This is a genomic window from Mycolicibacterium sp. XJ870, from assembly GCF_053483975.1.
This window is the reverse complement of sequence record NZ_JBEFTI010000010.1, coordinates 171,945-228,310: the sequence shown is the minus strand read 5'-3', so window position 1 is coordinate 228,310 and position 56,366 is coordinate 171,945. Positions and strand designations below refer to the sequence as shown.

General features: G+C 65.8%; 58 protein-coding genes, 1 tRNA gene and 1 pseudogene (2 of these 60 cut by a window edge). 40 read left to right on the top strand and 20 right to left on the bottom strand.

The features are described 5' to 3' along the window. From ABQF30_RS27090 to ABQF30_RS27080, 3 genes are all read left to right on the top strand, one after another. Window positions 1–933: the end of a glycosyltransferase family 1 protein gene (locus ABQF30_RS27090; protein WP_448469651.1), read on the top strand. It extends 1,659 nt beyond the left edge of the window; the window shows 933 of its 2,592 coding nt (coding positions 1,660–2,592); the start codon falls outside the window, past its left edge; its stop codon occupies window positions 931–933. Next, a complete protein-coding gene (locus ABQF30_RS27085) occupies window positions 930–1,778 on the top strand; it encodes a Vgb family protein (protein WP_448469649.1) in 849 nt (282 codons plus the stop codon). Before ABQF30_RS27090 ends, ABQF30_RS27085 begins: the two co-directional genes overlap by 4 nt. 76 nt (window positions 1,779–1,854) lie before the next feature. Continuing rightward, window positions 1,855–2,562: an MspA family porin gene (locus ABQF30_RS27080; RefSeq protein ID WP_448469647.1), complete on the top strand. Its 708-nt coding sequence runs from the start codon at window positions 1,855–1,857 to the stop codon at window positions 2,560–2,562. Between the two features lie 35 nt (window positions 2,563–2,597). Here the strand turns inward: ABQF30_RS27080 and ABQF30_RS27075 are convergent, their stop codons facing one another. The 3 genes from ABQF30_RS27075 to ABQF30_RS27065 form a co-directional block, all read right to left on the bottom strand. After that, window positions 2,598–4,040: a neutral zinc metallopeptidase gene (locus ABQF30_RS27075; RefSeq protein ID WP_448469645.1), complete on the bottom strand. Its 1,443-nt coding sequence runs from the start codon at window positions 4,038–4,040 to the stop codon at window positions 2,598–2,600. A 90-nt stretch (window positions 4,041–4,130) separates the two neighbouring features. Further along, window positions 4,131–6,110, bottom strand: a complete 1,980-nt coding sequence (locus ABQF30_RS27070) for an ATP-dependent DNA helicase (protein ID WP_448469706.1) — start codon at window positions 6,108–6,110, stop codon at window positions 4,131–4,133. A 23-nt stretch (window positions 6,111–6,133) separates the two neighbouring features. Beyond that, a complete protein-coding gene (locus ABQF30_RS27065) occupies window positions 6,134–7,450 on the bottom strand; it encodes a nicotinate phosphoribosyltransferase (RefSeq protein ID WP_448469643.1) in 1,317 nt (438 codons plus the stop codon). A gap of 65 nt (window positions 7,451–7,515) precedes the next feature. Here ABQF30_RS27065 and clpS point away from each other — a divergent pair, with 65 nt between their 5' ends. The 11 genes from clpS to rdgB all read left to right on the top strand — a co-directional run bounded on the left by clpS (window position 7,516) and on the right by rdgB (window position 14,864). Next, a complete protein-coding gene (gene clpS, locus ABQF30_RS27060; protein ID WP_448469641.1) occupies window positions 7,516–7,818 on the top strand; it encodes an ATP-dependent Clp protease adapter ClpS in 303 nt (100 codons plus the stop codon). Between the two features lie 6 nt (window positions 7,819–7,824). Continuing rightward, window positions 7,825–8,403 (top strand): oxidative stress transcriptional regulator AosR, encoded by a 579-nt coding sequence (gene aosR, locus ABQF30_RS27055; RefSeq protein WP_448469639.1) that lies wholly within the window; start codon window positions 7,825–7,827, stop codon window positions 8,401–8,403. A gap of 32 nt (window positions 8,404–8,435) precedes the next feature. After that, window positions 8,436–9,455: a P1 family peptidase gene (locus tag ABQF30_RS27050; RefSeq protein ID WP_448469704.1), complete on the top strand. Its 1,020-nt coding sequence runs from the start codon at window positions 8,436–8,438 to the stop codon at window positions 9,453–9,455. A gap of 25 nt (window positions 9,456–9,480) precedes the next feature. Beyond that, on the top strand, window positions 9,481–9,897 hold the full coding sequence (locus ABQF30_RS27045; RefSeq protein WP_448469637.1) for a M67 family metallopeptidase: 417 nt from the start codon (window positions 9,481–9,483) through the stop codon (window positions 9,895–9,897). A 9-nt stretch (window positions 9,898–9,906) separates the two neighbouring features. Continuing rightward, entirely contained in the window at window positions 9,907–10,179 is a 273-nt protein-coding gene (locus tag ABQF30_RS27040; RefSeq protein ID WP_448469635.1) for a MoaD/ThiS family protein, read from the top strand. 3 nt (window positions 10,180–10,182) lie between these two features. Next, on the top strand, window positions 10,183–11,145 hold the full coding sequence (locus ABQF30_RS27035) for a cysteine synthase (protein WP_448469633.1): 963 nt from the start codon (window positions 10,183–10,185) through the stop codon (window positions 11,143–11,145). Then, the gene (locus ABQF30_RS27030) at window positions 11,142–11,789 is read left to right on the top strand and encodes a rhomboid family intramembrane serine protease (protein WP_448469631.1); all 648 of its coding nucleotides are present in this window, start codon (window positions 11,142–11,144) and stop codon (window positions 11,787–11,789) included. Before ABQF30_RS27035 ends, ABQF30_RS27030 begins: the two co-directional genes overlap by 4 nt. Further along, on the top strand, window positions 11,786–12,610 hold the full coding sequence (murI, locus tag ABQF30_RS27025) for a glutamate racemase (RefSeq protein WP_448469629.1): 825 nt from the start codon (window positions 11,786–11,788) through the stop codon (window positions 12,608–12,610). Before ABQF30_RS27030 ends, murI begins: the two co-directional genes overlap by 4 nt. Window positions 12,611–12,673: 63 nt before the next feature. Beyond that, window positions 12,674–13,441, top strand: coding sequence for a cyclic nucleotide-degrading phosphodiesterase (locus ABQF30_RS27020; RefSeq protein ID WP_448469627.1), 768 nt, complete (start codon window positions 12,674–12,676; stop codon window positions 13,439–13,441). Window positions 13,442–13,482: 41 nt separating this feature from the next. Continuing rightward, on the top strand, window positions 13,483–14,262 hold the full coding sequence (rph, locus tag ABQF30_RS27015; protein ID WP_448469625.1) for a ribonuclease PH: 780 nt from the start codon (window positions 13,483–13,485) through the stop codon (window positions 14,260–14,262). After that, window positions 14,259–14,864, top strand: coding sequence for an RdgB/HAM1 family non-canonical purine NTP pyrophosphatase (gene rdgB / locus ABQF30_RS27010; protein ID WP_448469702.1), 606 nt, complete (start codon window positions 14,259–14,261; stop codon window positions 14,862–14,864). The genes rph and rdgB overlap by 4 nt, the downstream gene beginning before the upstream one ends. Here rdgB and ABQF30_RS27005 read toward each other — a convergent pair. From ABQF30_RS27005 to ABQF30_RS26995, 3 genes are read right to left on the bottom strand one after another with little or no spacing between them, the layout of a single operon-like run. Then, window positions 14,861–15,223, bottom strand: coding sequence for a DUF3817 domain-containing protein (locus ABQF30_RS27005; RefSeq protein WP_448469623.1), 363 nt, complete (start codon window positions 15,221–15,223; stop codon window positions 14,861–14,863). The genes rdgB and ABQF30_RS27005 overlap by 4 nt on opposite strands. After that, window positions 15,220–15,585 (bottom strand): hypothetical protein, encoded by a 366-nt coding sequence (locus ABQF30_RS27000; RefSeq protein WP_448469621.1) that lies wholly within the window; start codon window positions 15,583–15,585, stop codon window positions 15,220–15,222. The genes ABQF30_RS27005 and ABQF30_RS27000 overlap by 4 nt, the downstream gene beginning before the upstream one ends. Continuing rightward, a complete protein-coding gene (locus ABQF30_RS26995) occupies window positions 15,566–16,339 on the bottom strand; it encodes a helix-turn-helix domain-containing protein (protein WP_448469619.1) in 774 nt (257 codons plus the stop codon). Before ABQF30_RS26995 ends, ABQF30_RS27000 begins: the two co-directional genes overlap by 20 nt. A gap of 89 nt (window positions 16,340–16,428) precedes the next feature. On the opposite strand from ABQF30_RS26995, the gene ABQF30_RS26990 reads away from it, so the two are divergent. Then, window positions 16,429–16,512: transfer RNA gene (locus ABQF30_RS26990), tRNA-Leu, on the top strand. Window positions 16,513–16,557: 45 nt separating this feature from the next. Here the strand turns inward: ABQF30_RS26990 and ABQF30_RS26985 are convergent. From ABQF30_RS26985 to ABQF30_RS26970, 4 genes are all read right to left on the bottom strand, one after another. Continuing rightward, entirely contained in the window at window positions 16,558–17,313 is a 756-nt protein-coding gene (locus ABQF30_RS26985) for a potassium channel family protein (protein WP_448469617.1), read from the bottom strand. Window positions 17,314–17,493: 180 nt separating this feature from the next. Further along, window positions 17,494–19,326: a fatty acyl-AMP ligase gene (locus ABQF30_RS26980; protein ID WP_448469615.1), complete on the bottom strand. Its 1,833-nt coding sequence runs from the start codon at window positions 19,324–19,326 to the stop codon at window positions 17,494–17,496. A 112-nt stretch (window positions 19,327–19,438) separates the two neighbouring features. Continuing rightward, on the bottom strand, window positions 19,439–19,972 hold the full coding sequence (locus ABQF30_RS26975; RefSeq protein ID WP_448469614.1) for a DUF4333 domain-containing protein: 534 nt from the start codon (window positions 19,970–19,972) through the stop codon (window positions 19,439–19,441). Beyond that, the gene (locus tag ABQF30_RS26970) at window positions 19,969–21,423 is read right to left on the bottom strand and encodes a neutral zinc metallopeptidase (protein ID WP_448469612.1); all 1,455 of its coding nucleotides are present in this window, start codon (window positions 21,421–21,423) and stop codon (window positions 19,969–19,971) included. Before ABQF30_RS26970 ends, ABQF30_RS26975 begins: the two co-directional genes overlap by 4 nt. An 89-nt stretch (window positions 21,424–21,512) precedes the next feature. On the opposite strand from ABQF30_RS26970, the gene ABQF30_RS26965 reads away from it, so the two are divergent. The 5 genes from ABQF30_RS26965 (at window position 21,513) to ABQF30_RS26945 (ending at window position 26,894) form a co-directional block, all read left to right on the top strand. Continuing rightward, on the top strand, window positions 21,513–22,187 hold the full coding sequence (locus tag ABQF30_RS26965) for a nucleoside/nucleotide kinase family protein (protein WP_448469610.1): 675 nt from the start codon (window positions 21,513–21,515) through the stop codon (window positions 22,185–22,187). 46 nt (window positions 22,188–22,233) lie between these two features. Beyond that, complete coding sequence (locus tag ABQF30_RS26960) at window positions 22,234–23,559, top strand: MFS transporter (protein ID WP_448469608.1); 1,326 nt, start codon at window positions 22,234–22,236, stop codon at window positions 23,557–23,559. After that, a complete protein-coding gene (locus ABQF30_RS26955; protein ID WP_448469606.1) occupies window positions 23,556–24,548 on the top strand; it encodes a LacI family DNA-binding transcriptional regulator in 993 nt (330 codons plus the stop codon). Before ABQF30_RS26960 ends, ABQF30_RS26955 begins: the two co-directional genes overlap by 4 nt. Before the next feature lie 73 nt (window positions 24,549–24,621). After that, on the top strand, window positions 24,622–25,824 hold the full coding sequence (locus tag ABQF30_RS26950; protein ID WP_448469604.1) for a cytochrome P450: 1,203 nt from the start codon (window positions 24,622–24,624) through the stop codon (window positions 25,822–25,824). Then, the gene (locus tag ABQF30_RS26945; RefSeq protein ID WP_448469602.1) at window positions 25,821–26,894 is read left to right on the top strand and encodes a phosphotransferase; all 1,074 of its coding nucleotides are present in this window, start codon (window positions 25,821–25,823) and stop codon (window positions 26,892–26,894) included. The genes ABQF30_RS26950 and ABQF30_RS26945 overlap by 4 nt, the downstream gene beginning before the upstream one ends. Window positions 26,895–26,926: 32 nt before the next feature. Here ABQF30_RS26945 and ABQF30_RS26940 read toward each other — a convergent pair whose 3' ends face one another. After that, a complete protein-coding gene (locus ABQF30_RS26940; RefSeq protein ID WP_448469600.1) occupies window positions 26,927–27,652 on the bottom strand; it encodes a TetR/AcrR family transcriptional regulator in 726 nt (241 codons plus the stop codon). Between the two features lie 111 nt (window positions 27,653–27,763). On the opposite strand from ABQF30_RS26940, the gene ABQF30_RS26935 reads away from it, so the two are divergent. Both ABQF30_RS26935 and ABQF30_RS26930 read left to right on the top strand, forming a co-directional pair. Next, window positions 27,764–29,002: an NAD(P)-binding domain-containing protein gene (locus ABQF30_RS26935; protein WP_448469598.1), complete on the top strand. Its 1,239-nt coding sequence runs from the start codon at window positions 27,764–27,766 to the stop codon at window positions 29,000–29,002. Window positions 29,003–29,030: 28 nt separating this feature from the next. Further along, window positions 29,031–29,768: an SDR family NAD(P)-dependent oxidoreductase gene (locus ABQF30_RS26930; protein ID WP_448469596.1), complete on the top strand. Its 738-nt coding sequence runs from the start codon at window positions 29,031–29,033 to the stop codon at window positions 29,766–29,768. A 30-nt stretch (window positions 29,769–29,798) separates the two neighbouring features. On the opposite strand, the gene ABQF30_RS26925 is transcribed toward ABQF30_RS26930, so the two are convergent. The 4 genes from ABQF30_RS26925 to ABQF30_RS26910 are packed head-to-tail and all read right to left on the bottom strand — an operon-like array spanning window position 29,799 to window position 33,747. Further along, window positions 29,799–31,100, bottom strand: coding sequence for an MFS transporter (locus ABQF30_RS26925; RefSeq protein ID WP_448469594.1), 1,302 nt, complete (start codon window positions 31,098–31,100; stop codon window positions 29,799–29,801). Between the two features lie 9 nt (window positions 31,101–31,109). Beyond that, window positions 31,110–31,412: a hypothetical protein gene (locus ABQF30_RS26920; RefSeq protein WP_448469592.1), complete on the bottom strand. Its 303-nt coding sequence runs from the start codon at window positions 31,410–31,412 to the stop codon at window positions 31,110–31,112. Then, on the bottom strand, window positions 31,409–32,908 hold the full coding sequence (locus ABQF30_RS26915; RefSeq protein WP_448469590.1) for a class I adenylate-forming enzyme family protein: 1,500 nt from the start codon (window positions 32,906–32,908) through the stop codon (window positions 31,409–31,411). Before ABQF30_RS26915 ends, ABQF30_RS26920 begins: the two co-directional genes overlap by 4 nt. Beyond that, on the bottom strand, window positions 32,905–33,747 hold the full coding sequence (locus tag ABQF30_RS26910) for an SDR family oxidoreductase (RefSeq protein WP_448469588.1): 843 nt from the start codon (window positions 33,745–33,747) through the stop codon (window positions 32,905–32,907). The genes ABQF30_RS26915 and ABQF30_RS26910 overlap by 4 nt, the downstream gene beginning before the upstream one ends. 253 nt (window positions 33,748–34,000) lie before the next feature. Between ABQF30_RS26910 and ABQF30_RS26905 the strand changes: the two genes are divergently transcribed. From ABQF30_RS26905 to ABQF30_RS26890, 4 genes are read left to right on the top strand one after another with little or no spacing between them, the layout of a single operon-like run. After that, window positions 34,001–35,578, top strand: a complete 1,578-nt coding sequence (locus tag ABQF30_RS26905; RefSeq protein ID WP_448469586.1) for a methylmalonyl-CoA mutase family protein — start codon at window positions 34,001–34,003, stop codon at window positions 35,576–35,578. 34 nt (window positions 35,579–35,612) lie between these two features. Further along, window positions 35,613–36,011 (top strand): cobalamin B12-binding domain-containing protein, encoded by a 399-nt coding sequence (locus ABQF30_RS26900; protein ID WP_448469584.1) that lies wholly within the window; start codon window positions 35,613–35,615, stop codon window positions 36,009–36,011. Between the two features lie 60 nt (window positions 36,012–36,071). Beyond that, window positions 36,072–37,028 (top strand): LLM class F420-dependent oxidoreductase, encoded by a 957-nt coding sequence (locus tag ABQF30_RS26895; protein ID WP_448469582.1) that lies wholly within the window; start codon window positions 36,072–36,074, stop codon window positions 37,026–37,028. Further along, the gene (locus ABQF30_RS26890; RefSeq protein WP_448469580.1) at window positions 37,025–38,086 is read left to right on the top strand and encodes a CaiB/BaiF CoA transferase family protein; all 1,062 of its coding nucleotides are present in this window, start codon (window positions 37,025–37,027) and stop codon (window positions 38,084–38,086) included. Before ABQF30_RS26895 ends, ABQF30_RS26890 begins: the two co-directional genes overlap by 4 nt. Here the strand turns inward: ABQF30_RS26890 and ABQF30_RS26885 are convergent. Further along, on the bottom strand, window positions 38,083–38,394 hold the full coding sequence (locus ABQF30_RS26885) for a 2Fe-2S iron-sulfur cluster-binding protein (RefSeq protein ID WP_448469579.1): 312 nt from the start codon (window positions 38,392–38,394) through the stop codon (window positions 38,083–38,085). The genes ABQF30_RS26890 and ABQF30_RS26885 overlap by 4 nt on opposite strands. Window positions 38,395–38,509: 115 nt before the next feature. On the opposite strand from ABQF30_RS26885, the gene ABQF30_RS26880 reads away from it, so the two are divergent. The 4 genes from ABQF30_RS26880 to ABQF30_RS26865 are packed head-to-tail and all read left to right on the top strand — an operon-like array spanning window position 38,510 to window position 42,556. After that, complete coding sequence (locus ABQF30_RS26880) at window positions 38,510–39,904, top strand: class I adenylate-forming enzyme family protein (RefSeq protein ID WP_448469577.1); 1,395 nt, start codon at window positions 38,510–38,512, stop codon at window positions 39,902–39,904. Continuing rightward, entirely contained in the window at window positions 39,882–40,703 is an 822-nt protein-coding gene (locus tag ABQF30_RS26875; protein ID WP_448469575.1) for an acyl-CoA dehydrogenase family protein, read from the top strand. Before ABQF30_RS26880 ends, ABQF30_RS26875 begins: the two co-directional genes overlap by 23 nt. Further along, on the top strand, window positions 40,690–41,787 hold the full coding sequence (locus ABQF30_RS26870) for an acyl-CoA dehydrogenase family protein (protein WP_448469573.1): 1,098 nt from the start codon (window positions 40,690–40,692) through the stop codon (window positions 41,785–41,787). Before ABQF30_RS26875 ends, ABQF30_RS26870 begins: the two co-directional genes overlap by 14 nt. 4 nt (window positions 41,788–41,791) lie before the next feature. After that, on the top strand, window positions 41,792–42,556 hold the full coding sequence (locus ABQF30_RS26865) for an enoyl-CoA hydratase/isomerase family protein (protein WP_448469571.1): 765 nt from the start codon (window positions 41,792–41,794) through the stop codon (window positions 42,554–42,556). Between the two features lie 261 nt (window positions 42,557–42,817). Here the strand turns inward: ABQF30_RS26865 and ABQF30_RS26860 are convergent, their stop codons facing one another. Both ABQF30_RS26860 and ABQF30_RS26855 read right to left on the bottom strand, forming a co-directional pair. After that, complete coding sequence (locus tag ABQF30_RS26860) at window positions 42,818–43,576, bottom strand: SDR family NAD(P)-dependent oxidoreductase (RefSeq protein WP_448469569.1); 759 nt, start codon at window positions 43,574–43,576, stop codon at window positions 42,818–42,820. Window positions 43,577–43,655: 79 nt separating this feature from the next. After that, the gene (locus tag ABQF30_RS26855) at window positions 43,656–44,420 is read right to left on the bottom strand and encodes an SDR family NAD(P)-dependent oxidoreductase (RefSeq protein ID WP_448469567.1); all 765 of its coding nucleotides are present in this window, start codon (window positions 44,418–44,420) and stop codon (window positions 43,656–43,658) included. A gap of 245 nt (window positions 44,421–44,665) precedes the next feature. Here ABQF30_RS26855 and meaB point away from each other — a divergent pair, with 245 nt between their 5' ends. Next, window positions 44,666–45,493, top strand: a complete 828-nt coding sequence (gene meaB / locus ABQF30_RS26850) for a methylmalonyl Co-A mutase-associated GTPase MeaB (RefSeq protein WP_448469700.1) — start codon at window positions 44,666–44,668, stop codon at window positions 45,491–45,493. Here the strand turns inward: meaB and ABQF30_RS26845 are convergent. Both ABQF30_RS26845 and ABQF30_RS26840 read right to left on the bottom strand, forming a co-directional pair. Continuing rightward, window positions 45,482–46,048, bottom strand: coding sequence for a TetR/AcrR family transcriptional regulator (locus ABQF30_RS26845; protein ID WP_448469565.1), 567 nt, complete (start codon window positions 46,046–46,048; stop codon window positions 45,482–45,484). The two genes, meaB and ABQF30_RS26845, sit on opposite strands and share 12 nt — an antisense overlap. A 30-nt stretch (window positions 46,049–46,078) precedes the next feature. Continuing rightward, entirely contained in the window at window positions 46,079–46,723 is a 645-nt protein-coding gene (locus ABQF30_RS26840) for a TetR/AcrR family transcriptional regulator (RefSeq protein WP_448469563.1), read from the bottom strand. Window positions 46,724–46,865: 142 nt separating this feature from the next. Between ABQF30_RS26840 and ABQF30_RS26835 the strand changes: the two genes are divergently transcribed. The 9 genes and pseudogenes from ABQF30_RS26835 to ABQF30_RS26795 form a co-directional block, all read left to right on the top strand. Next, on the top strand, window positions 46,866–48,227 hold the full coding sequence (locus ABQF30_RS26835) for an amidohydrolase family protein (protein ID WP_448469560.1): 1,362 nt from the start codon (window positions 46,866–46,868) through the stop codon (window positions 48,225–48,227). Between the two features lie 75 nt (window positions 48,228–48,302). Further along, window positions 48,303–49,118 (top strand): phytanoyl-CoA dioxygenase family protein, encoded by an 816-nt coding sequence (locus ABQF30_RS26830; RefSeq protein WP_448469558.1) that lies wholly within the window; start codon window positions 48,303–48,305, stop codon window positions 49,116–49,118. Window positions 49,119–49,142: 24 nt separating this feature from the next. After that, entirely contained in the window at window positions 49,143–49,667 is a 525-nt protein-coding gene (locus tag ABQF30_RS26825) for a VOC family protein (RefSeq protein ID WP_448469556.1), read from the top strand. Continuing rightward, window positions 49,639–51,225 (top strand): annotated as a pseudogene (locus ABQF30_RS26820) (class I adenylate-forming enzyme family protein); the annotation flags it as partial. The gene ABQF30_RS26825 and the pseudogene ABQF30_RS26820, both read left to right, overlap by 29 nt. A gap of 108 nt (window positions 51,226–51,333) precedes the next feature. Next, window positions 51,334–52,326, top strand: coding sequence for an enoyl-CoA hydratase/isomerase family protein (locus tag ABQF30_RS26815; protein WP_448469698.1), 993 nt, complete (start codon window positions 51,334–51,336; stop codon window positions 52,324–52,326). 30 nt (window positions 52,327–52,356) lie between these two features. Then, window positions 52,357–53,670 (top strand): amidohydrolase family protein, encoded by a 1,314-nt coding sequence (locus tag ABQF30_RS26810; protein WP_448469554.1) that lies wholly within the window; start codon window positions 52,357–52,359, stop codon window positions 53,668–53,670. 33 nt (window positions 53,671–53,703) lie between these two features. After that, window positions 53,704–54,456 (top strand): SDR family oxidoreductase, encoded by a 753-nt coding sequence (locus tag ABQF30_RS26805; RefSeq protein ID WP_448469552.1) that lies wholly within the window; start codon window positions 53,704–53,706, stop codon window positions 54,454–54,456. A 32-nt stretch (window positions 54,457–54,488) separates the two neighbouring features. Then, window positions 54,489–55,055, top strand: a complete 567-nt coding sequence (locus ABQF30_RS26800) for a carboxymuconolactone decarboxylase family protein (RefSeq protein ID WP_448469550.1) — start codon at window positions 54,489–54,491, stop codon at window positions 55,053–55,055. A 125-nt stretch (window positions 55,056–55,180) separates the two neighbouring features. Next, window positions 55,181–56,366, top strand: partial view of a cytochrome P450 gene (locus tag ABQF30_RS26795; RefSeq protein WP_448469548.1) — the 5' portion only. The gene runs 17 nt beyond the window's last position; 1,186 of the gene's 1,203 nt are visible here — the first part of the coding sequence; its start codon is at window positions 55,181–55,183; its stop codon lies off the right edge, out of view.

Genomic DNA, 56,366 nt, shown 5'->3' with positions numbered 1-56,366 from the left:
GACGGCGGCAAAGCCCTCATCCAGCAGATCGTGCGCTTCGCCGACCGCCCGGAGGTGCGTCACCGCATCGCGTTCCTACCGGACTACGACATGTCTATGGCCCGGTTGTTGTATTGGGGCTGCGACGTGTGGCTGAACAACCCCTTGCGTCCGTTGGAGGCATGTGGCACGTCGGGCATGAAGAGTGCGCTCAACGGTGGACTGAACCTGTCGATCCGCGACGGCTGGTGGGACGAGTGGTACGACGGCGAGAACGGCTGGGAGATCCCGACGGCTGACGGGCTCTCCGACGAAACCCGCCGTGACGACCTGGAGGCCGCCGCCCTCTACGACCTGCTGGAGAATGCGGTGACCCCCAAGTTCTACGAGCGGGACGAACAAGGGGTACCCACCCGCTGGGTCGAGATGGTGCGCCACACCCTGCAGGTGCTCGGTCCCAAGGTGCTGGCCTCGCGGATGGTGCGGGATTACACCGAGCAGTACTACATTCCCGCCGCGCAGTCGTTGCGCAAGACCGTCGAGGCGGCGTCCGGGGAGCCCTTCGGCGCCGCCCGTGAACTCGCTGAATACCGGCGCCGCGCCCAGGACGCCTGGCCCAAGATCCAGATCACCGATGTGGACAGCTACGGGCTGCCGGACACTCCGCTGCTGGGGTCGGAGTTGACGCTGACCGCGACTGTCCAGCTGGCCGGGCTGCGTCCCGACGAGGTGGTGGTGCAGGCGGTGCTCGGCCGCGTCGACGCCAGCGATGCGATCCTGGAACCCGTGACGGTGCCGATGACCCACACCGGGTCCGCCGAAGGCGGCGCCGAGGTGTTCTCCACCACCGCACCGCTACCGGTCGCCGGACCGGTCGGGTACACGGTGCGCGTGTTGCCTCATCACCGGCTGCTCGCCGCCGACAACGAGCTCGCTCTGGTCACCCTCGCTTGAGTAACGCGTTCAAGGTCCAGCTCGACGGCGGGCCCTACGCGCTGGCGGCCGGGCCGGACGGCGCCATGTGGGTGACATTGGTGCACGCCGGTGCCATCGCGCGGGTGTCGTCCGACGGCGGTGAGGTCACCACGTATCCGGTGGCCGCCGGCTCGCGTCCGTCGATCATCACCGCGGGGTCCGACGGCGCCATGTGGTTCACCCGCGCCGGTGACGACCGCATCGGCCGAATCACCACCGCGGGGGAGTTGAGTTGCTTCGAGTTGGCGGAACACAGCGGGCCGTTCGGCATCACCGCAGGCGCGGACGGCGCGTTGTGGTTCACCGCGATGACTTCGGGCGAGGTCTGCCGGATCACCACCGACGGTGAGATCACCAGCCAGGCCGTGGTGGGTGGAATGCCGTCGATGATCACCTGCGGTCCCGACGGCGCGTTGTGGTTCACCATCAATCAGAGCAATGCGATCGGCCGGCTGGCCGACGGAGACCTCACGGTACGTGAATTGCCCACTGCCGCAGCCGGTCCGGTGGGCATTGCGGCGACGCACGACGATGCGGTGTGGTTCACCGAGATCCTCGCCGACAAGCTCGGCCGCATCCCGCTCGACGATGCGATCCAGGAACTCGACCTGCCAGGTAAACCGCACGCCGTGGTCGCCGATCCAGCCGACGGTGTGTGGGTCAGCCTGTGGGGTGCCGATCAGCTCGCCAGGGTCAGCGGAGACGGTGAGATCGTGACGATCGATCTGCCCCGCGGCAGCGAACCCCACGGCATGGCGATCGGTCCTGACGGTGCCGCCTGGGTGGCGCTGGAGAGCGGCTTCGTCCTACGAATGCCGACCTGAGTGCCGGCGGGAATCGGCGGTCGGGTAATCACATAGGCGATACGTTCCCGTGGGGAACTGTAACGAGAGGCCGCCTGTGTTGATTCGCTCGTTCGCGCTGCTGGCCGCGTGGTCTGTGATCTGCCTACTGTGCGCGCCCCAGGCCGCTGCCGATCCGGAAGGCGACGTGGCACCCCCGCTGGCCGAACCGGCCGTTGTCGAAGGCTTCGTCGAATCGAGCCCACCGGCCATGACCAAGACGCCCGACGGCTGGGAACTCACGGTGTCCGCCAAAGACGAGACCCAGGCCATCGTGGCGCCGTTGACCACCGCCGTGTCCTCCCGCGAGTACGTGGTCGGCGGCACGTATAACGGGGTCATGTCGGGTCCCGATACCGGGGAGGATCCGAACGGCTCGTTGGAGGCCGGGTACCAGATCGGCTGCGGCATCGACATGAGCACATCCAATGGCGTCTCCCTGACGGGAACCGCGGGCATCAACCCGTCCATCGGCGTCATCGGCACCGATGTGATCTCCCCGATCCCCGAGGGCATCTTGCCGGGCATCGGAGGCAACATCGGCGGCGGTATCACGGTGGGTCTCAAACCCGGCATCATCAACGTCGTCCCGGTGGCGGAGAAGCAATTCAAGGGCACTGAGCCCTGGGTGATGATCAGCAACTTCCGCGTGAAGATCGACGGCTGCGTGGGTCAGTCGTTCATCCGGTCCTATGCGATCCTGACTCGCTCTACCGAGCAGTCTGAAGCCGTGCTGGCCTGGTACGGCATGACGAAGGTCGTCTGAACCGCCGCGCACGCGAGGAGCGAAATTGGTACCGCTCAGGAGAAGCGCTTGAGGCAGCGGTCCTCGTCGCCGAGGATGCCGACCCGGAACGCGTCGATCCTGGCGAACCCGGAAGGCACCGACTCACCGTTGACGTCGCTGGCCACCAGTCCGTTGGTGAGGATGCCCGACACGGCCTCGTCGACGTCACCGGCGGTCAGCAGGAGGGTGTCACCGTTGGGCACCGTGACGGGTTTGGTGATCTTGGTGGTCGCCACGCCGGTCAGGCACGCCGTGCGAAGCGCGGCCTCGGCGTTGTCCAGGACCAGGCCCCGCTCGTGCTGCAGAGCCAGCATGTACCGCGACATCAGCACCGAGAAGGCGGTGTTGTCGCCGGCGGCCAAGGTGCCCGCCTCCTCTTCATCGGGCCGCAGGCCAAGAGTTTCCAACTCGGCCATGTCGACGGCGATGGTGTTGGTGTCCGGACAGTAGGAGGCGGGCGGGCTGGGTCGCGCACTCGGGCATCCCTGCGCAGCGGCGGCATCGAAGCTCAGCTTTGGCGGGTTGGGCGGTTTGAACAGGATGTTGAGTGCGTCGACCATCGACTGCACCCACGGTCTGGTGACAGGCAGCTCACCGGTCTGGTCTTCGGGCAGCAGCACCGGAAGTTCCCCCCGGCGCTGGCTGATCTCCTTGACGTCGATCGCGGCGCACGCCGACGCCCCGTCGGTGAACCCGAACTGGAAGGCCGAGACCCGCTCGAACGCCGAACCGTGTTCGTCGATCCCGCCTTGAGCGTCGGCCTCACTGAAGAGCGGGTCGCGGAATCCGATGACCGCGGCCAGCAGATTGTTCAGGCCGTCAGCGGTGCTGAGGGTGAAGCGGGAGGAATTGCCTTCGGCCACCCACCGCATGTAGGTGCCGGCCAGGCAGTCGGCTTGCTGTTCGGCCACCAGAGTGGGCGTGCCGCGGCGAACCAGCTTGGCCTGCTGTTGGATGGCGTGGCCGTACTCGTGCGCCAGCACCATCACGGCGCCCATATCGCCGTTGAGCTGACGCAGCGAAGGCATCAGGACACCGCGGTCCCATCCGATGGTCTGGTCCGGTTTGCAGTACGCGGCATTGACCAGCCCGTAGGTCTCCAGGCCGCAGAACTGCCCCTCGTAACTCTCGGCGTCCCATGAGATCAGCTCGTTGACCGGTTCGAACTCACCCTCGAACGTCTCGCCGTAGACCGTCGACCAGAACTCCTCGATGTCGCTGACCGCGCTGGCGGCCAGGTTGTCGATCTTGCCGCCGTCGGAATCGCTGACGTCGCGCGATGGCTCGGCAGCGTCGGATCGCAAGCCACTGGGCCCGTCGGTGGCGGGCATCCCGGCGACCGAGAACGGGTCATCGAACACCGAGACGGGGCTACCGGCCACAACCGTCGAGCAAGCCGCCAACGGCAGCGCAAGGCAGATGGCGATCACACGGCCGAACAGGTTCCGTCGGCTCATGTATGCCGCCTTCCGGTGCACTCGGGGCCAAGGTCGCTCACGCGCAGATTGCCGCCAGGATAGTGAATTCCTGACTCCAAGGCCGTGTGGTCAGTGCGCGCCGCGCAGCCGCAACAGCGCCTGACGCACCCGGTCCGGATCGGTGGTGGCCCAGAACGGCGGAAGCGAGGCGCGCAGATAACCGCCGTACCGGGCGGTCGCCAAGCGCGAATCCAGCACCGCGACCACGCCGCGGTCGTCGGTGCGCCGCAGCAGCCGGCCCGCGCCCTGAGCGAGCAACAGGGCAGCGTGGTTGGCGGCGACTGCCATGAAGCCGTTGCCCCCGTGCGCGCTGATCGCCCGCTGGCGGGCGGTGAGGAGCGGATCGTCGGGACGGGGAAAGGGAATCCGGTCGATGATCACCAGCGAGAGCGACGGCCCAGGTACGTCGACACCCTGCCACAGCGAGAGCGTGCCGAACAACGATGTCTCGGGGTCGTCCGAAAAGCGTTGCACCAGAGCCGAAGTGGTGTCCTCGCCTTGGCAGAGCACGGGGGTGGTCAGTCGCTCGCGCATCACCTCGGCTGCGGCCTTGGCCGCGCGCATCGACGAGAACAGGCCGAGGGTACGTCCGCCCGCGGCGGTGACGAGCGCCTGGATCTCGTCGAGAACGTCGGTGCCGGTGCCGTCGCGTCCGGGGGCCGGTAAATGCTTGGCGACGTAGAGGATTCCGGACTTGGCGTGCTCGAAGGGTGAGCCGACGTCGATGCCCCGCCAGCCCGGTGCCGCGTTGTCGTCGAAGCCGGCCAGTCCCCAATTGCGGGCCATCGCGTCGAAGTTGCCGCCGAGGCAGAGCGTGGCCGAGGTCAGCACCGCGGTGGTGTGGGCGAATAAGCGGTTGCGCAGCAGCCCGGACACGGACATGGGCGCCACCCGAAGGATGGCGCGCACCGTACCCCGGCTTTCTTCATGGTCAACCCACACGACGTCCGTGCGATCGGGGATGGCAGGGACGAAAGACGTGAGGACGCGGGTGGCGGTGTCGCTGACGTCGTTGAGCGCGGTGACGGCCTCGGTGCGGGCCGAGGCGGCCTGCGGGTCACTCGGCGAGGTGTCGATCGCGGACCGGGCCGCGTTCGCCGCGTCGCGCAGTGCGGTCAGGTAGGTCGCCAGTTCGTCGTCGAGCACGTCGATGCGCCCGGCGGGGACGTCGTACAGCATCGACGACAACGTCGCCGTCGCGGCCTCGAAGCGTTGGGCGAGTTCGGCATCGACCAGCCGGGCCATGCGGCGATGCGCGACCCCCATCGAGGTCGGGGAGAGTTCGCCGGTGGCGACGCTGGTGACGCGGTCGGCCAGCTCGTGCGCTTCATCGACCACGAGGAGCTCGAATTCGGGCAGGACCGCGAAATCCGACAGCGCGTCGATGGCCAGCAGCGCGTGGTTGGTGACGACAACATCTGCCGCGCCCGCGTTTCCCCTCGCCCGCTCGGCGAAACAGTCGGTGCCGAACGGACAGCGCGACACCCCGATGCATTCCCGCGCCGACACGCTGACCTGCCCCCACGACCGGTCGGGTACTCCGGGGACCAGCTCGTCGCGATCACCGGTCTCGGTGTCCGACGACCAGTCGATGAGCCGCTGGACATCACGTCCGAGCGCGCTGACCGCCATCGGCGAAAACAGTTCGTCCTGCGGACGGTCGTCGGGCTCGTTGGCTGCCCCGTTGTGAACCTTGTTGAGACACAGGTAGTTTCCGCGGCCCTTCAGCAGGGCGAATCGCGGCCGCCGCGGCAGCACGTCGGCAAGCGAGTCCACGAGCCGCGGCAGATCACGGTCGACCAATTGGCGCTGCAGCGCGATGGTGGCCGTGGACACCACCACCGGTTGCTCTGTCTCCAGCGCCCGGGCGATGGCAGGAACGAGATAGGCCAGTGATTTGCCGGTGCCGGTACCGGCCTGTACGGCCAGATGCTCGCCGGATTCGAAGGAGTGCGCGACGGCTTCGGCCATCTCGACCTGCCCGGTGCGGCAGGTGCCGCCCAGGCCGTCGACCGCGACGGCGAGCAGCTTGGTGACGATGTTGGTGATGGCGGGGTCGGCCGTGGTGGCTCCTAACGATTCTGGGCGGGCGGGATCATCCGGGTCCGGATGGCCGGCTCGCCGCGGGAAAGTTTGAGGCCGTCCCACGGCAGGCTGTGCAGCCCTGCCTCAACGCGGGTGCGCGCGGCGGCCAGCCCGTCGGCTGCATTGCCGTCGGCGACCGGATCACCGGCCTTCACCAGCGGCACGGTGAGCTGCCTTGCGACGAACTCCGTTTGGGGCTGCGGCGGCTCACCATACGGGTACACCACTTCCTCGAGGATGGTGCCCGACGCTTTGGCCAGCCGTAGCGCCTGTTTGCGGCCCCCGTGGGATTCCTTGTGGCTGCTGCGTTTGACCACCGGGATGCCGTCGACCTCGACGAGCTTGTAGACCATGCTCGCTGTCGGGGCGCCGGATCCGGTCACCACCGAGGTGCCGACGCCGTAACTGTCGACGGGCTCGGCGCGCAGCGCGGCGATCGCGAACTCGTCGAGATCCCCGGAAACCACGATGCGGGTACCGGTGGCGCCGAGGTCGTCGAGTTGCTGGCGCACCTGACGGGCCAGCACCCCGAGATCACCGGAATCTATCCGTACCGATCCGAGCTGCGGGCCTGCCGCCGCGATGGCGTTGGCCACTCCCGCAGTGATGTCGTAGGTGTCCACCAGCAGGGTCGTGTCGACGCCGAGCGCGGCGACCTGGCCACGGAATGCGGCCTGCTCGTCGGGGCCGTCGACGGTGGTATGCAGCAACGTGTACGCGTGGGCCGCGGTGCCCATTGCCGGCACGCCGTAGCGCCGCTGGGCCTCAAGGTTCGACGAACCGGCGAAGCCGGCCAGGTAGGCGGCGCGGGCCGCGGCCACGGCGGCCTGCTCATGCGTGCGCCGCGAGCCCATCTCGATCATCGGCCGGCCCTGCGCGGCACTGGCCATCCGGGCCGCCGCGGAGGCGATCGCCGTGTCGTGATTGAAGATTGACAGGATCAGCGTCTCCAGCACCACACACTCCGCGAACGTGCCGTGCACCGACAACACCGGGGAACCCGGGAAGTAGAGCTCGCCCTCGGCGTAGCCGTCGACGTCTCCGCCGAAGCGGTAGTCAGCCAGAAATTCCAGGGTGTCGGCGTCCAAGAAGTCCGACAGCGCGTCCAGTTCTTCCGCGGCGAACCTGAACTGTGCCAAGGCTTCAACCAGGCGACCGGTTCCGGCGACCACGCCGTAGCGACGGCCATCGGGCAGCCGTCGGGCAAATACCTCGAACGTCGTCCGGCGATGTGCGGTGCCGTCGCGCAGGGCAGCGGCAAGCATGGTCAGCTCGTATTTGTCGGTGAGCAACGCGACCGTCACAGCTGCAACCGTAGAGCAACCGGCGCTGTTTTTTGATCACCGCGTGCCGCCGGTATTGTGGGCCCATGGTTACACCGGCGAAGGCCCGACCGGGAACCCGCGAAGAATCCGAAGTCGCCTCGGTCGAGTCCATCCAAAGCCCCTGGGTCACCATCGTCTGGGACGATCCGGTCAATCTGATGAACTACGTCACCTACGTCTTCCAGAAGCTGTTCGGCTACAGCGAGCCGCACGCCACCAAACTCATGCTTCAGGTGCACAACGAGGGCAAGGCTGTGGTGTCGGCCGGCAGCCGGGAGTCGATGGAAACCGACGTATCCAAGCTGCACGCCGCGGGGCTGTGGGCCACCTTGCAGCAGGACCGCTGATCGACTGTGCGGAAATGGAAGCGGGTCGACACCGCTAACGGCCCGCGGTTTCGCTCGGCGCTGGCGGCGCACGAGGCGGCATTGCTGTCCAGCCTGGTCACCTCGATGTTGGGGATGCTCGACGAACGTGAATCATCAGGGCCCACAGATGAACTCGAAGCGATCACCGGCATGAAGACCGGTAACCCGCAGCCGCCGCAAGACGCCACGATGAAGCGGCTGCTGCCGGACTTCTACCGGCCGCAAACCGAGCATCCCGCCGGCTCGGGCACCGCCGAGAGCCTCAACAGCGCACTGCGTGGGCTGCACGAGCCGGAGATCATCGACGCCAAACGCGAAGCGTCACAAAGACTGTTGGACACCATTCCGGACGGCGGCGGCAAATTCGAGCTGACCGAGGAGGACGCACACGCCTGGGCTCGCGCCGTCAACGACGTTCGGCTGGCGTTGGGCGCCATGCTCGACATCGGACCCGACGGACCCGATCAGTTGTCGCCTGAGGACCCGATGGCCGGCCACCTCGACGTCTACCAGTGGCTCACGGTTCTGCAGGAGTACCTGGTGCTCGGTCTGATGGGTAAGTAGATGAGCGCTTGCGCGAAGAGCAGACGGTACTGATGGGCTCGATCACCGACGTCGGCGGCATTCTGGTCGGCCATTACCACCGGCTCGAACCGGATGCGGCGCTGGGCTCCGGATGGGCGTCGGGCAGCACCGTGGTGCTGACACCGCCCGGAACCGTCGGCGCCGTCGATGGCCGTGGCGGCGCGCCAGGAACCCGGGAAACCGATCTGCTCGACCCGATCAACACGGTCCGCCACGTGGACGCGGTCGTGCTCACCGGTGGCAGTGCGTACGGCCTGGCCGCCGCCGACGGTGTGATGACCTGGCTGGAAGAGCAAGGCCGAGGGGTGGCGATGGACGGCGGCGTGGTCCCGATCGTCCCGGCCGCGGTGATCTTCGATCTGCCCGTCGGAGGCTGGGGCAACCGGCCCACCGCCGAGTTCGGGTACGAGGCCGCCGAGCGGGCGGGCGCCCAGTTCACGCTGGGCACCGTTGGCGCCGGCGTCGGGGCGCGGGTCGGGGTGCTCAAGGGCGGCGTGGGGACGGCCTCGACGACGCTCGCGTCCGGGGTGACCGTCGGCGCGCTGGTGGTGGTCAACGCCGCAGGCGACGCAGTGGACCCCGACACCGGCCTGCCGTGGATGGCCGAGTTCATCGAGGGGTTCGGCCTGATCGCACCACCTGCCGATCAGCTCGCCGGGTACGCCGACCTGCGCGCCGAGCTCAGCCCGCTGAACACCACCATCGCGGTCGTGGCCACCGACGCTGAGCTGAGCCCGGCCGCGTGCCGTCGCGTCGCGGTCGCTGCGCACGACGGGCTCGCCCGCACCATCCGGCCGTGCCACACCCCGCTGGACGGCGATACGGTATTCGCGCTGGCCACCGGCGCGGTCACGGTCCCGCCGGACCCGAAAACGCCGACGGCGATGTCCCCGGACACCGCGCTTGTCACGCAGGTCGGGGCTGCCGCGGCGGACTGTCTTGCCCGTGCGGTGCTCGTCGGAGTGCTGGCCGCCGAATCAGTCGCAGGAATACCGACCTACCGTGACATGTTGCCGGGAGCGTTCGAATGACCGGCTTTGAGAAAGGTGCAAGAAGGTGCTGGTGATACGCCGCGACCTCGTCGAGGCCATGGTGGCGCACGCGCGGTCCGACCATCCTGACGAAGCGTGCGGGGTGATCGCAGGCCCCGAGGGCTCCGATCGGCCGGAGAAGTTCATCGCGATGGTCAACGCAGAGCGATCGCCGACGTTCTACCGGTTCGACTCGCAGGAGCAGCTCAAGGTGTGGCGCTCATTAGAAGACTCAGGCGACGCTCCTATTGTCATCTATCACTCGCACACCGGCACCGAGGCCTACCCCAGCCGCACCGACATCTCGTTGGCCCAAGAACCCGATGCGCACTACGTGCTGATCTCCACCCGCGACCCCGACGAACACGAGCTGCGCAGTTACCGCATCATCGACGGCGTCGTCACCGAGGAACCCGTCGATATCGTTGAGCAGTACCACTAAGGAGTAACCGTGACAGTTTCCGTCTCGATCCCCACGATCCTGCGTCCGCACACCGGCGGGCAGAAGCGCGTCAGCGCCTCCGGCGACACCCTGCAGGCGGTGATCAGCGACCTGGAGAACAACTACTCCGGCATCTCCGACCGGCTGGTCGACAACGGCAAGCTGCATCGCTTCGTCAACATCTACGTCAACGACGAGGACGTCCGGTTCTCCGGTGGCCTGGACACCACGATCGCCGACGGCGATTCGGTGACGATTTTGCCCGCCGTCGCAGGTGGCTAGCGGATGACCCGGTACGACTCGCTGCTGCAGGCCCTCGGCAACACGCCGCTGGTGGGGCTGCAGAACCTCTCGCCGGCCTGGGATGGCTCGCCACATGTGCGGTTGTGGGCCAAGCTCGAGGACCGCAACCCGACCGGGTCCATCAAGGACCGGCCCGCGCTGCGGATGATCGAGCAGGCCGAGCGCGAAGGGCGGCTGGAACCGGGCGCCACCATCCTGGAACCCACCAGTGGCAACACCGGGATCTCGTTGGCGATGGCTGCCCTGCTCAAGGGCTACAACATGATCTGTGTGATGCCGGAGAACACCTCGATCGAGCGGCGCCAGCTTCTCGAGCTCTACGGCGCCCGGATCATCTACAGCCCGGCCGAGGGCGGCTCCAACACCGCGGTGGCCACCGCGAAAGAGCTTGCCGCAGAAAACCCTTCGTGGGTGATGCTGTATCAGTACGGCAATCCGGCGAACACTTTGGCGCATTACGAGGGCACGGGACCGGAATTGCTCGCAGACCTGCCCGAGATCACCCACTTCGTCGCGGGCCTCGGCACCACCGGCACGCTGATGGGCACCGGCCGCTACCTGCGCGAGCAGGTTCCGGGCGTGCAGATCGTCGCCGCCGAACCCCGCTACGGGGAAGCCGTGTACGCGCTGCGCAACATCGACGAGGGCTTCATTCCCGAGCTGTATGACGCCGATGTGCTCACCACCCGGTTCTCGGTGGGCTCGTTCGACGCCGTGCGGCGCACCCGTGAGCTGGTGACCCGGGAGGGCGTCTTCGCGGGCATCTCCACCGGCGCGGTGCTGCATGCCGCGCTCGGCATGGCGGCCAAGGCGGTCAAGGCCTCCGAGCGGGCCGACATCGCGTTCGTCGTGGCCGACGCCGGCTGGAAATATCTGTCGACCGGTGCATACGCCGGTAGCCTGGATGACGCCGAAGACGCTCTGGAAGGCCAGCTATGGGCATGATCCCCACTCCCGCGCCACAGTCGAAGAAGCGACCGGCGTGGATGGTGGGTGGTGCCACGATCATCACGTTCGTCGCATTGCTGTACGTCATCGAACTCTTCGACAATCTGACCGGCCACAACCTCGATGACAACGGCATCCGCCCGCTGGAGACCGACGGGTTGACGGGCATCATCTTTTCCCCCCTGCTCCACGCGAACTGGGCGCACCTGATGGCCAACACCGGCCCGGCGCTGGTGCTCGGCTTTCTGATGACGTTGGCCGGGATGGCCCGGTTCGTCTGGGCCACCGCCATCATCTGGATCCTCGGCGGGTTCGGCACCTGGCTCATCGGCAACGTGGGCGCGCCGTACGGCGTCGAGACCAACCACATCGGCGCTTCCGGTCTGATCTTCGGTTGGTTGACCTTCCTTATCGTGTTCGGGTTCTTCACCCGCAAGGCGTGGCAGATCGTCGTCGGGGTGATCGTGCTGTTCGTCTACGGCGGCATCCTGCTCGGCATGCTGCCCGGCACGTTCGGGGTGTCCTGGCAGGGGCATATGTGCGGGGCCATTGCCGGTGTGATCGCCGCCTACCTGCTGGCCGGACCCGAACGCAAGGCGCGCGAATCACGCAAACGGAGCCAGCCGTATCTGACCTCATGACCGAACAACTCGCGCCGATCGGGATCTTCGATTCCGGGGTCGGCGGGCTCACGGTGGCCCGCGCCATCATCGACCAATTGCCCGACGAGGACATCGTCTACGTCGGCGATACCGGCAACGGGCCGTACGGCCCGCTGACCATTCCCGAGATCCGCAGACACTCCCTGGCCATCGGTGACGATTTGGTGGAGCGCGGGGTCAAGGCGTTGGTGATCGCGTGCAACACCGCGTCCTCGGCGTCCCTGCGGGATGCCCGTGAGCGCTACTCGCCGGTGCCGGTGGTCGAGGTGATCCTACCCGCGGTGCGCCGCGCGGTGGCCGCGACCCGCAACGGCCGCATCGGGGTGATCGGCACGGCGGCGACCATCGCGTCGGGCGCCTACCAGGACGCGTTCGCAGCGGCCCGCGACACCGAGGTGATCGGAGTGGCGTGCCCGCGGTTCGTCGACTTCGTCGAACGCGGGGTCACCAGCGGACGCCAGGTGCTCGGCCTGGCCGAGGGCTACCTGGAGCCGTTGCAGCGCGCCGAGGTGGACACCCTGGTGCTGGGTTGCACGCACTATCCGATGCTGTCCGGACTCATTCAATTGGCCATGGGGGACAACGTCACTCTGGTGTCGTCCGCCGAGGAGACCGCCAAGGAATTGCTGCGTGTGCTCACCGAGCTGGATCTGTTGAGACCGCATGATTCTTCGCCTGCCCGCCGGATCTTCGAGGCGACCGGGGACCCCGAGGCGTTCACCACACTGGCGGCTCGATTCCTCGGCCCGACCCTGGACGGCGTGCGGCCGGTTCGGCGTCACGTCGGCGCGGGAAAATGATCTCCATCGCCAAACCGGGCATGTTTTCGCCACGTCGATAGCAGGCATGGCAAGCTAGACAGTGTGCGATTGACCGTACTGGGATGCTCCGGCAGCGTCGTCGGCCCAGATTCGCCAGCATCTGGCTACCTTGTCACCGCACCGGACACGGTTCCGATGGTTATCGACTTCGGTGGCGGCGTGCTCGGTGCGCTGCAGCGCTACGCCGACCCCAACACGGTCAACGTCTTGCTATCCCATCTGCATGCCGATCACTGCCTGGATCTTCCGGGTCTGTTCGTGTGGCGGCGCTATCACCCGATGCCGGCGACCGAGCGCGGCTTGATGTACGGCCCGGCCCATACCTTTGCGCGCCTGGGCGCGGCATCGTCGCCGGAGGGGATCGAGATTGACGACTTCTCCGACATCTTCGAGGTCCGGCACTGGCAAGACGGCAAGCCCGTGGATTTTGGCACGCTGAGCGTGACGCCGCGGCTGGTCTGCCACCCCACGGAGTCATACGGGATGCGGTTCACCGATCCGTCGGGGGCGACGCTGGTCTACAGCGGCGACACCGGTTATTGCGACGCGCTCGTGGAACTGGCTCAGGGCGCCGATCTCTTCCTGTGCGAGGCGTCCTGGACGCATGATCCGTCCCACCCGCCGCACCTACATCTGTCGGGCACGGAGGCCGGCCGCGCGGCTGCGGCGGCGGGAGTCGGCGAGTTGTTGTTGACGCACATTCCGCCGTGGACCTCGCGCGAGGACGTGATCAGCGAGGCCAAGGCGGAGTTCGACGGCCCGGTGCACGCTGTGGTGTGCGGCGAGACGTTCGACGTCACGCGGGGCTAGTCGTTCAGGCCGGTGTCGGTGTGACCCGTTAGGGTTGGGCCGTGTCCAGACGAGAAGATGGGCGGCTCGACGACGAGCTGCGTCCGGTGGTCATCACCCGCGGTTTCACCACACATCCGGCGGGTTCGGTACTGGTCGAGTTCGGCCAGACCCGGGTCATGTGCACGGCGTCGGTCACCGAAGGGGTGCCGCGCTGGCGTAAAGGTTCCGGGCAGGGCTGGCTCACCGCGGAGTACGCGATGCTGCCCGCCGCCACCCACGACCGCTCGGACCGCGAATCGGTCAAGGGCCGGGTTGGTGGGCGCACCCAGGAGATCAGCAGGCTGATCGGGCGGTCGCTGCGCGCGTGCATCGACCTCGGGGCGTTGGGGGAGAACACCATTGCCATCGACTGCGACGTACTGCAGGCCGACGGTGGCACCCGCACCGCGGCGATCACCGGGGCCTACGTCGCCCTGGCGGACGCTGTCACCTATCTGTCGGCAGCCGGGCGGCTGTCGGACCCCCGGCCATTGTCGTGCGCGATCGCGGCGGTATCGGTCGGCGTGGTCGACGGTCGCGTGCGCGTCGACCTGCCCTACACCGAGGACTCCCGCGCCGAGGTGGACATGAACGTCGTCGCCACCGACACCGGCACGCTCGTGGAGATCCAGGGCACCGGCGAGGGTGCGACGTTCCCGCGGTCGACTCTGGACAAGCTGATGGACGCGGCGCTGGGAGCGTGCGAGCAGCTGTTCGTGCTGCAGCGCGAGGCACTGGAACTGCCGTACCCCGGCGTGCTGCCGGAAGGCCCTGCGCCGAAGAAAGCGTTCGGAAGCTGACCCGGCTCCTGGTGGCCAGCCGCAATCCGAAGAAGCTGGCCGAACTGCGACGTGTGCTCGATGCAGCCGGCGTGACCGGGCTTGAGCTGCTGTCCCTTGCCGACGTGGCACCTTACGACGAGGCGCCCGAAACCGGCGCCACGTTCGAAGAGAACGCCTTGGCGAAGGCTTCTGACGGGTTTGCCGCTTCGGGATTGCCATGTGTGGCCGACGATTCCGGTATTTCTGTCGACGCACTGAACGGCATGCCGGGCGTGTTGTCGGCGCGGTGGTCGGGTGTCCACGGCGACGACTCCGCGAACACTTCATTGCTGCTGGCACAGCTGGCTGACGTGCCTTCCGAGCGGCGGGGCGCGGCGTTCGTGTCGGCGTGCGCGTTGGTATCTGCGTCCGGGTCCGCAGTCGTACGTGGCGAGTGGCCCGGGACTGTTACCCGTGCGCCGCGCGGGGAGGGCGGCTTCGGGTACGACCCCGTGTTCCTGCCTCTTGGGTCGACGCGTACCGCCGCTGAACTGACGCCCGCCGAGAAGGATGGGGCCTCACACCGCGGGCGGGCGCTGGCATTGTTGGTCCCGGCGCTACGGGAGTTGGCTTCGGGTTAGAGCTCGAAGCGTTGCTTGATGTCCTGGGTGTTGAAGTGCTCGACGATGATCCCCAGGAATGGGATCGTGCCGGCCAGCAGGACACCGATGGTCTTGCCGATAGGCCAGCGGATCTTGACGGCGAGGTTGGCGGTGAACATCAGGTAGATGAAGTACACCCAGCCGTGCACCACGCCGATCCAGCCCGGTGGATTGTCGACCTGGACGATGTACTTGAGCACCATCTCGTAACACAGCGCGATCAGCCAGATGCCGGTCGCCCAGGCCAGCACGCGGTAGCCCAGCAAGGCCTTGCGGATCGTCTCCTTCGGAGTGGTGACCTCGGCTGCCGGTTCGGCCTGCGGTTCGGGTGCAGTCATCTGTTGTCTTCCTTGTCTTTCTCGGCAAGCTCGGCGAGGTAGGCGTTGTACTCGCTCAGCGTCTGGTCTGTGTCGTCGTGCGCTGCGGGCTTGGGCCTTTCCGGCAGCAGGCCCGCGGGGATCTCGGTGACCTCATCGCTGGGCCGAGCCTGCGGTGCATCTTCGTACCGGACGAACTTGTAGTACGCGTAGAAGCAGAAGCCCGCGAACATCGGCCATTGCAGGGCATAGCCCAGATTCTGGAAGGTGCCCGACGCCGACTCGTATCGGGTCCACTGCCACCAGGCCAGCCCCAGACAGCCAGCGGCGCCGAGGGTCACCAGCGCGACGAGCGCTGGTCTCCTACGCCGTGTAGTGGACATTAGTCCACGGTACCGCGAGGTCCTTGGGTCCGACGAACGTGTCGAGGCGAGCGGTGGCGGCCTTGCGGTAGATGGAAACGATGTACTTCGTCGATCGTGTCCACGGGATTTCAAGGCGGTCCAGTGCGGCGGTGAACAGGTTGATGATGTCGTCGGATCTGTTCGAAAAGTGATAGCGGATGCTTTTGACGCCCCGGTCGTTGGCGACGACCCGGCAGCCGTCGCTGTGGATGAACCCGATGATGAACTCTTCGGTGGCTTGGCCGACTAGTGCCTGCTGCCACGGTTCCAAGACAATGGACCGATTGTGCTTTCTGCCTGGACCGTGCTGAGGAAACAGGCACGGCCAGTGCTTGGAGTACAGCGAAACCTCGACGCAGCCCTTCTTCTTCACTATGCCGGCGTGCTGACCTGGCATGACCATCCCGATAGCTTCCCTGCAGCGATCGATGATTGCGGGGTACTTGTTGTCGAGCGCGATGCGCAGCCGCCAGACTTGCCGGCTGGCTGAGATCCAGCCATCGCCCAGATAGAGGCCGAGCAGGTAGGAATAGCCAGCTACGGGGAGTGCTTCGAAGTCGTGGTCGATGCCGCACTCGGATAATGCCTGGGGCTGGCGCAAACGTGTCGGTGGCCGGCAGCGCCAATCCCGCACGGTCGGACGCGGTATGCCGGTTTGCCGCGCGATGGCACAGTCATTCATGCCGGCGGCGATGAGCCGCTGGACTTCGTTGAATTCGTCCGCAGACCGCACGTCATGTCCTCACGCCGGAAGTTGCTTCCAACGTAAGAGGCACCACCGACACGTTCGCAGGTTCGCGAGGCGGTACCATCGGGTGCGCTGCGGGCGTGGTGGAATCGGAATACACGCGGGTTTTAGGTGCCCGTGCTCGAAAGAGCTTGAGGGTTCGAGTCCCTCCGCCCGCACTCAGGTCACATGTGGTCTACCCAAGAGCGGTACCGCATGCGGTATCACCTTTCACGGGTCGGTATTGCCCCGCCATCCGCGTCCGGCGCCTGCCGTAACTCCTCACGGAGCGAGGCGATCTCGCCCCGCAGCTCGTTGATGTGCGCAGCCGTTGCCGCCGCGGTGGCCGTCTCGTCGACCGACACGGTCTGCACGATCCACGACGCAATGGTCGCGGTGATCGAGCCGACCAGGCTGATGCCGCCAATCATCAAGAGCGCGGCGATGACTCGTCCCGTCGTCGTGACGGGAAACATGTCGCCGTAGCCGACGGTGGTGATCGTGGTGATCGCCCACCAAACCGCATCACCGAAGTCGGTGATGTGGGCGTCGGGGTGGCCGCGCTCAGCCTGCAGGACAGCCAGCGACGCGACATACACCAGCAGAACCGCACCCGAGATGGTGTAGAGGACGACCTTGCCGCGAATGGCATTACCGACCGCCTTCTGCAGCACGCTGATGAGCACGATGAGCCGCAACAGTCGCAGCGGGCGCAGTAGCGGCAGCAGGACGATCAAGAGGTCGAAGAGGTGCGTCCGGAACCACTTCTTGCGGTCCGGTGCCAGATACAGCCTCGCGACGTAGTCGGCGGTGAACACCGCCCACGTGGCCAGCGTCGCGAAGTCGACCGCACGAGCTGCCAGCCCGTGGGGTTGGACGAGAACCTCTACCGTGTACGCCGCCAGGAACACCACGGCAACCGCCGCAAGTGGCCATTCGGCGCGATGCTCCCATTTGTCGAGGCGATCCTGCACCGTCACGTCAGAGAGTGTGCGGCACGACGGCGGGTCAGCGTCAAGCAACCCCCGCGGCTACGCAGCCTACGAGACAGCGATCAACGGCGGCGCCACCGGTACTTAGCCGTCAGATCAACGCAATGGTCGATCTGTCGCTCGAGAACCAACCATTGCGTTGATCTCGGCGCAAAAGCAAAAACGTGCCTACCGGTTGAACTTCCCCGCCAAATACTCAGTCCGGCAAGCATTCCGCGCCAGTTTCCCGCTCGTCGTCCGCGGGATGACCCCGGCGGCCACCATCCGCACGTCGGCAATCCGGACCTGATGTTGGCGTGACACCGCAGCGCGCACCGCATCCACGATGGGCCCGGGCTCGGCACGGCCGGCGCCGGCGGCGCGTTCGGCGACGATGACCAACTCCTCACCACGGGAGCCGGGCACCGAGAACGCCGCGACGTAGCCGGAGCGCACCGCAGGCGACGAGAGGCTGACGGTGGTTTCGATGTCGGTCGGGTAGTGGTTACGCCCGTCGATGACGATCAGGTCTTTGATGCGTCCGGTCAGGTACAGCTCACCGTCGATGTAGACACCGAGGTCGCCGGTGGCCAGCCAGTAGCCGTTGTCGGGCGCGCCCTCGGCGTGGCTGCCCGCGTCGAGCCGGGTCTGCAGCTTGTTGCCGAACACCCGCTCGGTCTCCTCGGCTCGGCCGAAGTAACCGTTGCCAATGTTGTTGCCGTGCAACCAGATCTCTCCGACGGTCCGGTCCGGCACCTCAATGCCGTCGCCGTCGGCGATCACCGCCCACTGGTTGGGGATGGGCTGCCCGCATGACACATACGCGACCGCGCCCGCATCGTCGGCCGCAACGACCGCCGCGCGGCCGGCACTCAACTCCTCGCGGTCCAGGTACACCGCCGTGGCGGCCGCGACGGGGGCGATGCTGGCCACCGACAACGTGGCCTCGGCCATCCCGTAGGACGGCTTGATCGCCGTCGCGGGCAACCCGTAGGGCGCAAACGCCGTCGTGAACTTCTCGACGGCCGCCATCGTCACGGGCTCGGATCCGTTGAGCAACGTCACCACGTTGGTCAGGTCGAGTGCCTCGCCTTGCGGCGGCAGCCCGCGCTCGGCGGCGAGTTCGAAGGCGAAGTTCGGGGCGGCTGCGAAGGTTCTGCCATGCACGGCTTCGGCGGCGAGTTGCTTGATCCAGCGGTAGGGCCGCCGGACGAACGCCATCGGATCCATCAGCGTGATCTGGCCGCCGCACAGCGCGGGGAACATCACCATGATCAGACCCATGTCGTGATAGAGCGGCAACCAGCTGACGCTGCGCACACCCATGTCGAGGTCGCCGGCCAGGATCATCTGCAGGACATTGGTGCACACATTGCGGTGGGTGATCTCCACGCCGGCAGGTGTGCGGGTCGATCCCGATGTGTACTGCAGGTAGGCGACGTCGTCAGTATCGAGCGTCGCACCCGTGAACATCGAGCCGAGCGCGTCGGGAACCGCATCCACGGCGATCATCCGAGGGCGATCGGCGGCGGGCAGCGTGCGCAGGAATTTCCGCACCGATTCCGATGCGGCAGTGGTCGTGAGCACCACCGTGGGTTTGGCGTCGGTCAGCACCGCCGCCAACCGCTCGACGTGGCCCGACAGGCTCGGCGCGAACAGTGGGACCGCGACATTTCCCGCATGAATCGCGGCGAAGAACGCGGCCACGTACTCGACACCTTGAGGCGCAAGGATCGCGACCCGGTCTCCAGCGGAGGTGACCTGCTGCAGGCGAGCGCCGACGGCGCAGACCTGTGCCCACAGGGCATTCCAGCTGAGCTCCACCGCCCGACCATCAGGCTCCTGGGAGTAATCGAGGAAGCGGTAGCACGGCTCGTCGCCGAACGCGCTGCGGTTGCGATCCAGAAACGACGTCAGCGTCACGCCGTCCGGCACCACGATCGTGCCGTCCGCACGGACGTAGTGCTCGATGCTTGACGCCGACGGTTCTACGACGGTGGAATTCAGTGGCTCCCGACCCATAGCACAAGAGAATAGTAGGGCTGCTAAATACCAATTGCGTCCTGGGCCTATGAACGTAGTCACGGGTCTGCGTCAATGTGATTTACGTAACAGTAAATTGTTCGACGGAAAACTATCGTGGCCCGTCCACGGCGTACGTCCCGCTGTCGTCGGTGAACTCCACGATCACGTGCCGCAACGTGTCATTGATGTCCACCGCGCAGGTGAATGTCTTGCCCACCTCGATCGCTGGATTCTTCCCGTTGTTGCACGCCACCGCAGCAATGTCGTTGGCTCCATAGCCGTGGATCGGGTTGGACAAGATCTCGGCAACACCGGCCTCGGCCTGGTGGACATCGAGTCGCGGGCCGCCCGGCACGCCGAGTCGCCACACCGCCAATCCCACCGCGATCAGCAGGACGACGGCGGCCGCCGCCCCGACAACGAGCCACCTATTCCCGGACTTTTGCTTGACACCAGAGCGGCGTGGCGGGGGCGGGGCGGGCGGCGGCCCAGCGGCGGGCGGCCGGTGACTCGTCGGCCGCGGAACCACGGGTGGGTTGGCGCGAGCCGGTGGAGGATTCCGCGACGGCGGCCGGCCCAGTGGCGCACCGGGCGGCGGTGCGCCCCCGGGCTTCACCCACCACGGTTGCTCAGGACCGCTCATGACTCTCCCGGGAAACGTTGGTAGCACTGCGCGTCGTCGCCCTGCAGCCCGGACCGGTAGGCCAGGATGCGGCTGAATCCCGCTCCCAGCAGCGTGCCGTTGACGTCGCTGGCGGCCAGTCCGTTGGTGAGCAGTCCGCTGATCGCCTCGTCGGTGTCGCCGGCTGACAGCCTGATCGCCTGATCGGGTTCGGCCATCCTGGCCTGCGCCACACCAGTCAGGCACCCGGTGCGCATGGCGGAGACGGGCGTGTCGATCGCAAGGCCCTTCTGATGTTGCACCGCGAGCGCGTACCGAGATGTCAGCACCGATATGGCGGTGTTGTCGCCCTGCAGCAGTTCCTGTTCTTCGGTTTCAGTCTTGGTTTCTCCCAAGGCTTTCAGGGCGGGGAGATCCACCACGATCGTGTTGGTCGCCGGACAGTACGACGCCGGAGGCGCCGGTTGGGCATCCGGACAGTCGGCGGGCTCGGTGGTCAGCGTCGGCGGGTTCGCGGGCGCGTAGACCTGGCCGAGTGTCTCCATCACGCTGTCGAGCAGATCGGCGGTGATCACGCTGTCGCCGGAATCGGCGTCGCCGAAGAACTCCGAATCGAGGAACTTGGGCAAGTCCCCCCGACGCTTCTTGATCTCGCTCAGGTCGATTGCCGCGCACTGGTCGACGTTGCCGCTGAAACCGATCTGGAACGCGCTGACACGATCGAGGGCCGATCCGTGTTCGTTGCCTGTCATGACGGCATCGATCTGTGTCATGAGCGGATCCCGGATGTAGATCAGTCCGGCGAGAACATGGTTGAGGCCGTCGCCGGTGCTCATTTCGAACCGCGGGGAGTTCCCGGCCGCCACCCAGCGCAGGTACACCCCGGCAAAACAATCGGCCTGCTGCTCGGACACCAGCACGGGCGTCGACGTGTCAACGAGCCTGGCCTGATGCTGCACGGCGTGGCCGTACTCGTGGGCCATCACCCCGACGACACCCATCTGGCCGAAATATTGCGCCGCGACCGGGATGGCGACGCCGCGGTCCCACGCCATCACGTCCGCCTTGGTGCAGTAGAAGGCATTTGTCAGGCCGAATGTGTTCTCGCCGCAGAGCTCGAGTCCGGGTGGTTGGTCCGAATTGAACGACACCAGCCGCCCGGCGGGCGTGAACGTCCCGAACAGTGAACCGCCGGAGTAGTTCTGCGACCAGAACTCCTCGATGTCGTCGACGGCCAGCAGCGCCAGAGTGTCGATCTGGCCGCCGTCGGTGTTCTCGGCGGTGCGTGCCGGCGCGGGCGCATCGGGACGCATCCCGCTGTGGCCTTCGGTCACCGGCAGTCCGCCCACCCGGTCGGGGTCGAACAACATCGACGTCGCCCGCCCCTGAAGCACCGTCGGGCTGCCGCACCCGGCCAACAAAACCCCACAACACACCAGACTGACCCACCAGCAGAGCCTCCGAGCCGCCAACTGATCCGCCTTCCGATGCGTGTACCCCTGCCAGTTCTACCTGCTCCAGGTGCTGTTCGGCAGCGCCCAGGGACGACAATGGCACTCCTATGAGTACGTTCGACGATCTCGTGGCCCGCGTCCTCGCCCGCGCCGCGGCCGGTGCAGAGCAGCGGGGGACGGCCATTGTCGGCATCGCCGGCCCACCGGGCGCGGGCAAGTCCACGCTGGCCGAAGCCCTGGCTGCCGCGATCGGAGCGCGACTCGGCGCGGATGCTGTCGCGCACGTGCCGATGGACGGCTTTCACCTCGCCGATGCCGAACTGCGTCGCCTCGGGCGGTTGGATCGCAAAGGTGCGCCCGACACCTTCGATGCGGCCGGCTATGCGGCACTGCTGCGGCGCATCCGCAGTCCCCGCAGCGAGACTGTCTACGCCCCGGCGTTCGAGCGGGACCTGGAGCAACCGATTGCGGGCGCGATCGCGGTGCCGCCCGAGGTGCAGGTCGTCCTCACCGAGGGGAACTATCTGCTGCTCGACGAGCCCCGGTGGCGGGCCGTGGCGGCCGAGATCGACGAAATCTGGTACTGCGCAATCGATAACGCCGTCCGCATCAAGCGGCTGGTCGACCGTCATGTCCAGTTCGGCAAGCCCGCCGATGTCGCCACGCACTGGGTCGGCGACGTCGATGAACCCAATGCCCGACTGGTGGCGCCGACCGCGGTGCGCGCGGACCTTGTCGTCACGGTGGACGGCCTGACGCCGCGAACCGGCTTACGCGCATAACCGAACAGGTAAACTCGCTTCTCGCTGAATGAGAGGCGGGTTATCTGTGACAGCTACCGGGAACGAGGCCGCGGTCCGCAAGGCGATCACCGGCGCATCCATCGGCAACGCGGTGGAGTGGTTCGACTTCGCCATCTACGGCTTCCTGGCCACCTACATCGCCGCCAACTTCTTCCCGGCGGGCAACGAGACCGCCGCCCTGCTCAACACCTTCGCGATCTTCGCCGCGGCCTTCTTCATGCGCCCGCTCGGCGGCTTCGTGTTCGGGCCACTGGGGGACCGGCTCGGCCGTCAACGTGTGCTGGCGGTGGTGATCCTGCTGATGTCGGCGGCCACGCTCGGGATCGGCCTGTTGCCCACCTACTCCACGATCGGTGTTGTCGCGCCACTGCTGCTGCTCCTGTTGCGTTGTCTGCAGGGATTCTCGGCCGGCGGCGAATATGGCGGCGGCGCAGTCTATCTCGCCGAGTACGCCACCCAGCGTCGACGCGGTTTGACTGTCACCTTCATCGCGTGGTCGGGAGTACTCGGGTTCCTGCTCGGCTCGATCACCGTCACCCTGCTCGCGGCACTGCTGTCGCCCGAGGCGATGGACAGTTACGGCTGGCGCATCCCGTTCCTGGTGGCCGCGCCACTCGGATTGGTCGGCCTTTACATCAGGCTGCGCCTCGACGACACCCCGGAGTTCACGAAGCTCGACGCCGCCGACCGAGTTTCCAAATCCCCGCTGCGGGAGGCGGTTCGGACCGCGCGAAAGCCGATCCTCCAGGTGATCGGCATGTTCATCGTGTTCAACGTCGGCTACTACGTCGTCTTCACCTTCGTGCCGACGTACTTCATCAAAACTCTGCAGTTCAGCAAGACCGAGTCCTTCGTCTCCATCACGCTGGCCAGCCTGACCGCGCTAATCCTGATCCTGCCGCTGGCCGCATTGTCGGACCGGATCGGGCGCAAGCCGCTGCTGATCGCCGGCTCCGTCGGCTTCATCGTGTTCGCCTATCCGTTGTTCCTGCTGATGAATTCGGGATCGGTCGTGGCGGCGGTCGCCGGGCACTGCCTGCTCGCGGCCATCGAATCGGTGTATGTGGCGACGGCCGTCACCGCCGGCGTCGAACTGTTCGCCACCCGGGTGCGCTACAGCGGCTTTTCCATCGGTTACAACATCGCGGTGGCGGTGTTCGGGGGCACCACACCGTACGTGGTCACCTGGCTGACTGCCGAGACCGGCAATCATCTGGCACCCGCGTTGTATCTGATTGTCGCGGCCGTCGTCTCGGTCGGCGCCGTACTGACGCTGACCGAAAGCGCAGGCCGGCCGCTGCCCGGGGCAGAACACCCAACTGACCAGCAACGTGCCACGATGACACCGTGAGCACTGCCAAACCGACTGCCCGTCCGACGAAGGCGGACGTGGCCAGGCTGGCCAAGGTCTCCACTGCGACCGTCAGCTATGTCCTCAACAATGTTGAAGGGCAACGCATCTCGAAGCAAACCCAGCAGGCGGTACGTATCGCCGCCGCGCAGCTCGGGTACCGGCCGAACCTGGCGGCGCGCAACCTCGCCGTCGGCGGTAGCGGAGTCGTGCTCTATATCGTCGGCAGACTGTCGGTCGGCAACCTGCCGATCGAGGTCGGCAGTCGGCTCACCACCGCGCTGGCCCGCCACGGCATCGTGTTGTCCCTGCAATTCGAGACCGAAGACGACCGCAACGTTGTCGACGCCATCGCCGATCTCAACCCGATGGCGGTGACCAGCACCTTCCCCCTGACCGGCAATGCACTGGCGGCGGCGACCGCGGCGGGTATCCCGCAGATTCACCTTGGCAGCTCTCAACTGCATGCGATCGGTGCGCTGGATCGCAGCATCGGTGAGATGCGCGTCGAGCACCTGGCCGCGCGAGGCCACACCCGACTGGCCTTCGGCTACACCGCCGACGAGGAGTTGCGGCCGCTCGGCGACTACTGGCTGGCGGGCTTGCAGGCCGCGGCGGAGCGCCGCGAATTGCCTGAGATCACCGTGGCCAGTTTCGCCGCCGACGGTTCCAACGCCGCCGAGATCGTGGCCGGATTGGTCGCCGACGGCGTGACCGCGATCTGCGCGCAAAGCGACGAGACGGCGTTCGTGATGTTGCACGGATTGCGCCGCGCCGGACTGCGATGCCCGCAGGATATGGCGGTCATGGGGGTGAACGCCATCGAACTCGGTGCGGTCAGCGCACCGCCGCTCACCTCGGTCGCGTTCGACGCCAAGGCGATCGTCGACGTCGCGGTGGCGGCGATGATGTCCGAACTGGGCTATCCCGCCGATCAGGAGCCCAGTACCGCCGGTGTCGCGAGGCTGATCGTCCGGGATTCCACGTGATCTCGCCGAGCTACTTACGCGCATAACCATCCGTGTGTAAACTCCGCTCTCGAACACAGAGAGGCGGATTTTCGTGACTGTCAGCGCCACCCAAAGCGTGTACTTCGACCCCTACGACGTCGAGATCAATGCCAACCCGTACCCGACGTTCGCCCGTCTACGCGACGAAGCGCCGCTGTACTACAACGAGCAGCACGACTTCTACGCGCTGAGCCGGTTCGCCGACGTCAACAAGGCGCTCATCGACCACGAGACCTTCAGCTCGGCTCGCGGGGCGATCATCGAATTGATCAAGGCCAACATCGACATCCCGTCGGGTGCGCTGATCTTCGAGGACCCGCCGATCCACACCACTCACCGCAAGTTGCTGTCGCGGATGTTCACGCCGCGCAAGATCAACGCTCTCGAACCCAAGATCCGGGAGTTCTGCGCGCAGAGCCTCGATCCCCTGGTAGGCAGCGGCAAATTCGACTTCATCACCGACTTCGGCGCCATCATGCCCATGCGGGTGATCAGCGCGCTGCTGGGCATCCCCGAGGATGACCAGGAGATGATCCGCGACCACGGTAATGAGCAGTTGCGAACCGAGGCAGGCCAGCCCATGAAGGCGGCCAAGGACGGTCTGGTCGACGGTTCGATCTTCGAGACCTACATCGACTGGCGCAAGGACAACCCGTCCGACGACATCATGACCGAGCTGCTCAATGTCGAGTTCACCGACGAGCAAGGTGTGACGCGCAAGCTCACCCGCGAAGAACTCCTGATCTACATCAACGTCGTCGCAGGCGCTGGCAATGAAACCACCACCCGCCTGATCGGCTGGGCGGCAAAGGTTCTGGCCGAGCATCCCGACCAGCGGCGACAGCTCGTCGAGAACCCCGGACTCATCCCGCAGGCGATCGAGGAGCTGCTGCGGTTCGAGCCGCCTGCCCCGCACGTCGCCCGCTACGTCACCCGCGACATCGAGTATTACGGCCAAACCGTGCCGGAGGGCAGCGTGATGATGATGCTCATCGGCGCCGCGGTCCGCGACAGCCGTCAGTTCCCGCCCGACGGTGAGGTTTTCGACATTCACCGCGAACAACGCCAGCATCTGGCGTTCAGCGTCGGCACGCACTTCTGCCTCGGGTCCGCGCTGGCCCGACTCGAGGGCCGAATTGCGTTGGAGGAGATGCTGAAACGCTTCCCGGAATGGGAGGTCGACCTCGACAACGCGGCCCTGTCGCCGACGTCGACGGTCCGGGGCTGGGATTCGATGCCGGCGTTCGTCCGATGACCGCGGCAGTGACGGTTCCGAAGGACTGGGCAGAGATCACCCCCGGGTGGCTGACGGCGGCGCTGGCCGACCACCACCCGGATGCGGTTGTCGACGCGGTGACCGTCGAGATGCGCGACGACGGCACGAACCGCCGGGCGCGCCTATCGGTTACGTACTCATCGGGTGCTGGGCCGGCCACCGTGTTCGCCAAGGCGGTCGACCCCGGCCACAAGGAGATGATCAAGTACACCAGCGGCCTGCTGCACGAGCCCAGGCTGTTCAACTCCAAAGTTGAGCTCCCGCTCGAACATCCGACGGTGTACGCCGCACCGATCGATGAGGCCGACGAGGATTTCGTGCTCGTCATGGAAGACCTCACCGCCCGCGGCGCTGACCCGCGCGACGCCACCCGGCCACTGACCGTCGAGCAGGCGGCCAACGGGGTGCGCGGCCTGGCCCGCATGCACGGTGCGTTCTGGGGCGAGCGCGTGCAGCGTCCCGGCCTGGAATGGCTGGAGCCGTTCGTGCCGTGGGACGGCATGCAGTGGGCGCCTTTGCCTGCGGCGCTGGAACGCCTCGGCGACGACGCGCCGGAATCGGTGCATGCGCTGACCATCGACCATCTGGTGGAAGGCATTTGGAAGCCTTTCATCGGCACCCTCACCTCGCCCGGTACCGCGCAGACGCTGTTGCACGGTGATCCGCACATCGGCAACACTTACGTGTTGCGCGACGGCGACGTCGGTTTCCTCGATTGGCAGGTGGCCCGCCACGGCAACTTCTCGTTGGATCTCGGCTACTTTCTGCAGGGCGCGTTGACCACCGAGGATCGACGTCTGTGCGAGCGTGAGCTTCTTGAGGAGTATCGCGACGCACTCGGACTACCGGCTGACCAACTTCCGTCGGCTGACGAGATCTGGCTGCGCTACCGAGCGTCGGTAGCGCACGGCCTGATGACCTGGCTGGCCACCGCCAGCGCAGGGGAGCTGTGGCAGCGGCCGGACATCGCTTTGGCGCTGGCCCAACGTTATTCGGCGGCCTATGAGGATCTGCAGACCGTGGCTGCGATCGCCGACCTGGCGGGTTAACGCCGTCCGCCAGACCGACCTAATGGTCGTTGTCAGTCGAGTTCTTCGACCATTGCGTCGCTTTCGAGGGAGTCGGGGTCGACGACGGCCGCGATGATGCGGTCGACGGCCGTCGGCGGGGGATACGTTGGGCCCGAGCCGGTTTCGCGGGCCACCACGAGGTCCAGCAGCCCGTCGGCGAGCTCGAGCAGGTCCTCGGTCGAGCCGCTCATCGCGAAGCTGTGCTGCACCGACACCATGCCGTGTAGCCCCGTCCACAGAGTGTGCGCGGCCTGGTGCACGGGCAGCGCCAGCGCGTATCCGGCGTCGGCCGATGCGGTCAGGCCCGCACGCAGCAGCCCCGACACCTGACGGGCGGGGTGGCTGCCGAGTCGTTCGGGATCGACGATGGGCTGACGCACCTGGTACATCAACCGGTAGTGCCCCGGATTGTCGAGGGCGAACCGGCAGTAGGCGTGTACCTGCGCCCGCAGTTTCTCCCTGGGCCCGGCGGCTGCCGCAGCCAGGCCCGCGGCCGACATCTGCTGGGCCAATTGGCTGTACTTGTCGGCTAGCGCCGCCCAGACGAGCTCAGCCTTGTCGGAGAAATGCAGATAGATACTGGGTGCGGCGACGCCCACTTCCTGCGCCACGGCACGCATGGTCAGTTTCTCGTCGCCGCCCCATCGGTCCAGCAGCCGGTTGACGGCGTCGAGGATCTCCGCGCGCAGTTGATCGCCCTGGCCGCGGCGGCTGCGGCGGCGTGGTGTGGCACTCACCTTGTTGTTAGATGTGCTAGGAATCACGAGCGCAAACTCCCTTGTGGTGGCCGATCAGGCGATAGCCTCATCTTAGGTGAACTTAGTTAGGTTATGGCCGAAGGGTTGAAGATGAGCATCGAAGTACAGGGAACCGACCCGCAGCGGTGTGCACCGCGCGCCGGCGTCATCGGGCTTGGCATGATCGGCGGCGGCGTTGCCGTGAGCTTGGCTCGCAGCGGACGCAACCCGCTGGTCTACGACATCCGGTCCGACGCCGCCGAAGGGCTCGACGGTGTGCCGGCAGCCGAGGCATCTCCGGCAGACGTCGCCCGCGAAAGCGATGTCGTGCTGGTCGCGGTCGTCGACGCCGAACAGGTGCGGGCGGTGCTGAACGGTCCCGACGGAGTGCTGGCAGGCGCTCGCCCCGGGCTGATCGTGGTGCTGCTGTCCACGGTCGCCGTTCCCGAGGTGCACGCGCTGGCGCAGCTGTGCGCGACCGCCGGAGTGGCCCTGTTGGATTGCGGTGTCACGCCGGGCAACCTGGCCGCGCACAACGGCCTGGTGGCGATGGTCGGCGGTGACGATCACACGGTGCGGCGCGCGATGCCGGTGCTGAACGACTTCGCCAAGAAGGTCGTGCACTGCGGGCCACTGGGAGCCGGGATGGCCACCAAGATCGCCCGCAACGTCGTGACGTACGGAACCTGGCGCGTGATGCATGAGGCCGCCGAGTTGGCGTCCTCGGCCGGTGTCGATCCGGCCACCTTGAAGACGGTGATCGAGGAGGCCGACCCGGACGGCGCCACCATGTTCACCCTGCTGGGCCGTTCGGAGGAGACCAAAGCCTTTGCCCCGCAGATGTTGCGGCTTATGGACAAGGACCTCGCCGCGGCCCAGGAGTTGGCCGCCGACGGCGACGTCGAGGTCCCGGTGGTCGATGTGACCCGTTCACACGGCACCGACACCCTTGGTGTTGAGGAGGAAAAGCCCAGCGACAAGACCGAACTCGGCCTGGCGATGATGGGTGCCGTGTACGGCAAACAGGTCGCCGATTCCATCCCGGCCCAGCGCACCCCGGCGCTGGAGAAGACCGTGGATCATCTGTTCGGTGAGATCTGGAGCCGGCCGGGCCTGTCCATCCGTGACCGCCGCCTGCTGGTGATGGGTGCGACGGCCATGCTGGGCCGCACCGACCTCATCGAGGTACAGGTCGGTGGCGCGCTGGCCAACGACGAGCTGACCGCCGAGGAACTGCGCGAAGCCGTGCTCCAGCTGTACTACTACGTCGGTTGGGGCAACGGGACCGCCCTGGAGCGTGGCGTGGAATCCGCCCTGGCCGCACACGAGAACTCGAAACTGGCCTCCTGAAACCTGCCGGGCCCTTAACCTGTCGGTCATGACAGGTGTGGTGGTAACAGGAGCGGCATCCGGGATCGGCCGGGCCAGCGCGGAAGCGCTGATCGCCGAGGGTCGACGGGTTGCGTTGTGGGACATCGCGCCTGAGGTGAAAGCGGTGGCCGAGGAGTTGGGCATGCCGTCGACGGTGATCGACGTCTGTGACACCGATGCGCTGTCTGCAGCAGTGGATGAGACGGCCCGCTCGCTCGACGGCATCGACGGCCTTGTCCATGCCGCAGGTCGGGTCATCCCGGAACCGGTCGGTGCCTATACGCAGGAATCCTGGGATGCCGTTCTCGACGTGAATCTGCGTGCCCAGGCGCTGCTGGTGCAGTTGCTGTTGCCGCATCTGCAGCAATGCGCGGCCGATGGTGGGGCGCCGGCGGTGGTCGGCATCTCCAGCATCGAAGGCCTGGCCGCCAACCCGTTCATTCCGGCCTACTGCGCATCCAAGGCCGGGCTTCTCGGCATGACGCGGTCGATGGCTGCGCAGTTGGGTCCGTTGGGGATTCGCATCAACGCGGTATGCCCGGGCTTCATCCACACGCCGATGCTGCAGATCGCGTTGGACGTCGAGGAGGTCCGCGTCGGCTTCGAAGAGGCCGCACCGTTGGGCCGGCTCGGCCAGCCGGACGAGGTCGCAGCGGCGGTGGCGTTCCTGATGTCACCGAAGGCGTCGTTCGTCACCGGGACCTATCTGGTGGTCGACGGCGGAGTGACCAGCCGTCACGCCTAGCCCGTTGACCCTGTGCGCCGAGGGTGTGGCTTACTCGGCCTTTTGCGCCACCAGTGCAGTCTCAACGGCGGTTCGGCGATCTGACGGCAACAGGCTGACGCTCACCACCGAAACCGCCGATACTGCAACCAGATACCACGCAATGGCGGCACTGGAGTGGGTCGAGGCGTACAGCGCCGCGGCGATCGTCGGGGCGAACGCCGAGCCCAGCACCTGTGAAAGGGTGTACCCGATGGACACGCCGCTGTAGCGCACGTCGGTGTCGAACACCAAGCTGAACAACGCCCCGGTGACCCCGGCTGCCGGGGCCATCGCCAGGCCGAACACCAGCACCAGTGCCACCCCGAACAGCAGCGGGTTGCCGGTGTCGATCAGCGCGAACACCGGGAACACCGAGGCCGCCATGAGCACAACGCCGACCAGGAACAGTCGCTTACGGCCGACCGAATCCGACCATGCGCCGAACATCGGATAAGCCACAACCGCAACCAACGCCGCGACGAACACCCCGAAAAGTGCGGCGGTACGGTCGATTCCGACGGCTGTGGTCGCATAGGACACCAGATACGCCACGCAGATGTAGGCGAACACACCCTGGGACAGGTAGGCCCCGGCCACCAGGACGATCCGCCGCCAGTGCCTGCGGAACGCCTCGACGATGGGCAATCGGGTGACCGCCGAGTTGTGCACGACCGCAGTGAATTCCGGGCTCTCGGTGAGTTTGAGTCGGATCACGAGGCCGATGATGATCAGCACCGCGCTGAACAGGAACGGCAATCGCCAACCCCACGACAGGAACTGTTCGTCGGGCAGTTGGGACACCAGAAAGAATGCCAGCGTGGCTGATGCGGTCCCGGCGGGCGCTCCCATCTGTGGGAAGGCGCCGTAGAACCCGCGGCGGCCGGTCGTGGCGTGCTCGACGGCCATCAGCGTCGCACCGCCCCATTCGCCGCCGACGGCGAACCCTTGGCACAGCCGCAGCAGCGTGAGCAGGAGCGGCGCCAGCAGCCCGATCTGGGAGTAAGTAGGCAGTGCCCCGATCAGCACGGTCGAAATCCCCATGCCGACAAGGGAGTAGACCAGCATCCGCTTGCGGCCGATACGGTCACCGAAGTGCCCGAACACGATGCCCCCCAACGGCCGGGCGATGAACCCGACGCCGAAGGTCGCGAACGACAGCAGTACGCCGGCAGCGGGCGAGGCCTGCGGGAAGAACAGTTTCGGGAAGACCAGCGCCGCAGCTGTCCCGTAGATCAGGAAGTCGTAGAACTCGACGGTTGTGCCGATGAAGCTGGCCACCGCGACCCGCAGCGGGGACACCCGCGTGGCCATGCTGCGGGGCTAGTCGCTGGCCGGAAGCGGCTTGGCCTCTTTGAGGCTCAACGCGATGGCCCCGATCGACAGGGTGCCTGCGCCGGCCTTCGTGACGAGCACCTCGGCGCCGTTGTCGTCGACGTAGCGCTTGCCCATCAGGTTGCCCTCGGCGAATGCGGGGTCCAACGATGCGCTCGAATCCTTTTGCCCGTCCAGCGGAACCATCGGCACCCCGCCGGCGCGCAGATCGTCGAGGCTGTCGGCGCTACGCACGACGATCACCTGGGTGTCACACACCTGGCTCTGTAGACGGGTGCCGTTCTTGATCACGCTGACTCCTTCGAGACGGGCTGCAGTTCGTCAACCAGTTGGCGGCGCAGCACTTTTCCGGTGGCGTTGGTGGGCAGTTCGTCGCGGAACACGACGCGGTCGGGGGTGCGCGATCCGCGTAGCTGCTTGCGCACATGCTCACGAAGCTGGTCGGGGTCGGGTGAGGCACCCTCGGCCGGTACCACGACGGCGACGATGATCTGGCCCCATTGCGGGTCCTCGGGCCCCACGACCGCCACGTCACGGACGTCAGGGTGTTCGACCAGGACGTCTTCGATCTCGGCGGGCGCGATGTTCTCACCGCCGCGGATTATCGTGTCGTCGGAGCGGCCGCCGATGAACAGGTAGCCGTCCTCGTCAAGCATCGCAACGTCTTTGGTGGGGAACCAGCCGTCGGCGTCGAGCACCGATCCGATCTCGGAGTAGCGGCCCGATACCTGCTCGCCGCGTACGAACAATTCACCGGTCTCGCCGGGCCCGAGCACGGTGCCGTCGTCGGCGCGGATCTGTGCCTCGATGCCGGGCACCACCTGGCCCACCGATCCGAGCCGCCGAGCCACGGCCGCATCGTCGGCGCCCAGCGCCGCCCGGTGGTCGTCGGGTCCGAGAACCGCGATGGTGGAACTTGTTTCGGTGAGCCCGTAGGCGTTGACGAAGCCAACCCCGGGCATCAGCTGCAACGCCTTGCGCACCAGAGGCAGCGCGACTTTGGAGCCGCCGTAGGCGAGGTTGCGTAGCGTGGACAGTTCGCCGTTGTCCGTTTCCAGCGCGGTGACGATGCGGTCCAGCATGGTCGGCACCACGGTGGCGGACGTGACGCCCTCGGTGCGCACCAGATCAACCCACTTGTCCGCGTCGAAGTGCCGCAGGTACACCATCTTTCGGCCGGCGTAGAGATTCGACATGGCCGCGCTCACACCCGCGATGTGATAGGGCGGGACACAGATCAGCGCGGCGTCTTCGGATGCGGCCGAATCGAATTCGACTGTTGCGGTGATGTAGCTGGTGAGGTTGTTGTGGGTGAGCTCGACGGCCTTGGGCCGCGAGGTGGTGCCGGAGGTGAACAGCACCACCGCGACGGCGTCGGGGTCGGCGAACTCGGACGCCGGCTCGGCTTGACGGGCCGCGGCAAGAAACTCTTCGGACGTGATGACCTGCTTGCCCGCTCCGGCGACGACGTCGGCGTACTCGGCGTCGGCCACCACGAGCGGTTCGGGTAGCCGATCGATGAGCTCACGCAGGCCGTCGGCACTCAACCGGTAGTTCAGCGGCGTAAACGGCACCGCGGCACGGGCCGAGGCGAACAGCAGCAGCGGGAGCAGGACACCGCCGGTCCCGACATAGGCGACATGCGCCGCGCCGGACTCGGTGATGACACCGGCGCCGCCGTCGGCCAGCGCGCTCAATTCCCCGGCGCTGAGGCGGACGTCGTCGGAGACCACCGCGGTGCGGTCGGGGTTGCTCGACGCCATCTCGAGCAGCAGCGAGATACTCATAGGCCTTGTCCCGGTGCGTCGACGAAGATGTCGATGATCGGATTGTCCCCGCCACCGTATCGGGACAGGTCGTCCATGCCGCCGGCTTTGAGGACCTCGGAGTCGATGAAGCACTGACCGGTGACCTCTGTGGCCGCGCGGGACAGGATCTCGACGGCTGCGTCGGCCATGATCTCGGGGCTGCGCGACCGGTTCACCATCTCCTCGCCGTCGGCCAGGTTGGTCACCGCGGAGGTCGCGATGTAGGTCTCCGGCCACAGGCAGCTGAACCCGATGTCCGGATACTCGGCCGCCCATCCCAGCGACAACAGCGTCATCCCGTACTTCGACAACGTGTAGCTCGGATGAGCGCCCAGCCAGTACGGGTTCATGTTCAGCGGCGGGGCCAGCGTCAGCACCTGCGGGTTGGTCGATGTGCGCAGATGGGGCAGCGCGGCCTTGGTGAGAAGGAACGTGCCGCGGACGTTGATGTCCATCATCAGATCGAACTTCTTGGCGGACAATGCCTCGGTCGGTTCGGTGGCGATGGCGCTGGCGTTGTTGACGACGATGTCGACCCCGCCGAAGTGCCCGACCGCGGTGTCGATTGCGCGTGCGACGTCCTCTTCTTTGCGCACATCACCAACCACAGCGACGGCCTTGCCGCCTGCTGCCTCGACGTCGGCGACAGCGGTGTGGACGGTGCCGGGAAGTTTGGGATGGGGCTCGGCGGTCTTGGCCAGCAGCACCACATTCGCCCCGCGACGGGCTGCGCCGAGCGCGATGGCCAGCCCGATGCCACGGCTGCCGCCTGACACGACCAGCGTGCGATCGGTGAATGATTCCTGCTGGCTGGACATGTGCCTCCTCGTCGGCGCGGCGTGAGCTGACACGCCGCAGTCAACCGTAACTGAATGGTATTGGCATTCTCATTTTTCGCAAGTGTCGTAATCATAAGGTGCCTGCGCGGGCGATTCGGGCCCGAGCTGATCTGTCGGGGTCTGTGGAGGCGTCGCTCGGCATGCAGGTCGGAACGCTCCCCGCCAGTACACGGCACACATTTCCACGGTGCGGTATTGGCATTCTCATTTTTGGCAAGTACGTTATCGAGTGATGAGCGACGACGTAGAGACCCCATCGGGCATCCCGCTGCGGCCTGTATACGGCCCGGATGACCGGGCCGGCGAACCTCCCGCGCCCGGCACCTATCCCTTCACGCGTGGCAACTTCGCCTCCGGCTACCGCGGCAAGACCTGGACCTTCCGGCAGTACTCGGGCTTCGGCACCGCCGAGGAATCCAACCGTCGGTACCGGTACCTCTTGGACCAGGGCGGGACGGGGCTGTCTGTCGCGTTGGACCTGCCCACCCAGTGTGGCTATGACTCCGACGACGAGGAGTACGGGGAAGAAGTCGGTCGAGTGGGCGTTGCGGTCGACACCCTCGCCGATGCCGAAATCCTGTTCGAGGGCATCCCGCTGGACAAGATCAGCACCAGTTTCACGATCAACGGGACGGCCGCCATCCTGCTGGCGTTCTACGTCGCGGCGGCCGAAAAGAAGGGCGTGCCGCGCGAGAAGCTCACCGGCACCATCCAGAACGACATCCTCAAGGAATACGCCTCCCGCGGCACCTGGATCTGGCCGCCCGAGCCGTCGCTGCGCCTGATCGCGGACACCATCGAGTTCTGTGCCGCCGAGGTGCCGCGGTTCAACGCGATCTCGGTTGCGGGTGCGCATTTCCGCGACGCCGGTGCCAATGCCGTGCAGGAGATGGCGTTCACGCTGGCCGATGGCGTCACGTACTGCGACACGGTGGTCGAACGCGGCCGCATGACGATCGACAAGTTCGCTCCACAGATCTCCTTCTTCTTCTACACCCACGGCGATTTCTTCGAAGAGATCGCCAAGTATCGGGCGGGCCGACGTCGGTGGGCGACGATCGTGCGCGAGCGTTACGGCGCCACGACGGACAAGGCCTCGATGTTCCGGTTCGGGTGTGTGGCGGGCGGCGCCTCGCTGTACGCACCGCAGGCGCAGAACAATCTCGTCCGCGTGGCCTACGAGGCGCTCGCGGCGGTGCTCGGCGGCGTGCAGTCGATGTTCACCGCGGCCTGGGATGAGCCATTCGCGCTGCCCAGTGAGGAATCGGCCACGCTGGCGCTGCGCACCCAGCAGATCCTGGCCTACGAAACCGGTGTGGCGAAGGTCGCCGATCCGCTGGGCGGGTCGTACTTCGTCGAGGCGCTCACCGACGCCACCGAAGAGAAGATCATCGAGATCATGCACGATCTCGAGGCTCACGGCGGCATGGTCCGCTGCATCGAGGACGGCTATCTGCAGGGCCTCATCGCCGATGAAGCGTTCAAGATCCACCAGGAGGTCGAATCGGGGGAGCGGCCCGTCGTCGGGGTGAACAAATTCGTCGTCGAGGAGCCGGCACCGGACCTCGCCACCTACGAACTCGACGCGGAGGGCCGTGACAAACAACTCAAGCGGCTGGCGAAAGTCAAGGCCGAACGTGACGGTGTCGCAGTGAAGGAAGCTCTGGCCGCACTGGCCCGCGCCGCCGAAGGTGACGGCAACCTGATGCACAACCTGATCGACTGCGCGAACGCGTATTGCACAGTGGGAGAGATGGTGTCGACATTGAAATCGGTGTGGGGCGAGTTTCAGCAGCCGGTGGTTTTCTGATGAGCGCTTGCGCGAAGAAGAGAGGGCTTGAGTAGTGAACATTCGTGTGCTGGTCGCCAAGCCCGGCCTAGACGGTCATGACCGCGGCGCCAAGATCGTCGCGCGCACGTTGCGCGACGCCGGATTCGAAGTCATCTATACCGGCATCCGGCAGCGTATCGAGGACATCGTCTCGATCGCGTTGCAGGAAGACGTTGCGGTGGTCGGCCTTTCGATCCTGTCCGGCGCGCACGTGGCGCTGACCACCCGAACGGTCGACGCCTTGCGGGCGGCCGACGCAGGCGACATCGCAGTGGTCGTCGGCGGCACCATCCCGCAGAGCGACGTGCAGAAACTGCTGGACGCCGGCGCCGCCGCCGTGTTCCCGACGGGCACGGCGCTGGATACTTTGGTGACCGAGGTGCGTGCTCTGACTGAGAAGGTGGGCTCATGAGACTGGGCGGGCGAAGCAGGGGTGGGAAATGAGACTGGGCGGGCGAAGCAGGGGTGGGCAATGAGACTGGGCGTGATGATCGGGGCCGAGCGTGGCGACATGGCCCGCAAGGTCAACAAGCTGGCGGCTGATATCCAGTGGGCGGAGGCCGCCGGCCTGGACAGTGCGTGGATGCCGCAGGTGCCCGACGACTTCGATGCGCTCACGATGGTGACGCTGATGGCAGCACACACGTCGACGATCGAGCTCGGCACCGCCGTTGTGCCGCTGCAGGCTCAGCATCCGATTGCCCTTGCACGGCAGGCACTGTCGACGCATGCCGTCGCCGAGGGCCGATTGGCGTTGGGCGTGGGGCCGTCGCACCACTGGATCATCCGCGACATGCTGGGGTTGCCGTACGAGAAGCCGGCTTCATACACCCGCGACTACCTCGAGGTGCTGGGTGCCGCGCTGGCCGGGCCTGGTCCGGTGGACGTCGAAAACGACACCTTCACCGTGCACAATCCGACTGCCCTGGGTGCCGAGACACCGATGCCGGTGCTGGTCGCTGCGCTGGGGCCGGTCATGTTGCAGATCGCCGGCGAATTCGCTGACGGCACGGTGCTGTGGATGGCAGACGAGAAGGCCATTGGCGAGCACATCGCACCCAAGATCAACAAGGCCGCCGCGCAGGCGGGCCGGCCCGCGCCACGCATCGTGGCCGGCATCCCGGTGTGCCTGTGTGCCAACTCGGAGATCGATGCCGCCAAGGAGCGCGCCAACCGGATCCTCGCCGAGGCGGAAACCTCGCCGAACTACCAGAAGCTGTTGGATCGCGGCGATGCCCGCAATGTCGGAGATCTGTGCGCGGCCGGCGATGAAGATGCAATCTTGGCGCGGTTCAAGCAGTTTGCCGACGCCGGGGTGACGGATCTGTCGGTGCGGCTGCTGCCGATCGGGGACAACCGCGACGAGCTGATCGCGTCGAAGTACCGGACGCGTGAGGTGATTGCGGAACTCGCCAAGCAGGTCTCATGACAGGTCCGCTCGCCGGCATCCGCATCATCGAGGTCGGTGTCATGCTCGCCGGCCCGTACGCCACCATGATGCTGGCCGACCTGGGCGCCGAGGTGATCAAGGTCGAGCCACCCGGTGGTGAGATCTCTCGGCAGGTCAGCGACAGCTATTTCGCGAGCCTCAACCGGGGCAAGCGCAGTCTGTGCCTGGATCTCGCGTCGGAGGCTGGTCAGGCGAAACTCGGTGAGCTGGTGGCAGATTCGCATGCGCTGCTGGTGAACATGAAACCGTCGGTCATCCGTCGGCTCGGCCTGACGTATGAACAACTGCGGCGCTTCAACGAGCAGATCGTGTGTGTGGCGATGACGGGGTTCGGGCTCGACGGCGGCGACGACCCGGCCTTCGACTACGTGATCCAGGCCGCGACCGGGGTGGCGGCGATGACCGGTGATCCGGACGGCCCGCCCACGCTGCCGGGTTACTCCTCCGCAGACAACTCGACCGGGCTGACGGCCGCGCTGGGCCTGCTGGCGATGATCGTCTCGGGCCGCGGCGGCCAGGTCGACATCTCACTGCGCGACGTCATGCTGTCGCAGTTGAACTACCGGGCGTCGGCGTACCTCAATGACGGGACTGAGCCGCGTCGCCATCCGTTCGGTGCGCACTCCTATTACGTTCCCGCGCAACTTTTTTCGACGGCACAGGGCTATCTGGCACTGTTCATCACCCATGACGGGTTCTGGAAGGCATTCGCCGCGGAAGCGGGGGTAGCGGGGTTCGTCACGATGGCCGAGCGGGCTGCGCGGCGTGACGAGGTCCTCGACCTGGTGATCACCGCGCTGGCGGCGGACACGGCGATCGGCTGGGAAGCCAGGCTGAAGCCGCTGGGTATTCCCGCCGCGGCGGTGCGCACGCTGCCTGAGGCGCTGACGGACACTCCGGAGGCACTCGTCACCGCGGGTGAGTTCCGGTTGGTGGGCAGTCCGATTCACGTCGAGGGCTATACGCCTGACTACCGGCCTGCGCCGGCGTTCGACGAATTTGCCGGCGAACAGTCGTCGGCTCAGGCTCCCGCTTAATCCTCGTCGTACGAGACCATCACCGTGTCGCAGTCCGGAACCGCCTGGCACGTCAGTACATATCCGTCGGCGACTTCGTCGTCGTCCAACGCGTCGTTGACGCGCATGGTGGCGCTGCCCTCGATCAGCTTGGCCATGCAGGTACCGCAGTTGCCGGCTTCGCAGGAGAACGGAGGCGTCATACCGGCGCGGCGTGCGCTGTCCAACAGCGTTTCACCCTGCCTGCGAGGGACCGACGCTTGTTCGCGGTCGAACACGATTGTGACCTTCCCGCCGGTTTCGTCGGCGGGCATCGGTTCTGCCGTCATGAGACTCTCCTGTGCACTATCATTCTGACTGAGCGAGAATACCATTCTCTTTAAATGATAGTATCTTCTCAAGTGTTCTCAAGCGGTCTGGGTTCTCGGGAAGGGGTTGCGACTCTTGACTGACGTCGAAACTGCTCCTCGCGTGCGCGGCACCGTCCTCGCCTTCGAGGAGCGGGAGTACACGCTCGCCGAACTCGACGCGCTGACCAGTGGAATGGCCACGACGCTTGAGCATCGCGGGATTCGCCCGGGCGATCGCGTCGCCATCATGTCGTCGAACCGGCCGGAATTCGTCGTGGCACTGCGGGCGATCTGGCAGCTCGGTGCCGCAGCGGTGTTGATCAGCCCGGCCTGGAAGGCCGCCGAGGTCGCACATGCGCTGGCGCTCACCGGGCCGACCCACGCCATCGGCGATCATGACGTGCTCGCCGAGCAGATGCCTATGCTGCACCTGAACGAGCCGATCACACCGGGGCAGCGGCAATTCGAACCGCCTGACCCCGATGCCGACGCGCTGTTGGTGTTCAGTTCCGGAACCACCGGGATGCCCAAGGCGGTCCGGCACACCCACCGCGGTTTCGCGGCCGCGATCGAGCACTGGCGGGACGCTTTGGGGCTGACGTCGGCCGATCGCATGCAGATCATGACGCCGCCCTCGCACATCCTCGGCCTGCTCAACATCGCGATGGTGCTCGACACCGGTGCCTGGATGCGGCTGCACCGCCGTTTCGACGTCGATGAGATGCTGCGTCACATCGAGTCCGACCGGATCACCATCGAAATGGCTGTGGCGCCAATCGCGTTGGCCCTGGCCGCCCATCCCGAGCTGGAGAGTTTCGACCTGTCATCGCTGCGTTACGTCATGTGGTGTGCCACGCCGGTGACGCGAAGCGTCGCCGAGGCGGTCACCGAGCGCGCGGGGGTGCGCTGGTTGACGGCCTACGGCACCACCGAACTCCCTGTGATCGCGTGCAATCCGCTCACCGGTACCAGGATCGAGACCGTCGGGACCCCCGTGCGCGGGGTGAGCGTGCGGATCGGCGACGACGGCGAGATCCAGGTGCGTTCGGACTCGGTGATGGCCGGCTATCTGCCGAAGGGCGCGACCGCAGAGGCATTCTGCGACGGCTGGTACCGCACGGGCGATATCGGCCACCTGGACGACGACGGATTCCTGCACATCACGGACCGCTCCAAGGAGATGGTCAAGGTCCGTGGCTTTCAGGTCGCCCCCGCCGAGATCGAGGCGGTGCTGCACAGCCACCCGGCGGTAACCGACTGCGCGGTGTTCGGCGAACCACACCCGGCGAACGGGGAGTCCATCGTCGCGGCCGTGGCGACCAGTTCTGCGGTGTCCGCCGAAGAACTCATCGACCTTGTCGGTGACCGGCTGGCGTCGTACAAGCGGCCCAGCCGCGTGGAGTTCGTACCCGAAATACCCCGCTTACCTTCCGGGAAGGTATTGCGACGAGTGCTCAAGGAGCGGCATGGATGTTCGTCTGACGGCTGAACAGCAGCAGCTGCGAGAAGCCGCAGCGAAACTGGCCGACGATCTGGGACCGGGTTCGGTCCACGATGTGTCGGATGAAGGCCGGCTTGGCCGGTTGGAAAGCACGGTCGCCGCCACCGAGTGGCGCACTCTGCGCTCCGACGGTGCCTCCGGTGTGGAGGTGGCGATAGTCGCCGAGGAGTTCGGCCGAGGACTGGTCGACGTGCCGTTCCTCGGTCCGGTGCTCACCGACGATCTCAGCCACCGGCTCGGGCGTGAGCTGGCGGTCGGGAGCAATGAGGCCGCGACCGCCGGCGTCGACCTGACCCGGAGCACCGTAGGTGTGGTTTACGCACCCGTGGAGCTCGGTGAGTTGGCGGCCGACGACGCGTCGCGTTGGCACGCGTTGGCGCTCGCGGCGACGTCGGCGGACCTCGTCGGGGCCGCGCGTGGGGCGCACGCCCTGGCAGTCGACTACGCGAAAGTCCGTGAGCAGTACGGCTCGACGATCGGGTCGTACCAGGCCGTCGCGCACTTGCTCGCCGAAGGGCTGGCCCTGATCGAGGGTTCGATCAGCGTGCTACGACACGCGGCGTGGGCGGTCGACGAGCTGCCCGCCGAAGAAGCGGTGCGGGCCGGGCGGATCGCCAAGATCTACTGTGCCCGGGCCGCTCGTACGGTGTGTGAGACCGCGATCCAGGTGCACGGCGGCATCGGAAACACCTGGGAATGCCTGGCGCACGTGTACCTGCGGCGAGTGTTGACCGCGACTGAGTCGTGGCCTGTTGGATTGGAGGACATCGATCTTGGACTTTCGTGATTCACCCGAGGAAGCGGCATTCCGGGACCGGCTGCGGGCGTGGTTGGCCGACAACGCTGCGTCGTTCAAGGCGTCCGGTGACGATTACTGGACCCTGCAAGGGCAATGGCACCAAGCCCTCTATGCCGCAGGGTTTTTCGGTACGTCGTGGCCCAAGGAGTTCGGCGGTCAGGAGCTGCCTCCCGTCTACGACGTGATCGTCGACGAGGAGCTGGCCCGTGCCGGAGCCCCGCCCCGGCCCAGCCTCGGTTACCTGGTCGTCGGGCTGGGTCACCACGGCAGCAAGGAACTGCAGCAACGTTTTCTGCCCGGCATGATCAACGGGACAGAGCGCTGGTGCCAAGGCTTTTCGGAGCCCGGCGCCGGCTCGGATCTGGCGTCGCTGACCACAACGGCAACGCGTGACGGCGACAACTACATCATTCACGGCCACAAGATCTGGACGAGTTACTCCGATGTGGCTGACTGGTGTCTGGTGCTCGCCCGCACGGACAAGGATGTCAAGCGGCACAAGGGTATTTCGGCGTTCATCGTCTCGATGCACCAGGACGGCATCGAGCAGCGGCCGCTGCAGATGATCAACGGCGTCACCACCGAGTTCGGTCAGGTGGCCTTCGACGGCGCTGTCGTGCCGGCCTCGCAGATGGTCGGCGCGCCGGGCGAAGGCTGGGCGCTGGCGATGACCGTGGTGAGCCACGAACGCGAACCGTCGACCCTGGGTTACTCCGCGCGGTACGGAAAGCTCGTGCGGGAGATGGCTGCTCGGGTGGATGCTGCGCAAGCCAAGGCGCCCGAGGATCTGGCTTGGGCTGCGGTGCAGGCCGAAATGCTTCGGCTGCATGTGCGTCGTCGACTTTCCGAACAGCTGGACGGTATCAACCACGGCCCGCAGGGCTCGCTGGACAAGCTGCTCATGACGTGGGTCGAGCAGTCCGTCGGGCACGCGGCGTTGGCGGTTACGGGCACTAAGGACCCCGAGCTGCTCAGCGCCTACCTGTACAGCCGCGCGCAGAGCGTCATGGGTGGCACGTCACAGATCCAGAAGAACATCATCGCTTCGCGAATCCTCGGACTGGGAGTTTAGTCAGATGTACGGAATGCCAGACGAAATCGATGTGCAGGCCGATGGCGGCCTGCGCATCATCACGCTCAACCGGCCCGATGCGTTGAACGCAGTGAACGACAACTTGCACGTCGGGCTCGCGAAGATCTGGGAAGAACTCAACGAGGATGCCGACGCGCGTGCCGCGGTCATCACCGGTGCGGGCCGGGCGTTCTCGGCCGGCGGCGACTTCAACTACCTCGATGAACTGCGACGCGACGAGGCTTTGCGGCAGAAGACGATCAAGCACGGGCGCGACCTCGTCATCGGGATGGTGCGCTGCCGCATCCCGGTGGTCGCCGCGGTCAATGGTCCTGCGGTCGGGCTCGGCTGCAGCCTGGCTGCGCTGTCCGACATCGTCTACATGGCCGAGACGGCGCACTTCGCGGACCCGCACGTGCAGATCGGCCTGGTGGCCGCCGATGGTGGTCCGCTGGTCTGGGGTTCGCAGATCAGCCTGTTGCAGGCCAAGGAGTTCGCGCTCACCGGGGTTCGGATAAAGGCCGCGCGGGCAGTGGAACTCGGGCTGGCCAACCATGTGGTCGCCGATCCGTTGGCCGAGGCCATGGCGTGTGCGAAGAAGCTCATGGAGCTGCCGAAGCAGGCGGTCGAGGCCACCAAGCGGTTGATGAACATCCAGCTCGAGCAGCAGGTGATGGCATCGCTGGACTACGCCAACCTCGCGGAGTACGTATCGTTCGGCACCGCTGATTTCAACAAGATCGTGGACGGCCTGATCGCCAAGAGCTGAGTCGTTTCGGCGAGCGTGCGTGTCTGCTGCCCGCCACTCCGTGTCGAGGCAGCATTCCACGCACGCTCGCCGTGGCGCGCAGTGCGGTGACACCGAGATTGCAGCCAGGGACAGAATCGCGGCGGATTTTGTCCCTGGCTTCAATGTCAGTGCGGTGCAGATGTTTTACTGCTCACAGACGTTCAGCACATCACGAATGTGCGTAAACTGCCGACCCGGAACGGCGTGTCGACCAACAGACCCGCACGCTCGCGGTGCTAGTCAGACGGTGAGCGCCTCGGAACGCTGCACGGTGCCGGTGATGCGACTGGCGTCCTGGCGGGCCAGTATCACCGCCGCGCGGGCCATTGCCTCGGGCGGTTCCACCATCTCGGGTGGGATCTGCAGGCCACCGCCGCCGGCCTGCCAGCCTTCGGTGAGCACCACGCGTGACGGGCTCAAGCAGTTGACCGCGATGTTGTCCTCGCGCAGATCGGCCGCCAACCCGAGATAGAGCCGTTCGGCGGCAGCCTTGGACACCCAGTAAGCGTTGGCGCCGTGCTCGACCATGTCGACACCGGTCGTGGTGATCGCAATGAGCGATCCGCCGCCGCGGGCCCGCACGTGGGGGATGACGGCTTTGGTCACCAGAAACACCCCGGTGAGGTTGACGTCGAGACACAGCTGCCAGCGTTTGAGCGGCGTGGTCTCGATCGGTCCGAGCCACAGCACCCCGGCGTTGGCCACCAGGATGTCGATGCCGCCGAACTTCGAAACAACCGTGGCGACAGCGTTGTTCACTGAGTTCTCGTCGGTGACGTCGCACGCGACCGGTAATGCGCGACCGCCGGCGTCATTGATGGCCGCCGCCACCGAGCCGATCGTGCCGGGCAGCTTGCCCGGTTGTTCGGAGCGGGCCGCAACCGCGACCGCCGCCCCCTCGGCGGCCAACGCGGCAGCGACCGTCGCGCCGATGCCACGACTGGCACCGGCGACGAACGCGACCTTCCCAGCAAGCGTCGGCACTTCACGCACACTCATCAGGTGCCGAGCGTGCGTGCGCTGTTGGCAAATACCCGCGCGCCGACCCGCAGACACGCACGCTCGCGGTGTGAGGTGGTCACTTGGGCGGGAACCGCAGCGCCCCGTCGAGGCGGATGACCTCGCCGTTGAGGTAGTCGTTCTCGACGATGCTCTGCGCCAGTTGGGCGTATTCGACAGAACGGCCCATGCGCTTCGGGAACGGCACCTGGGGGCCCCAGTACTGCTCCAACTGGTCGGCGGCTTTGCCGTATGCCGGGGTGTTGATGGTGCCGGGTGCGATGGTGACGACCCGGATGCCCAGCGGCGAAAGATCGCGGGCCGCAACGAGAGTCATGCCCAGCACACCGCCCTTGGCCGCCGAGTACGGCAACTGGCCGATCTGCCCTTCGTACCCGGCGATCGACGCCGTGTTGATGATGACCCCGCGGCCACCCTCCTCCAGCGGATCGGTCTTGGCAATCGCGGCGGCCGACAGCCGCATCACGTTGAACACTGCGGTGAGGTAGAACTCGACGGTCTTCTTGAAGCCGTCGAGGCTCAGCGGTGACCCGTCCTTGCCGACCAGCCGGCCACCACTGGCCGGACCACCGTGAGTGTCGACCGAAATCCGGAGCGGACCCAACGATTCCGCTTCGGCGATCGCGGCGAGCACCGATTCCTCGGAAGTGGCGTCGGTGCGCACGTAGCGGATGCCGAGCTCCTTCTCGAGTTCGGCGCCCTTCTCGTCGGCGACATCGGCGACAATCACCTTGGCGCCGGCGTCGTGCAAGCGGCGGACGGTCGCCTCACCCAGGCCACCCGCGCCGCCTACGACGAGCGCGGAGCTACCGGCGATTTGCATATGGTTCCCCTTCTTGCAACTGAGACTCTCTAACTGAGAGAATAACATTCTCATACCGGGTGAACCAGGGAGAAGTCAATGCCGAAAGCCGTCATCGGTGTCTGCGCTGCGCGCACCTATCGGCACGGCCAACAAGGGCGCGCTCCGCTACCCGGAGCTCATCGCGGTGTCGGCACCTTAGGCTCATCGACGTGACCAGCTCAAACAACATCGAAGAGCTCATCACGGCGGCACGTGACGGCTCGATGCGCGCGGCCGGGCGGTTGCTGAGCCTCGTCGAAAGTGACCGTCGCGCCGAGGTTCTGGCGGTGCTCCCGCCGGCAGCGCCCCGTGTCATCGGAGTGACCGGTCCGCCCGGGGCCGGGAAGTCGACGACGGTCGGGGCGATGGTGGGCGCCTACCGTGAACGCGGCCTGCGGGTAGCGGTGCTGGCGGTCGACCCCTCCTCGCCGTACAGCGGCGGCGCACTGCTCGGCGACCGTATCCGGATGGCCGCCCATATCAACGATCCCGACGTACTGATCCGCTCGGTGGCCACCCGCGGACATCTGGGTGGGCTGGCCGCGGCGGTGCCTGCCGCGATCCGGTTGCTCGCGGCGCTGTCCTACGACCTGATCGTGTTGGAGACCGTCGGTGTGGGGCAGTCGGAGATCGAGATCGCCGCAATCGCCGACCCGACCGTGGTGATCCTCAATCCCGGGGCAGGGGACGCCGTGCAGGCCGCGAAGGCGGGTCTGCTCGAGGTCGCCGATCTGGTGGTGGTCAACAAGGCCGACCGCGACGGCGCCGATCAAACTGTCCGCGACCTGCGAGCAGAGACCAGCGTTCCCGTGCTCAAACTTGTTGCGGCACAAGGGGATGGCCTGGCAGAACTGGTCGAGGCCGTTGACGCCCACCACCGCGCCGACACTGCTGAGCACCGCACGGCGCGAGCCCGCAGCCAGATCCTCTCGCTGGCGCAGACGTTGCTGCGTAATCACGCCGAGCTGGACCGGTTGGCCGCGTCGGTCGCCGACGGCACCAGCGACGCTTACACCGCCGCCGAGCAGTTGTTCGTCGGCTCAGCCGGGTGAATCGGGGAGGCCCAGGATTCGTCGCATTGTCTGCAGCAGTTCGGCACGCAGGGTGTCGTCGTCGATGTCGGCCACCAACGGGTGCATGACCGCGACGCCGATGACGCCGGACAGCATCGCCGCGTGGACGCGAGCAGTACTGCCCTGCTGATCACCGAGCATCGCCGCGTAGAGCCGGTCGATGAACTGCTGGAATGGTTCGTGCTCGGCCAGCAGTCGCACCACGACCGGGTCGAATTGCAGTGTGCTGGCCGCGCGGCGACGTTCCACAGCGATCTCGATCACGCGGGTGAGCAGAACCTCGCGCGCCCGGGTTGGCGATCCCTCCGCCTCGGCGGCCTCGAGTGCTTCCTCGAGCTGGCCGAGTTCGCGCTCGGTCAACGCGATGACGATCGCTTCCTTGGTCTTGAACTGGTGGTAGACGGCGGCTTTGGTGACCCCGATCGCGTCGGCGATCATCTGCAGCGAGGTTCCACCGACCCCGTGCTCGGCGATCAGCTCAAGCGCCGCATCGAGGATGCGGGTTTGCGCGGCGCTGCGGGGAGTCCAGAGCACGACACGACAGTAGCCGACGGGCTACGCGGATCAGGCTTCTGCGGCCGCCCGGTTGACAGTGAGCATTGATTGGGCGTGGTTGAGGATGCGGCTGCGTGCGCGCGGTCGGGCGATGGTGAGCAAGCAGATGTCGAACGCGTGTAGTGCGCCGGCGCGTAGCCCCTCCGCGGTGATGTCACCGGCAGTCCATTGACGTTGGAGGTGGAACAGAACCATGGCGGCGTGGTCGGCGAGGATGTCGGGGTCGATGTCGTCGCGCAGCGCTCCGCGTCGCGTGGCGGCTTTGATCTCGGTGAGGATGAGTTCCCAGCCGCTCCAGCGGAGATTGACTTGGTCGAGGAGCCGGTCGTCCATGAGGACGGCGCGGACGACGGCTTTGGGGATGTCGGCGACCACTTTGTCGATGGAGATGGTGATGGCTTCCCAAATCCGTTCGATCGGGTCGGTTGCCGAGAGTTGGTGTACCGCAACGTCCATGGAGTCCAGTGAGCGCTGGACGAGCGCGGTCAGTAGGCCTTCTTTGTCGCCGAAGTGGTTGTAGAGGGTGCGAACACTGACCCCCGCCTCGTCGGCGAGGCGACGCATGGACAGCTGTTCGACTCCGTGTTGCTCGACGAAGTCCCGTGCCGAATCGAGTACGTGCGTGCGCGTTCGCTGAAGGGCGCGTGAGGCCATGGGGTCACTGTACCCAGTTATGCCACGGTGAGCGATATTTGCCACGACGGTTCAAAGGTATAACACTGTTGCAGTTTGAGTGCCGTTGTGCTTAGCATCACATCGCCCCATCGGACGATCTCGAAACTTGCGAGGGATAAGCATGATGCAGCCAAAGGCTGGTTCCGGTACCAATGCGGGGGAGCCCTACATCGTGGTCTCGACCGACAGCCATGTCGGGCCGTCGCTCAAGAACCAGTTGCGGCAGTACTGCGAGCCGAAATACCTCGACGCCTTCGACGAGTTCACCGCCGAGATGGAGAAACATGGCATGTTCTCGCTGCGGTCGTCCAAAGCCGGCGACAAGGACTCTGACGAGAACTGGTCGCTAGACCAATCGCAGGCAGAGGAATTCGCGAAGACCGCCGGTATCCGTAACCCGGAACAGATGGATCTGGGCTTCCTCAATCGAAGCTACGAGCACAGCTTTGTCCCTGGACTCCAGGACCCGGCCGCTCGACTGTCGGATATGGACGAACAGGGCGTTGCGGCTTCGGTGATCTATCACGGCGGCCTCAACGGGGAGTCGATTCCATTCTCGACCACGGGTCTGATCAGCTGGGGCGACTCGAAATACGACCGCCTGGAGGATCTCGGGGTCCGCATTTACAACCGGTGGTTGTCCGATTTCGTGTCAACAGCCCCGGAGCGTAGCGCCGGCATCGCGCACATTCCGATCTCGGATCCGGCCGCCTGTGTCCGGGAGGTTTACTGGGCGGCGGAGGCAGGGTTGAAAGGCATCAACCTGCCTGCCCCGCGCAACGACTTCCCGATGTTGAACGACCCTGTGTGGGAGCCGCTTTGGTCGGCTTGTGAGGAAACGGGGATGACTCTCAACACCCACGGTGGCGGAGGCGAGCATTACCCGTACCAGGGCGACGGCGCGCAGGCGATGTACATGATGGAGACGCTGTTCCGGACTCGTCGCGGCGTATGGGTGATGATCCTCGGCGGCGTGTTCGAGCGCCATCCCAAGCTCAAGCTGGTGCTCACCGAGCAGTGGATGGACTGGGCGCCGACCGTCATGAATGATATGGACGGGCTTTACCATTCGCGAACCGGGGAGTGGGTACGTGCGGCACTGTCGATGCCGCCGTCGGAGTACTTCAAACGCAACTGCTACGTCGGTGCGAGCTTCATGTCCAACTGGGAGGCGAAGCTGGGAGTCGATGAGAACCTCACCGACAAAGTCATGTGGGGCGACGACTATCCGCACGCCGAAGGAACCTGGCCGGACACCAGGGAGGCTATCCGGTTCACGTTCAACGACATTGACCCGCAGCATGTCCGAAAGTACATCGGGGGAAACGCAATCGACGTGTACGGATTCGATCGCGCAAAACTCGCCGAGGTGGCTGCAAAGATCGGCCCGACGGTCGACGAGGTGGCAACGCCGTACGCGGTTCCCGAGGATGCCGTCGTGGGGCTCTATGCATTCCGTACCGGCCCCGGCCGCTTCATCTAGCCAATCTGTTGATCAACGACGAGGAGCACTGAGATCGTGGGAGAACCAACGGCTTTGAAGTCACCATGTCGGACGGTGACCACCGAGGAAGTCGACCATCTGCATGAATTCGGCTGGGTGCAGCTGAAAGCCTTCGTGGACCCTGACGTTGTGCGCAAGGTGCTTGCGATCGCGCGCGACAAGATGGGCGACGACGCGGACAGTAATCCGGTGCAGCCCGGCGCCGCGACTGAGGCCGACGGTGCCGAGCAAGGCGGTTTGGCCTACTTCAACGTCGAGCAGAGCGCCGGGCTGACGGATCCGGTGATGCGACCGCTGATCGACGAAGTGGGTAAGAACGCGAGCATGCTGCAACGGCGCCGTGCGGCCGACGGCTCGGTCGTGGGTACGCGGTACTACACCGACTTCTTTGCGCCAAAACTACCCAGCACCAAGGCTGCTCGCCACGGTGGCAACGGCCCGACCGCCTTCCACCAAGATTTCATCACCTTCTCAGTGGACCGGTCCGGTGGGATGACGTTCTGGTTTCCGTTGGAGGCGTACGGACCCGAAGCCGGAACCATGTCGTTCGTGAACACATCGCACCGAGCCGGGGTGCTGGGCGACTACACCACCTACGGTGGCGGCGATGCGCTCGATGCTTTCCCGGAGCTTCGCGACCTGGAGATGAGTCACCAGCTGAACTACGAACTCGGTGATATCTCGGTGCACACTCACCTGACGATCCACGGCGCGGGCGCGAATATGATGGACCGTCCCCGTTGGGCTTACCTCCTTGTCACTCAGCCGGCCGACGTGTGTTGGAACGGTTCTGTCACCCCGAATTTCGATTCCACTCGCATGGCGCAGTGGCAGCCACTCGATGACGAGCGCTTCCCGCTGATCGGCTGAACCAGAACCAAGGAGAACAGAATCATGGTGCCGTTCCCGAACCGAAACTTCATGCAGATGTGCTGGGTGGTTCCCGACCTCAAGGGCGCCATCGATTCCTGGGTGCACAACGCCGGTGTCGGACCGTTCTTCTGGTTCGATGGGGTCGATTTCACCGATGGGAGACACCGGGGAGCGCCGGCAGACTTCCCGAAGGTTCAGGCCGCCATCGCCTACGCCGGTGACGTGCAGATCGAACTGGTCTGCCAGGACAACGACGAGCCAGGGGTCTTCCGAGATCTCTTTCCTTCCGGCAAATACGGGCTGCACCACATGGCGTTGTACTGCAACGACTATGTGGCCGAACGCGATGCCTACATCGAGGCGGGCGCGCAGCTGGCGTTTGAGGGCAAGTTCGAGGGGGTCCGCACGAGCTGGGTCGACACCTCTTCCACGCTCGGCTTCATGGTCGAACTTCTCGAACCCAGCGCGCAGCGGGACGCAGGGTTCGCCGCTATGCGTGCAGCGGCCGAAAAGTGGGATGGCAGTGACCCAGTTGTCTCCTTCTGACATGGCAGGAGCCGAGCCGGCATCGACGTTCGCGCCGCTGCTCGCGCAGATCGTCGCCGAGCGGGCAGACCACGAGGCCCTGATCGTGCCCGAAGAAACGCTGACCTACCGGGAACTCGATGCGCGCAGCGCACAGATGGCCCGGGCGTTGTTGGCGGTCGGAGCCGGAAAAGGGACCCGGATCTGCCTGTTGGCGCCCGACAGTGCCCTGTGGCTGACGGTCTTCTATGCGGCCTTGCGTATCGGGGCGCTCGTCACCCCGATCAGTACTCTGGCGACGCCCAACGAGCTGTCGCACATCGTCCGCACGAGTGATGCACAAATCCTGATCGGAGCACGTCGCTTCCTGCGGAATGACTACGGCGAGAAACTCACCGGGGCGTTACCCGGACTCAGTTCTGGTCGCGCGGAGGCACTTCGGGTCCTCGACGCGCCGCATCTGCGGTCCATCTGGCTCGACGATGCGGCCGGCCTGCCATGGGCCCGGCCGGTTGAGGAGTTACTGGCGCGGGCCGACGCCGCCGACGCACCAGATGCCACCGTGCTCGCCGCGGTCGAGCGGCAGGTCGTTCCGGGTGACGAGGCGTTCGTGGTCTACACCTCCGGAAGCACCGCCACTCCGAAGGCGGTCGTGCACAGCCAGTGGGCGGTGGCGCGCCAGCCGCCGGTACTGGCGACATTCTTCGATCTCACGAGCGACCACCGGACCTTGTGCCTGCTGCCGGCGTTCTGGATGGGCGGCGTCATGACCGCCCTACAGGTGCTCAGCACCGGTGGGACGCTGGTGTATCCGGCGACTCCGGAAATCGACGAGGTGCTCGACACGATCGAGCGGTGTGACGTCACGAATGTCGTGGTGTGGCATTTGTCGGTCAAGTTGCGGACGGCTGCGGCCGAGCGCGGCGTCAACCTCGACGACGTCCGGGTCACCGGGGCCCCGCTACGCGGCGCGGACGGGGAGTTCATTCCACCGCAGTTGCAGACCGACATGCTGGGCATGTCCGAAACCTTCGGGCCGCACAGTGCCGAGCCGATCAATCAGCGCCTGCCCGAAGCGAAGTCGGGTGCGGCCGGACGTGCCGTGAACGGCATCGAACGCCGCGTGGTCGACCCCGAAACCGGCGTCGAGGTCCCGGCAGGCGAGGTAGGAGAGCTGTACCTGCGCGGGGGCGCGCTGATGAGCGGGTTCTACAAGGTGGACCATCGCCAGGTGTTCACCGCGGACGGCTTCTACCCGACGAAGGATCTGGTGCGGATCGACGCCGACGGCTATCTGTTCTTTGTCGGTCGGACCGGCGACATGATCAAGACGAACTCCGCGAACGTGTCCCGCCTGGAGGTCGAGGCGGCTCTGAACCAGCTTCCTGATGTGGAACAGGCGTTCGTCGCGGGACTGCCGGACTCCGAGCTCGGCGAAATCGTCGCCGCCGCAGTCGTACCGGCGCGCGGAGCCGATCCGACCGAGAGCGGTATCAAAGCCGCGGTACGCGAGACTCTTTCGGTGTTCAAGGTGCCTCGCCACATCGTGTTCGTCTCGCAGGATTCGGTGCCGAGAACTTCGACGGGAAAGGTCAGGCTGTTCGATCTCGGTGAGCTGATCGCGTCGCGAATCGAACCGTCCCGCGAGTATGTGAAACCGGCTGCAGCCGAGGGAATCGCGGCCGCAGTGAACACCGGTGAGAAGCGAGAACCTTCGGCGGCGAACAAGTCTCGGCCCAAGGCCGAGGAGATCGTGCTCTATGCCAAGGATCCGAAGACCAAGATCGCAACGATCACCCTCGACCGCGCCGACGAACTCAATGCGATGACCACCGATGCCCAACAGCGCTACGCGGACCTCGTGCATCAAGCGAGCGTTGACGACGATGTGAAGGTCTTGGTCATTCGGGCGAACGGACCGAACCTGGGCAGTGGTGCAGACCTTCCCGAGCTGTTGGACATCATGGCCGACCAGGGTGACGTCACGATGAACCACACCGTGCGCGTTCCCGACGATGCCGACGTGGTGTACCCGCCGCAGGGGTCCTATCGCCATCGCGCAACGCACGTTCAGTTCTATACCGACCCGGCCGCGGGAATGCGTTGCCTGCAGGATTTCAAGAAGATCAGCATTCTCGAGGTCCGCGGGTACTGCTATGGCTGGCACTTCTACCAGGCTGCCGACGCCGACATCGTGGTCGCGTCCGAGGATTCGCTGTTCGGCCACGCCGCGTGGCGTTACGCCGGGTTTGCGGCGCGGCAATGGCAGTGGGCCACGACGATGGGCGTGCGCAGATTCATGGAGATGGTGTTCACCGGGCGTCCCTTCACCGCCAAGGAAATGTATGACTGCGACTTCGTCAACGCGGTGGTGCCTTTCGACGAGCTCGAGGCGATGACGGCGAAGTATGCGCTCGCTTGCTCGCGCACCCGGCCCACTGACACGGTCTTCGTTCAGAAGACGTTCTTCGAGATCTTCAAGCAGCACCAGGGCGAATACATGGGCAGCATCCTGACCGGCTTGCTCGAATCGACGCTTGACCAGTTGCAGCCCGACCCCACATCGTTCGAGCTCGACGAGAAGACGCGCGACCGCGGTCTGACGAACGCCGTCCGTGACAACGATGAGCAGTTTCCGCCCGACTGGCGTCTGAGCCGGCGCGGTCGAGCGGGCGGGTAGCTCCCCAAACTTCAACGAAAGGACTCTCAAATGCTGGTTCTCGCCAATGCCAGGGTTTTCGATGGTCGCAACATGCTGTCCGGCAGCCACACGGTGACCGTTGAAGGGAATCGGATCGTCGCCATCGACCCGCACGCGGGGCCGGTGCCCGAAGGGGCTGTCGATGTCGGCGGAATGACGTTGCTGCCCGGGCTGATCACATCTCATCTGCACCCCGACTTCTACAAGTTCAGCATCGCCATCGCCGCGACCGAACGGCCCGGAAAGGAGCTGCCTCCCGGTGTCATGATGGCGATCGGTGTGCGTACCTGCCGGGTGCTGCTGGAGAGTGGGTTCACCGGCTACTCCGGGGCATCCTGCGCGCACGATATCGATGCCCAGCTCAAGATGGCGATCGCCGATGACATCATCCCCGGCCCCCGGATCCGTGCGTGCGGGCACCACCTCGGCACCACGGGCGATATGAACAACAGCGGGCGTTGGTGGAAGCGGTACGAGACACCGGGAACCGACGTCTGCGCCGACGGCCCCGAAGCCATGCGTTCGCTGGTTCGGGAAGAGATCAATCGGGGCGTCGAGACGATCAAGATCTTCGCCAGTGCCGGCCACGGTCAGCTGCATCGCACGACGCGCAACATGTCTCGCGACGAAATCGCGGCGATCATCAACACCGCTCATGAACGGGGCGCGAAGGTACGCGCTCACGTTTCGGACAAGGCGATGATGATGGAGTGCATCGAGCTCGGACTCGACCTGATCGACCATGGCGACGAGATCGACGAGGAAGTCATCGCGGCGATGGTGGAGGCGGGAACTTTCTGGGTGCCCAGCCTCATCTACCCGTGGAGCCTGCTCGAACTGGGTTACGCAGCTGAATTCGGTGTGACGCGAGAGCAATACGACCACACGCGCGCCATGCTGCCGGTCGCGCAGGCGGCTGGGGTTCGGATCCTGATCGGCGACGACTACAGCGGCATCTTCCGCGACCTGCTCGACGACGACCCGCTCGACCACCAGGTCGGCAACTATGGTCGCGAGTTCGCCTATTACGGAGCGATCGATGGGCTCACCGCAGCCGACGTGCTCAGTTGGGGCACCTGCAACGCCGGCCAGTTCCTGGCCGATGAACCGGAGCGGGTCGGTGTGATCGAGCCGGGCGCCATGGCAGATCTCATCGTCGTGAATGGCGACCCTCTCGCCGATCTTTCACTGCTGTCGCGCCCCGCACAGGCACTCAAAGCGGTCATCCGCGACGGCGCGTTCGTCATTGACCGTATGGGTGCCGTTGCCGCCAACGGAAATTCGGAACTCGGCGTCTTGCATCGCGAGCTTGCGCTTCGATAACGGGGAATCCCGAGAACCAACAGATGAGGAGCCATGACAACAAACGTGCGACGAGGTGTGGCCTTGGTGACCGGTGCCGGCTCCGGCATCGGCCGGGCCGCGGCAGGGGAGTTCATTCGGCGGGGATACACGACGGCGCTCGTGGACATGGACAAGGAGGCAGGCCCCGAGGCCGAGGCTGAACTTCGCGAATTCGGCGAATGCGCCTTCTTCCCTTGCGACGTCACCGACGATGCGGCGGTAGGCGAGACCGTCTCGCTGATCGTGCAACGGTACGGACGTCTCGACGCGGCCTTCAATGCGGCCGGCATCGACGGCGAGCATGGCAAGAACACGGCGGAGGGCAGCCTGGAGAACTGGAACCGGGTGATCGCCGTGGATCTGACGGGCACGTGGTCGTGCATGCGATACGAGATTCCGGCGATCATCTCTTCCGGCGGTGGCTCGATCGTGAACTGCGCATCGGTAGCGGGATTGCGGGCCGCTCCCACCGTCTCGGCTTACACGGCCGCCAAACACGGCGTGATCGGGCTGACGCGGGTGGCTGCGAAAGAGTATGGCCGCGACGGAGTGCGGATCAACGCGGTCTGCCCCGGCACGGTCGACACACCCATGTTCCGGCAGTCGATGTCGCCCGAGATCATCGAACAGCTCGTGTCGGCCAACCCCGTCGGTCGAGTGGCAGAGCCGAACGAGATCGCCGCGGTCGCGGTGTGGCTGTGCGACGAAGCCCCCGGCTTCCTCACGGGGGAGACGATCACCGTCGATGGCGGCCTCTGTGCGTGATGAGTCACCCCTCAACTGTTTCAAGGAGAGCCATGTCCCCGAGCCCCGCGCCGTCGTTCCCACGCATCGCGCCGATCGAGTCGGACGCCCTCACCGATGAGCAAAGATCGCAGATGCACGGCTGGGACGCCTTGCGTTTCAACCGCGTCATGATGCGCAGCCCCAGCCTGTTCGACGTCATCCTCCCGTTGATCACCAAAACGGTCGCTCAATCGGAACTGCCGCCGCACGACCGGCAAGTCCTGATCTTGCGGACTTGCGCCCTCACCGGCGAGGTTTACGAAGCGGCCCACCACGTGCTGATCTCGCATGCCGCAGGATTGTCCGACGATGAGATCACGGCGGCCCGTACGGGGGTCGGCTTGTCTCCGCTTCATCAGTTGCTTTCGCGCACCGCAGAAGAACTCGTCAAGGACTTCACGGTCAGTGACCAAACGTGGGTGGCGTTGGCTGAGCACTACTCTGCGACCGAACTGATGGAGATCGTCGGACTGGTCGGCTCCTACACCACGATGGCAATGCTCACGAGGTCACTCGGTATCCAGCTTGAAGACGAGGAAACCATGAAGACGTTCATCGAGCTCCGGCAATACGTTTGAGCGCAAAGGGGCAACCATGACAGATATGAAGCTGCGGACGGTCTGTTGGCGATGAGTGATGTGAAGATCCACGATGAGCAACACTGCTGCATCGGAGTGAAAGCTGTTCTGAGAGGCGGAATCCTGTGACAGTGGAAAGTGTCAGCGATGTCTGTTATGACCCTTACGACGTTGAGCTGAATCTCAGTCCGTATGAGACGTATACCCGGCTGCGTGAGGAAGCGCCGCTCTATTACAACAGCGAGTACGATTTCTACGCGCTGAGCCGCTTCTCGGATGTCGATAGTGCGTCTGTCGACATCGAAACCTTCAGCTCGGCCCGGGGTGACGTGTTGGAAACCGTCAAGGCCAATATTGACATCCCGCCGGGCTTTATCATTTTCGAGGATCCACCGATCCACGACATCCACCGTAAGCTGCTGTCCCGGATGTTCACCCCGCGCAAGATCAGCGCACTGGAACCCAAGATTCGCGAATTCTGTGCTGAGTGTTTGGATCCTTTCGTCGGTAGCGACCGGTTCGACTTTGTCGCCGACCTGGGCGCTCGGATGCCGATGCGCGTGATCGGCATGTTGTTGGGCATGCCCGACGAGCACCTCGAAGCGGTTCGCAAACGCTGGGACGACAACCTGCGTACCGAGGCCGGTAAACCCATGGAGGTCGCCCCCGAGACGATTGACGCGGGTGAGCTCTTTGCCGAGTACGTCGAGTGGCGAGTTGAACATCCGTCGGACGACATCATCTCTGAGCTGGCCAGTGTCGAGTTCGTCGACGAGTCCGGCACCACTCGACGACTGAGGGGCGATGAACTTCGTGCCTACGCGAGTTTGGTCGTCGGCGCAGGAAATGAAACGACTAATCGACTGATCGGTTGGACGGGCAAGGTTCTGGCCGAGTATCCGGAGCAGCGCCGTCAGCTCGCCGAAGACCACTCATTGATACCCAAGGCGATTGAAGAGCTTGTGCGTTTCGAGCCGTCGGGCCCGAACATGGCCAGGTATGTCACTCGGGATGTCGACTATTACGGACAGACAGTGCCGGCGGGGAGTGTCATGCTGTTGATGCTCGCTGCTGCCAACCGCGATCACCGCCACTTCCCGCCGAACGGTGATGTTTTCGACATCCATCGCCGTTCCCCTCAGCACCTGGGATTCGGTCGCGGTGTGCACTATTGCCTCGGTTCGGCGTTGGCGCGCCTCGAGGGAAGGGTCGCGCTGGAGGAGATCTTGAAACGCTTCCCCGAGTGGGACGTTGATCTCGCCCAAGCCAAGCTGACGTCAACCTCGGCGGTGCGCGGCTGGGAATCCATGC

Bases quoted from the DNA above. Each gene is read 5' to 3' on its own strand.
- ABQF30_RS26890 (WP_448469580.1), top strand. From the start codon at position 37,025: ATGACAGGTCCGCTCGCCGGCATCCGCATCATCGAGGTCGGTGTCATG.
- ABQF30_RS26980 (WP_448469615.1), bottom strand. From the start codon at position 19,326: ATGGGTCGGGAGCCACTGAATTCCACCGTCGTAGAACCGTCGGCGTCA.
- ABQF30_RS26885 (WP_448469579.1), bottom strand. From the start codon at position 38,394: ATGACGGCAGAACCGATGCCCGCCGACGAAACCGGCGGGAAGGTCACA.
- ABQF30_RS27000 (WP_448469621.1), bottom strand. From the start codon at position 15,585: ATGTCCACTACACGGCGTAGGAGACCAGCGCTCGTCGCGCTGGTGACC.
- ABQF30_RS26975 (WP_448469614.1), bottom strand. From the start codon at position 19,972: ATGAGCGGTCCTGAGCAACCGTGGTGGGTGAAGCCCGGGGGCGCACCG.
- ABQF30_RS26805 (WP_448469552.1), top strand. From the start codon at position 53,704: ATGACAACAAACGTGCGACGAGGTGTGGCCTTGGTGACCGGTGCCGGC.
- ABQF30_RS26895 (WP_448469582.1), top strand. From the start codon at position 36,072: ATGAGACTGGGCGTGATGATCGGGGCCGAGCGTGGCGACATGGCCCGC.
- ABQF30_RS27030 (WP_448469631.1), top strand. From the start codon at position 11,142: ATGATCCCCACTCCCGCGCCACAGTCGAAGAAGCGACCGGCGTGGATG.
- ABQF30_RS26930 (WP_448469596.1), top strand. From the start codon at position 29,031: ATGACAGGTGTGGTGGTAACAGGAGCGGCATCCGGGATCGGCCGGGCC.
- murI (WP_448469629.1), top strand. From the start codon at position 11,786: ATGACCGAACAACTCGCGCCGATCGGGATCTTCGATTCCGGGGTCGGC.
- ABQF30_RS27050 (WP_448469704.1), top strand. From the start codon at position 8,436: ATGGGCTCGATCACCGACGTCGGCGGCATTCTGGTCGGCCATTACCAC.
- ABQF30_RS26825 (WP_448469556.1), top strand. From the start codon at position 49,143: ATGGTGCCGTTCCCGAACCGAAACTTCATGCAGATGTGCTGGGTGGTT.
- ABQF30_RS27075 (WP_448469645.1), bottom strand. From the start codon at position 4,040: ATGAGCCGACGGAACCTGTTCGGCCGTGTGATCGCCATCTGCCTTGCG.
- ABQF30_RS26840 (WP_448469563.1), bottom strand. From the start codon at position 46,723: ATGGCCTCACGCGCCCTTCAGCGAACGCGCACGCACGTACTCGATTCG.
- ABQF30_RS26855 (WP_448469567.1), bottom strand. From the start codon at position 44,420: ATGCAAATCGCCGGTAGCTCCGCGCTCGTCGTAGGCGGCGCGGGTGGC.
- ABQF30_RS26925 (WP_448469594.1), bottom strand. From the start codon at position 31,100: ATGGCCACGCGGGTGTCCCCGCTGCGGGTCGCGGTGGCCAGCTTCATC.
- meaB (WP_448469700.1), top strand. From the start codon at position 44,666: ATGCGCGCGGCCGGGCGGTTGCTGAGCCTCGTCGAAAGTGACCGTCGC.
- ABQF30_RS27035 (WP_448469633.1), top strand. From the start codon at position 10,183: ATGACCCGGTACGACTCGCTGCTGCAGGCCCTCGGCAACACGCCGCTG.
- ABQF30_RS26800 (WP_448469550.1), top strand. From the start codon at position 54,489: ATGTCCCCGAGCCCCGCGCCGTCGTTCCCACGCATCGCGCCGATCGAG.
- ABQF30_RS26945 (WP_448469602.1), top strand. From the start codon at position 25,821: ATGACCGCGGCAGTGACGGTTCCGAAGGACTGGGCAGAGATCACCCCC.
- clpS (WP_448469641.1), top strand. From the start codon at position 7,516: ATGGTTACACCGGCGAAGGCCCGACCGGGAACCCGCGAAGAATCCGAA.
- ABQF30_RS26860 (WP_448469569.1), bottom strand. From the start codon at position 43,576: ATGAGTGTGCGTGAAGTGCCGACGCTTGCTGGGAAGGTCGCGTTCGTC.
- ABQF30_RS26865 (WP_448469571.1), top strand. From the start codon at position 41,792: ATGTACGGAATGCCAGACGAAATCGATGTGCAGGCCGATGGCGGCCTG.
- ABQF30_RS26915 (WP_448469590.1), bottom strand. From the start codon at position 32,908: ATGAGTATCTCGCTGCTGCTCGAGATGGCGTCGAGCAACCCCGACCGC.
- ABQF30_RS26875 (WP_448469575.1), top strand. From the start codon at position 39,882: ATGGATGTTCGTCTGACGGCTGAACAGCAGCAGCTGCGAGAAGCCGCA.
- ABQF30_RS26965 (WP_448469610.1), top strand. From the start codon at position 21,513: ATGAGTACGTTCGACGATCTCGTGGCCCGCGTCCTCGCCCGCGCCGCG.
- ABQF30_RS26810 (WP_448469554.1), top strand. From the start codon at position 52,357: ATGCTGGTTCTCGCCAATGCCAGGGTTTTCGATGGTCGCAACATGCTG.
- ABQF30_RS26910 (WP_448469588.1), bottom strand. From the start codon at position 33,747: ATGTCCAGCCAGCAGGAATCATTCACCGATCGCACGCTGGTCGTGTCA.
- ABQF30_RS27005 (WP_448469623.1), bottom strand. From the start codon at position 15,223: ATGACTGCACCCGAACCGCAGGCCGAACCGGCAGCCGAGGTCACCACT.
- ABQF30_RS26905 (WP_448469586.1), top strand. From the start codon at position 34,001: ATGAGCGACGACGTAGAGACCCCATCGGGCATCCCGCTGCGGCCTGTA.
- ABQF30_RS26835 (WP_448469560.1), top strand. From the start codon at position 46,866: ATGATGCAGCCAAAGGCTGGTTCCGGTACCAATGCGGGGGAGCCCTAC.
- ABQF30_RS26935 (WP_448469598.1), top strand. From the start codon at position 27,764: ATGAGCATCGAAGTACAGGGAACCGACCCGCAGCGGTGTGCACCGCGC.